At 66.0% G+C, this 54,129-nt stretch carries 61 protein-coding genes and 1 pseudogene (1 of these 62 only partly in view); 12 read left to right on the forward strand and 50 right to left on the reverse strand.

Going from position 1 to position 54,129, the window contains the following annotated elements; genetic code table 11:
* The coding region (locus tag N5K27_RS10550) for a patatin-like phospholipase family protein (protein WP_279816289.1) at positions 1-1,378 on the forward strand (1,378 nt) is incomplete at its 5' end.
* Here N5K27_RS10550 and N5K27_RS10555 read toward each other — a convergent pair.
* The 9 genes from N5K27_RS10555 to N5K27_RS10595 all read right to left on the reverse strand — a co-directional run bounded on the left by N5K27_RS10555 (position 1,371) and on the right by N5K27_RS10595 (position 9,032).
* Entirely contained in the window at positions 1,371-3,353 is a 1,983-nt protein-coding gene (locus N5K27_RS10555; protein WP_279816292.1) for a relaxase/mobilization nuclease and DUF3363 domain-containing protein, read from the reverse strand. The genes N5K27_RS10550 and N5K27_RS10555 overlap by 8 nt on opposite strands.
* A gap of 436 nt (positions 3,354-3,789) precedes the next feature.
* On the reverse strand, positions 3,790-4,389 hold the full coding sequence (locus tag N5K27_RS10560; RefSeq protein ID WP_100185505.1) for a S26 family signal peptidase: 600 nt from the start codon (positions 4,387-4,389) through the stop codon (positions 3,790-3,792).
* Complete coding sequence (locus N5K27_RS10565) at positions 4,386-4,931, reverse strand: DUF2840 domain-containing protein (protein ID WP_100185504.1); 546 nt, start codon at positions 4,929-4,931, stop codon at positions 4,386-4,388. Before N5K27_RS10565 ends, N5K27_RS10560 begins: the two co-directional genes overlap by 4 nt.
* On the reverse strand, positions 4,928-5,203 hold the full coding sequence (locus tag N5K27_RS10570; protein ID WP_004883063.1) for a hypothetical protein: 276 nt from the start codon (positions 5,201-5,203) through the stop codon (positions 4,928-4,930). The genes N5K27_RS10565 and N5K27_RS10570 overlap by 4 nt, the downstream gene beginning before the upstream one ends.
* Entirely contained in the window at positions 5,200-5,838 is a 639-nt protein-coding gene (gene parA, locus N5K27_RS10575; protein WP_279816299.1) for a ParA family partition ATPase, read from the reverse strand. The genes N5K27_RS10570 and parA overlap by 4 nt, the downstream gene beginning before the upstream one ends.
* Positions 5,839-6,103: 265 nt before the next feature.
* Positions 6,104-6,958 carry a replication initiator protein A gene (locus N5K27_RS10580; RefSeq protein ID WP_347944627.1) on the reverse strand — a complete coding sequence of 285 codons (855 nt, stop codon included), beginning with the start codon at positions 6,956-6,958 and terminating at the stop codon, positions 6,104-6,106.
* Between the two features lie 14 nt (positions 6,959-6,972).
* Positions 6,973-7,257, reverse strand: a complete 285-nt coding sequence (locus N5K27_RS10585; RefSeq protein WP_004883058.1) for a helix-turn-helix domain-containing protein — start codon at positions 7,255-7,257, stop codon at positions 6,973-6,975.
* A gap of 112 nt (positions 7,258-7,369) precedes the next feature.
* The gene (locus N5K27_RS10590; protein ID WP_004883055.1) at positions 7,370-8,137 is read right to left on the reverse strand and encodes a DUF2285 domain-containing protein; all 768 of its coding nucleotides are present in this window, start codon (positions 8,135-8,137) and stop codon (positions 7,370-7,372) included.
* Between the two features lie 343 nt (positions 8,138-8,480).
* Positions 8,481-9,032, reverse strand: coding sequence for a DUF2958 domain-containing protein (locus N5K27_RS10595; protein WP_004883053.1), 552 nt, complete (start codon positions 9,030-9,032; stop codon positions 8,481-8,483).
* 118 nt (positions 9,033-9,150) lie between these two features.
* On the opposite strand from N5K27_RS10595, the gene N5K27_RS10600 reads away from it, so the two are divergent.
* A complete protein-coding gene (locus N5K27_RS10600; RefSeq protein ID WP_064717570.1) occupies positions 9,151-9,444 on the forward strand; it encodes a helix-turn-helix transcriptional regulator in 294 nt (97 codons plus the stop codon).
* Here N5K27_RS10600 and N5K27_RS10605 read toward each other — a convergent pair.
* The 6 genes from N5K27_RS10605 to N5K27_RS10630 form a co-directional block, all read right to left on the reverse strand.
* Positions 9,441-9,659 (reverse strand): hypothetical protein, encoded by a 219-nt coding sequence (locus N5K27_RS10605; protein WP_103790875.1) that lies wholly within the window; start codon positions 9,657-9,659, stop codon positions 9,441-9,443. The two genes, N5K27_RS10600 and N5K27_RS10605, sit on opposite strands and share 4 nt — an antisense overlap.
* A gap of 87 nt (positions 9,660-9,746) precedes the next feature.
* Positions 9,747-10,061, reverse strand: coding sequence for a DUF736 domain-containing protein (locus N5K27_RS10610; RefSeq protein WP_004883051.1), 315 nt, complete (start codon positions 10,059-10,061; stop codon positions 9,747-9,749).
* A gap of 765 nt (positions 10,062-10,826) precedes the next feature.
* Positions 10,827-11,036, reverse strand: a complete 210-nt coding sequence (locus tag N5K27_RS10615; RefSeq protein ID WP_023110658.1) for a hypothetical protein — start codon at positions 11,034-11,036, stop codon at positions 10,827-10,829.
* A gap of 62 nt (positions 11,037-11,098) precedes the next feature.
* Positions 11,099-13,153: a ParB/RepB/Spo0J family partition protein gene (locus N5K27_RS10620; protein WP_279816310.1), complete on the reverse strand. Its 2,055-nt coding sequence runs from the start codon at positions 13,151-13,153 to the stop codon at positions 11,099-11,101.
* A 65-nt stretch (positions 13,154-13,218) separates the two neighbouring features.
* A complete protein-coding gene (locus N5K27_RS10625) occupies positions 13,219-14,049 on the reverse strand; it encodes a DUF932 domain-containing protein (protein WP_009523263.1) in 831 nt (276 codons plus the stop codon).
* A 776-nt stretch (positions 14,050-14,825) separates the two neighbouring features.
* Positions 14,826-15,218 (reverse strand): ATPase, encoded by a 393-nt coding sequence (locus N5K27_RS10630; RefSeq protein WP_270174175.1) that lies wholly within the window; start codon positions 15,216-15,218, stop codon positions 14,826-14,828.
* Positions 15,219-15,599: 381 nt separating this feature from the next.
* Between N5K27_RS10630 and N5K27_RS10635 the strand changes: the two genes are divergently transcribed.
* From N5K27_RS10635 to arsH, 6 genes are read left to right on the forward strand one after another with little or no spacing between them, the layout of a single operon-like run.
* Positions 15,600-15,929 (forward strand): helix-turn-helix domain-containing protein, encoded by a 330-nt coding sequence (locus tag N5K27_RS10635; RefSeq protein ID WP_009523260.1) that lies wholly within the window; start codon positions 15,600-15,602, stop codon positions 15,927-15,929.
* 12 nt (positions 15,930-15,941) lie between these two features.
* Positions 15,942-16,412: an ArsI/CadI family heavy metal resistance metalloenzyme gene (locus N5K27_RS10640; RefSeq protein ID WP_009523259.1), complete on the forward strand. Its 471-nt coding sequence runs from the start codon at positions 15,942-15,944 to the stop codon at positions 16,410-16,412.
* 12 nt (positions 16,413-16,424) lie between these two features.
* A complete protein-coding gene (locus N5K27_RS10645; protein ID WP_009523258.1) occupies positions 16,425-16,922 on the forward strand; it encodes an arsenate reductase ArsC in 498 nt (165 codons plus the stop codon).
* 10 nt (positions 16,923-16,932) lie between these two features.
* The gene (gene arsB, locus N5K27_RS10650; RefSeq protein ID WP_009523257.1) at positions 16,933-18,018 is read left to right on the forward strand and encodes an ACR3 family arsenite efflux transporter; all 1,086 of its coding nucleotides are present in this window, start codon (positions 16,933-16,935) and stop codon (positions 18,016-18,018) included.
* Positions 18,019-18,031: 13 nt separating this feature from the next.
* Positions 18,032-18,454, forward strand: coding sequence for an arsenate reductase (glutaredoxin) (gene arsC / locus N5K27_RS10655; RefSeq protein WP_009523256.1), 423 nt, complete (start codon positions 18,032-18,034; stop codon positions 18,452-18,454).
* A complete protein-coding gene (gene arsH, locus N5K27_RS10660; protein ID WP_009523255.1) occupies positions 18,447-19,169 on the forward strand; it encodes an arsenical resistance protein ArsH in 723 nt (240 codons plus the stop codon). The genes arsC and arsH overlap by 8 nt, the downstream gene beginning before the upstream one ends.
* A 39-nt stretch (positions 19,170-19,208) precedes the next feature.
* Here arsH and radC read toward each other — a convergent pair whose 3' ends face one another.
* The 10 genes and pseudogenes from radC to N5K27_RS10710 form a co-directional block, all read right to left on the reverse strand.
* Complete coding sequence (gene radC / locus N5K27_RS10665) at positions 19,209-19,718, reverse strand: DNA repair protein RadC (protein ID WP_009523254.1); 510 nt, start codon at positions 19,716-19,718, stop codon at positions 19,209-19,211.
* A 325-nt stretch (positions 19,719-20,043) separates the two neighbouring features.
* On the reverse strand, positions 20,044-21,207 hold the full coding sequence (locus tag N5K27_RS10670; RefSeq protein WP_009523253.1) for a PDDEXK nuclease domain-containing protein: 1,164 nt from the start codon (positions 21,205-21,207) through the stop codon (positions 20,044-20,046).
* On the reverse strand, positions 21,204-22,409 hold the full coding sequence (locus N5K27_RS10675) for a site-specific integrase (RefSeq protein WP_279816319.1): 1,206 nt from the start codon (positions 22,407-22,409) through the stop codon (positions 21,204-21,206). The genes N5K27_RS10670 and N5K27_RS10675 overlap by 4 nt, the downstream gene beginning before the upstream one ends.
* Before the next feature lie 170 nt (positions 22,410-22,579).
* Positions 22,580-22,966 (reverse strand): annotated as a pseudogene (locus N5K27_RS10680) (MFS transporter); the annotation flags it as partial.
* Between the two features lie 31 nt (positions 22,967-22,997).
* Complete coding sequence (locus N5K27_RS10685) at positions 22,998-25,463, reverse strand: heavy metal translocating P-type ATPase (protein ID WP_213155053.1); 2,466 nt, start codon at positions 25,461-25,463, stop codon at positions 22,998-23,000.
* A 32-nt stretch (positions 25,464-25,495) separates the two neighbouring features.
* Positions 25,496-26,359 carry a polyphosphate kinase 2 gene (gene ppk2 / locus N5K27_RS10690; protein ID WP_023087280.1) on the reverse strand — a complete coding sequence of 288 codons (864 nt, stop codon included), beginning with the start codon at positions 26,357-26,359 and terminating at the stop codon, positions 25,496-25,498.
* Positions 26,360-26,529: 170 nt separating this feature from the next.
* Positions 26,530-27,180, reverse strand: coding sequence for an isoprenylcysteine carboxylmethyltransferase family protein (locus tag N5K27_RS10695; RefSeq protein ID WP_023087281.1), 651 nt, complete (start codon positions 27,178-27,180; stop codon positions 26,530-26,532).
* Positions 27,177-27,416 (reverse strand): DUF2933 domain-containing protein, encoded by a 240-nt coding sequence (locus N5K27_RS10700; protein WP_213155052.1) that lies wholly within the window; start codon positions 27,414-27,416, stop codon positions 27,177-27,179. The genes N5K27_RS10695 and N5K27_RS10700 overlap by 4 nt, the downstream gene beginning before the upstream one ends.
* An 11-nt stretch (positions 27,417-27,427) precedes the next feature.
* A complete protein-coding gene (locus tag N5K27_RS10705) occupies positions 27,428-27,829 on the reverse strand; it encodes a hypothetical protein (protein ID WP_213155051.1) in 402 nt (133 codons plus the stop codon).
* A 154-nt stretch (positions 27,830-27,983) separates the two neighbouring features.
* Complete coding sequence (locus tag N5K27_RS10710) at positions 27,984-28,418, reverse strand: hypothetical protein (RefSeq protein ID WP_078452152.1); 435 nt, start codon at positions 28,416-28,418, stop codon at positions 27,984-27,986.
* 72 nt (positions 28,419-28,490) lie between these two features.
* On the opposite strand from N5K27_RS10710, the gene N5K27_RS10715 reads away from it, so the two are divergent.
* Complete coding sequence (locus tag N5K27_RS10715; protein ID WP_249349437.1) at positions 28,491-28,985, forward strand: MerR family transcriptional regulator; 495 nt, start codon at positions 28,491-28,493, stop codon at positions 28,983-28,985.
* Positions 28,986-29,040: 55 nt separating this feature from the next.
* Here N5K27_RS10715 and mobH read toward each other — a convergent pair whose 3' ends face one another.
* Positions 29,041-30,906: a MobH family relaxase gene (gene mobH, locus N5K27_RS10720; protein ID WP_023087285.1), complete on the reverse strand. Its 1,866-nt coding sequence runs from the start codon at positions 30,904-30,906 to the stop codon at positions 29,041-29,043.
* A gap of 298 nt (positions 30,907-31,204) precedes the next feature.
* Here mobH and N5K27_RS10725 point away from each other — a divergent pair, with 298 nt between their 5' ends.
* From N5K27_RS10725 to N5K27_RS10735, 3 genes are read left to right on the forward strand one after another with little or no spacing between them, the layout of a single operon-like run.
* Positions 31,205-31,522 (forward strand): type II toxin-antitoxin system PrlF family antitoxin, encoded by a 318-nt coding sequence (locus N5K27_RS10725; protein WP_213155049.1) that lies wholly within the window; start codon positions 31,205-31,207, stop codon positions 31,520-31,522.
* Positions 31,522-31,980, forward strand: coding sequence for a type II toxin-antitoxin system YhaV family toxin (locus N5K27_RS10730; protein WP_009518525.1), 459 nt, complete (start codon positions 31,522-31,524; stop codon positions 31,978-31,980). The genes N5K27_RS10725 and N5K27_RS10730 overlap by 1 nt, the downstream gene beginning before the upstream one ends.
* Positions 31,981-32,006: 26 nt before the next feature.
* A complete protein-coding gene (locus N5K27_RS10735; protein WP_213155048.1) occupies positions 32,007-32,384 on the forward strand; it encodes a DUF3742 family protein in 378 nt (125 codons plus the stop codon).
* Between the two features lie 15 nt (positions 32,385-32,399).
* Here the strand turns inward: N5K27_RS10735 and N5K27_RS10740 are convergent, their stop codons facing one another.
* From N5K27_RS10740 to N5K27_RS10855, 24 genes are all read right to left on the reverse strand, one after another.
* On the reverse strand, positions 32,400-33,917 hold the full coding sequence (locus N5K27_RS10740) for a conjugal transfer protein TraG N-terminal domain-containing protein (protein ID WP_213155047.1): 1,518 nt from the start codon (positions 33,915-33,917) through the stop codon (positions 32,400-32,402).
* A 15-nt stretch (positions 33,918-33,932) separates the two neighbouring features.
* Complete coding sequence (locus N5K27_RS10745) at positions 33,933-34,289, reverse strand: hypothetical protein (RefSeq protein WP_213155046.1); 357 nt, start codon at positions 34,287-34,289, stop codon at positions 33,933-33,935.
* Complete coding sequence (locus N5K27_RS10750; RefSeq protein ID WP_213155045.1) at positions 34,286-35,680, reverse strand: integrating conjugative element protein; 1,395 nt, start codon at positions 35,678-35,680, stop codon at positions 34,286-34,288. The genes N5K27_RS10745 and N5K27_RS10750 overlap by 4 nt, the downstream gene beginning before the upstream one ends.
* Before the next feature lie 9 nt (positions 35,681-35,689).
* Positions 35,690-36,640, reverse strand: coding sequence for a TIGR03756 family integrating conjugative element protein (locus N5K27_RS10755; protein WP_213155044.1), 951 nt, complete (start codon positions 36,638-36,640; stop codon positions 35,690-35,692).
* Positions 36,637-37,083: a TIGR03757 family integrating conjugative element protein gene (locus N5K27_RS10760; RefSeq protein WP_279816334.1), complete on the reverse strand. Its 447-nt coding sequence runs from the start codon at positions 37,081-37,083 to the stop codon at positions 36,637-36,639. Before N5K27_RS10760 ends, N5K27_RS10755 begins: the two co-directional genes overlap by 4 nt.
* 163 nt (positions 37,084-37,246) lie before the next feature.
* Positions 37,247-37,741, reverse strand: a complete 495-nt coding sequence (locus tag N5K27_RS10765) for a JAB domain-containing protein (protein WP_003050103.1) — start codon at positions 37,739-37,741, stop codon at positions 37,247-37,249.
* A gap of 176 nt (positions 37,742-37,917) precedes the next feature.
* Positions 37,918-38,682 carry a thioredoxin domain-containing protein gene (locus N5K27_RS10770; RefSeq protein WP_003050104.1) on the reverse strand — a complete coding sequence of 255 codons (765 nt, stop codon included), beginning with the start codon at positions 38,680-38,682 and terminating at the stop codon, positions 37,918-37,920.
* Positions 38,683-38,706: 24 nt separating this feature from the next.
* On the reverse strand, positions 38,707-41,589 hold the full coding sequence (locus N5K27_RS10775; protein WP_003050106.1) for a conjugative transfer ATPase: 2,883 nt from the start codon (positions 41,587-41,589) through the stop codon (positions 38,707-38,709).
* Positions 41,589-42,038 (reverse strand): TIGR03751 family conjugal transfer lipoprotein, encoded by a 450-nt coding sequence (locus N5K27_RS10780; RefSeq protein WP_003050109.1) that lies wholly within the window; start codon positions 42,036-42,038, stop codon positions 41,589-41,591. Before N5K27_RS10780 ends, N5K27_RS10775 begins: the two co-directional genes overlap by 1 nt.
* Positions 42,019-43,437 (reverse strand): TIGR03752 family integrating conjugative element protein, encoded by a 1,419-nt coding sequence (locus N5K27_RS10785; protein ID WP_013520786.1) that lies wholly within the window; start codon positions 43,435-43,437, stop codon positions 42,019-42,021. The genes N5K27_RS10780 and N5K27_RS10785 overlap by 20 nt, the downstream gene beginning before the upstream one ends.
* Positions 43,427-44,341: a TIGR03749 family integrating conjugative element protein gene (locus N5K27_RS10790; protein WP_013520785.1), complete on the reverse strand. Its 915-nt coding sequence runs from the start codon at positions 44,339-44,341 to the stop codon at positions 43,427-43,429. The genes N5K27_RS10785 and N5K27_RS10790 overlap by 11 nt, the downstream gene beginning before the upstream one ends.
* Positions 44,338-45,030, reverse strand: a complete 693-nt coding sequence (locus tag N5K27_RS10795) for a PFL_4703 family integrating conjugative element protein (RefSeq protein ID WP_013520784.1) — start codon at positions 45,028-45,030, stop codon at positions 44,338-44,340. Before N5K27_RS10795 ends, N5K27_RS10790 begins: the two co-directional genes overlap by 4 nt.
* Positions 45,027-45,437: a TIGR03750 family conjugal transfer protein gene (locus N5K27_RS10800; RefSeq protein ID WP_013520783.1), complete on the reverse strand. Its 411-nt coding sequence runs from the start codon at positions 45,435-45,437 to the stop codon at positions 45,027-45,029. The genes N5K27_RS10795 and N5K27_RS10800 overlap by 4 nt, the downstream gene beginning before the upstream one ends.
* Positions 45,438-45,448: 11 nt before the next feature.
* Positions 45,449-45,808, reverse strand: coding sequence for a TIGR03745 family integrating conjugative element membrane protein (locus tag N5K27_RS10805; protein WP_013520782.1), 360 nt, complete (start codon positions 45,806-45,808; stop codon positions 45,449-45,451).
* 16 nt (positions 45,809-45,824) lie between these two features.
* Positions 45,825-46,058: a TIGR03758 family integrating conjugative element protein gene (locus N5K27_RS10810; protein WP_013520781.1), complete on the reverse strand. Its 234-nt coding sequence runs from the start codon at positions 46,056-46,058 to the stop codon at positions 45,825-45,827.
* Entirely contained in the window at positions 46,055-46,438 is a 384-nt protein-coding gene (locus N5K27_RS10815; RefSeq protein ID WP_013520780.1) for an RAQPRD family integrative conjugative element protein, read from the reverse strand. Before N5K27_RS10815 ends, N5K27_RS10810 begins: the two co-directional genes overlap by 4 nt.
* Positions 46,439-46,536: 98 nt before the next feature.
* Positions 46,537-47,298, reverse strand: coding sequence for a TIGR03747 family integrating conjugative element membrane protein (locus tag N5K27_RS10820; protein ID WP_013520779.1), 762 nt, complete (start codon positions 47,296-47,298; stop codon positions 46,537-46,539).
* Entirely contained in the window at positions 47,295-49,487 is a 2,193-nt protein-coding gene (traD, locus tag N5K27_RS10825; protein ID WP_279816352.1) for a type IV conjugative transfer system coupling protein TraD, read from the reverse strand. The genes N5K27_RS10820 and traD overlap by 4 nt, the downstream gene beginning before the upstream one ends.
* A gap of 4 nt (positions 49,488-49,491) precedes the next feature.
* Entirely contained in the window at positions 49,492-50,040 is a 549-nt protein-coding gene (locus N5K27_RS10830) for an integrating conjugative element protein (RefSeq protein ID WP_023657329.1), read from the reverse strand.
* Positions 50,037-50,627, reverse strand: a complete 591-nt coding sequence (locus N5K27_RS10835; protein WP_003109780.1) for a transglycosylase SLT domain-containing protein — start codon at positions 50,625-50,627, stop codon at positions 50,037-50,039. Before N5K27_RS10835 ends, N5K27_RS10830 begins: the two co-directional genes overlap by 4 nt.
* Positions 50,609-51,346, reverse strand: coding sequence for a TIGR03759 family integrating conjugative element protein (locus tag N5K27_RS10840; protein ID WP_003050292.1), 738 nt, complete (start codon positions 51,344-51,346; stop codon positions 50,609-50,611). The genes N5K27_RS10835 and N5K27_RS10840 overlap by 19 nt, the downstream gene beginning before the upstream one ends.
* Before the next feature lie 12 nt (positions 51,347-51,358).
* On the reverse strand, positions 51,359-52,003 hold the full coding sequence (locus N5K27_RS10845) for a hypothetical protein (RefSeq protein WP_213155038.1): 645 nt from the start codon (positions 52,001-52,003) through the stop codon (positions 51,359-51,361).
* Positions 52,000-52,599, reverse strand: a complete 600-nt coding sequence (locus N5K27_RS10850) for a PilL N-terminal domain-containing protein (RefSeq protein ID WP_213155037.1) — start codon at positions 52,597-52,599, stop codon at positions 52,000-52,002. Before N5K27_RS10850 ends, N5K27_RS10845 begins: the two co-directional genes overlap by 4 nt.
* A gap of 138 nt (positions 52,600-52,737) precedes the next feature.
* Positions 52,738-54,129, reverse strand: partial view of a helicase-related protein gene (locus N5K27_RS10855; protein ID WP_213155036.1) — the 3' portion only. Its footprint extends 888 nt past the window's final position; only the last 1,392 of its 2,280 coding nucleotides appear in the window; its start codon lies off the right edge, out of view; it ends in the stop codon at positions 52,738-52,740.

A 54,129-nucleotide genomic window follows, 5' to 3' on the forward strand; every position in this document is an offset into this window, starting at 1 on the left:
GGTAGTTCTGACAGGGTGTTCCACTTACCGTCCTTGGATCAACCCGACACTTTCCGACGCCGCCTTAATGTCTCTCGCCGAGAACGACCAACGCATCAGGCCGTCGGAGGTCAACCAACCGGTGGTTGTAGCGGTGACACTGTCAGGCGGGGGCGCTCGGGCGGCGGCCTTCGGCCTGGGCGTGCTGCGCGAACTCAAGGCCACACGCTTCGCGCTAGAGGGCCAGGAGACCACTCTGTTGGATCAGGTGTTCCTGGTCAGCGGAGTGTCGGGGGGCAGCATCCTTGCCGCGCACTTCGCGGCCTTCGGCGATGCCACGCTGACTCGTTTCGAGCCGGATTTTCTGCTTGTGCCTTTTGAGGGGCGACTCATACGTGAAGCTCTGTGGCCTGAGCGTCTTTATAGACTAACTTCACCTTGGTTTGGGCGCAGCCAGATCCTGGCTCAACGCTTGGACGAACTTTTTGAAGGCCGCACCTTTGGTGACGTGCGCCGACGACCGGGCGCGCCCGAACTGATGATCACGGCAACCGACCTCACGACCGGTGCCCCTTTCGATTTCACCACCGAGCAATTCCGGCTAATCTGTTCCGACCTCGATGCAACGCCGCTGTCTTTCGCGGTGGCGGCCTCGTCGGCAGTGCCGCTGCTGCTGTCGCCCGTAACGGTACGAAACAACGCGAATACTTGTCCGCCGCCTCTTCGATCTTTGCCTATCCGTGGGCAAGATTTCAGATCACGCATCCTGCAAAGCAGCATAGACAGCTACCGCAATGCGCAGGATCGGCCCTTTATCCACCTCGTAGACGGTGGTGTCTCCGACAACCTCGGCGTACGTCTGATGCTAGACCGGCTAGTAGCCTCGGGCTCAATGAGCGCCAACTTCTCGGACGTCAAGCCCGGAAGCCTGCGCCGACTCGTGTTGGTGACTGTGAACTCCGAACGCGGCCTGAGCGAGCGCGTGGACAGTAGCGACCGAGTCCCCAGTACGACGCAAGTACTTGAGTCGCTGATCTTCGGTGCAGGCGCTCGCGAGACCCAGGTGACGCTGGCCATGCTTAACGACGACCTGCAGCACTGGCGTTCCGAGATTGCTCGCACCCGTGGCCAAGCGGACAGCCCCTTTGCAGCTGACGCAGAAATCCATGTAGTAAGCGTAAGTCTGAACGACGTGCCGGACGACAAGATCCGGCACTCGCTGCTACGCGTGCCCACAGCCTTCACAATCGAGGCCAAGGATGTCTTGGACCTGCAAACTGCGGGAAGCGAAGCACTGAGGCAATCCGAGGAGTTTCTGGCGCTGATTGAATCTTTAAAAAGAATCTCGACGGGCAAGCAGACAGTGCCTAGGACTCAGCTCCCCTTGATATTTAAGTGATACCGATACCGGGCTTTCGTCCGAGTTCCCAAGAGGCACTTCCGCCGATAACCTTGGCGGCAAGCTGTTGCCCCAGCCGCGGCTCAATCACCGGCCGCCACGGCACTAGGCTGAACCCCATGCCGTCATCGAGCATCGCGTAGCGCCCGCTGGAGAGCATGACGGAGCGCCGGTAAATGCCGGCGACGCGCTGGCCGTCTGTGACAGAGCGATGTTCCAGGCCGGTTTCCGCCGCAATGTCCTTGGCGGCTTGTGCCAGTTCCCGACTGCGCAGCGTGCCCAGCAGATTCCGGGCAAGGATCACGCGCTGCCCGCGCCGCTCGGCTAGCCCTTGTTCGGCCAGGAAGTTGGCGCGCTGCTGCATAGCCTGCTTGGCGTCGCCGCCAAAGCCCAGTTCGCCCAGCCCACGACCGCCGCCGATCAATTGTTGGTCGAGCCAAGTCGCGCCGATCACGCGCACCTGCCGCTCGATGGGCAGATGCGTTTTCAGCTCCACGGACACACCGCCCAGCCGTTGCGCGTCGTACTGACGGCCACGCTCGGCCATGTCGTCCGGCACCTTCCATAGCCCTTCGGCCACGCGCTCCACGACGCCGGCCCGGCGCAGGGCTTCCAGCCGCCGGACGTGGGCGGCGACAACTTCCTGCGGGTCGCGTCCGGGCGTAGCCCGGCCCTGCTCGATTACCAGGTGATGATCGGTGCGGTACAGGCCATCGCTCGCCAGCGAGGCGATGTTCTTGTCGGCCGTGCGCACCTCAGTCGAACCCTTCACCTCTACCACAGCGCCCGTGGGATAGTTCGCCAGTTCGTCGCGGGCGTTCAGTGCAACGTAGTGGGCCTTACCGTCCGTGCCGTCGATGATCAGATAGCCTCGGTCGTGCAACTCATCGGCAAGCCCCTTCGCGGCCACGCGGCCGATGAGGCTGCGACCATCGTCGCCCGGCTCGAACACCGCCAGCTCACGCGGCTGGCCGCTCATGGCCCGCTGCATCGTTCGGATGATGTCGCCACGCTCACCCAGGGCACGCAAGGTCTTCTCGGCATCGGCATGAATGGCCCAGGTGCCGGGCTGCACCTCGTCGGCTAGGCCCAGGCGCTGCAAGCGTTGCAGGCGGCCGATCAGCAGCAGGCGCTGGCGTTGCAACCTCGGCTCGTTGAGCCGTTCGACATGCACCCGGCCATCCTCGCCGGTCTCGCGCTGCAAGGTGCGATCCAGGCTCGTCCATCGCTCCTGTTCGACCTCGCGCCCCAAGGTCTGGTGGATCTCCAGTTCGGTGCGCGGCCCCAGCCATTCGGTCGCCAGTTCGGCGGCCCGATGGCGAAAGCCGTGTGCGATGTAGTCGCCCGCGATGATGAGGTCTTTGCCGGTGTCGTCGCGCCCGCGCACGATCAAGTGGGTATGCGGGTTGTCGGTGTTCCAGTGATCGACCGCGACCCAATCCAGCCGTGTGCCCAGGTCGGCTTCCATGCGGTTCACCAGATGGCGGGTGTAGGTGCGCAGGTCGTCCAGCTCCACGCCGTCTTCGGGGGACACGATGAAGCGGAAATGGTGGCGGTCATCGGCGCAGCGTTCCTTGAAGGCGTCCAGGTCGGCTTCGTCGGACTGCGGTCCGTAGGCCTGGCCAGGTTCGCCATCGCGGCCCGCGCCGTCGCGCTCGACGTACCGCAGGTGTTTGGCGAGCGACTGCGGGCTGGCCCGCTGGTGATTGACCAGCAAGGTCTTGATGGTCACGCGCCGCGACATGGGCGTTAGCTTCGCCCCGGCGAAGCGCGCTGCCGTGTGGCCGCGCCCGAGCCGAGAGCCGGGGCGCTGGCCGGTGCCTGCGGCCCCAGGACGGCGCACCGCCGACTTGCCGCTGCTGGCTTTGCCAGCCTGCTTGAGCACCTTGGAAACGAAGCTCTGCCCCTGGCCCTTGCCCCGGTTCTTCGGGGCGCTGGGGCGCACCCGGAAATCGTCGTCGCGGCGGTCGGTCATCGCCATTCTCCCGGCAAGCTCAGGCGTGTCCTGTCGTGCGAAGCACGCGGGCATGCCTGCATTGGCGCGACCCTCGCGCCGAACGCGGCACGGCGGCAAAGCCGCTCCGTGCTGTGTTCCCCCCATGTGCAGACAGGCTTTCGACGCGGCCCAGTGCCGCGTCCTTTTGTCTTGCCTTCCGCCTTTGCCCTTCGCTGTCGCTCCAGGCACCGGCGGCCCGGCGGCGCTGCTGCGTGAGCAGCCAGCGCGCCGGCGAACGCGCCAATGGCCGCAGGCCGGGCGCGTTCGAGGCAAGACGCCTGCACGTTGGACGGCTGCGCCGGATGCTGCGCGACGTGCGGTGCGAATGCACCAGCACGGCAACCGCGACGACACGGCAGCAGCAGCGAGAACGACATGCCCGATGGCACGCCGGAGCGTAGCGAATCGGCGGCCATCATGGGCGTATCTCCAGCCACACCGGATGCGCAATGCCGATCACGGCGGATGCGCTGACCGGGCCGAAGTAACGGCTGTCGAACGATGCTGGATTGGTCACGCTCAACAGGAACAGCTCGCCCGGTTCGAGGCGGCGGCAAAGTTGCAGGGACGGCAGCGCCCGGCCCAGCCGGTCGGCAGGCAGCACGGCGGCGGAAGGCACGCCGTCGATGCGTACCTGACCGGCGACGATGCAGACGTGTTGCGGCGCGACCGCGCCCACACGTTTGAGCAGCGGAACGCGCGTCGGCAGATAGCCGCGCTGCGCAGCGAGCGCGGCGGCCGTGGCCGAAAGCGGCACCAGCACGATGTTGTCCACGGACAACGGGCGTGGCAATGAGGCGGTGCGCGGGTCGAACGGGTCAATGCGATACCAACCGACCGCCACGCTGTCGGACGGGTTGTAGGTCAGACGCGGCAGCGGCGACACGAAAGCCGCCCAGGTCAGCGCAGCGAAGCCGATGGCGGCCAGTGTCGCCAGCACGATGCGAGCGCGCAGGCGTGAGCGAGGACGCGGTGGTACGGCGGGCGCGTTGGCCGTGGTGGTCGGGGCCGTCATGGCAGCACCTTCCCGGCCAGCCAGGCGGTATGCCGCTCGGCGTTGTATTCGGGCAGCGCAAGGCGAGCCGCAAGACGGTTGCCCAGCGTGCACCAGTACGCGGGCGACACGTCGATGGCGGCGATGCCCAGCGCCTCGATGCCGTCGATACGTTCCAGCACGGCGCGCACGTTGGCATCGCCTTCGGCGTGCAGCAGCAAGCGTGCACCCGGCTGCACGCCGGGGATGCGCTGCGCCGCGTCCAGCGGTGTGCAAGCCTGCATCACCATGAGTTGCCAGCGGATCGTGCCGTAGTCGTTGGCCTGCCAGCGGATGCGGCAGAACATCGCGCTCGGCAGGAACACCGCGCAGCGCCGCCAGTCGTCCAGGCGCAGCGTGCGTGCGGGTTCGCCGAAGCGCAGGTAGAGCTTGAAGCGGTGTTCGAGATAGGCCAACGAAACGCGCGTCAGCGGCACGTTGCCGGCCTGTCCGGCGAGTGCTACGGGATGCAGCGGCAGCGCAGCCGGTGCCGCGTTCGCGGCAGGCAAAGCGGATGCGGTCATGGTGTGTTCTCCGGTGGAAACTCCCGCTCCAGCAGACCGCGCAGCAGGTCGGCCACGGTCACGCCTTGCGTGAAGGCCGACACCTTGATGCGCGCCCGCATGGCGGGCGTGATGTCGAGCGTGAGGCGGGCCGTGTAGAGGTCGCCTTTGCCCAGCGCGTCGGCATCGCCCTGACGAATCCACGCCTCGGCGTGCGGATTCGCGGGCGGACGTGCGCCGATGCCGACGCGCTTGCCCGTGCGTTTGCTGTTGGGTGGCTGCTGCGCTGTCATGTCGGCCACCGCAGCAGTTCGTCCACCAGGGCGGTGATTTCGCGGGCGGCGGCACTGTCGGGCGCTGTCTCGCGTGCGAGCCGGCCAGCGGCCACGCTGTCGGCGAAGACGATGCGCTGATGCACCTCCGAGCGCAGCGCGGGCAGCGGCTGTTCGGCGAGCGATTGCCGCGCCTCGCGCCCGATGATGGTGGTGCTGACGCGCCGGTTGATGACGAAGGCCGCGCGGAGCAGCGGCCGGAACACCTGCGCCTCGCGGATCAGCGCCACCATCTCGGCACTGGCCCACAGATCGTAGGGGCTGGGCTGCACCGGGATCAGCACGCGCTCGGCCGCCAGCAGCGCGGAGCGCGCCAGGGCGGCGATGCGCGGCGGGCCGTCGATGATGACGTGATCGGCCCGCCTGGCGAGTTCTGGCGCTTCCTGATGCAGCGTTTCGCGGGCTAGGCCCACGGCGCTGAACAGCCGTGGCAAGCCTTGCTGACTTCTGCGCTGTGTCCAGTCCAGAGATGAACCCTGCGGGTCGGCATCGAGCAGGACGACATGCTGGCCGTGTAGCGCCAGCTCGCCGGCGATGTGTGTGGCAAGCGTGGTCTTGCCGACGCCGCCTTTCTGGTTGAGCAGCGCGACGATCATGGCGTGGCCCTCCAGACTGGAAAGCCAAGCTTTGCCTGCCGTGCAAAACGCTGTTCGCCGTGCCGTTTCGCGGTTGTCCACCGAAACGGCGCGCTTCTACTACAAGTTATGTATTTCTTGTTAGGGAAGTTAGAGGGGCCGCAAACCCGCGCCGTTATTGGCTTCCCGGCGTTTTCGTACTCCTGATAGCACGATAGGCGTACTCCCGATAGCACGATACCCGGTACTCCTGATAGCACGAGGCCGTCCACACCTTTTCCCCGACTTATCCCCGTGCCGTGTGCAGCACGGGCCGGAACGTCAGTAGCTCCATTCCGTCGTCCGGCATCCGCTCGATGCCCAGGACGTAACCGGGCAGCGACTGCCGCGCCACCAGGACGCGCAGGTCGTAAGCAAAGTCGGAGAAGCGCGCAGCGCTGCCCGACTTGCGGTGCAGGTACCGGAAGTCGAATTGCCAGCCGCCCGGCTGCTTGCCGCCGTGCTTGCGCACCAGGCGGTACAGCCAGCGCTCGATCCCGCCCTTCAAGCGGAAATAGGCTGGGTCGATGGTCAGCACCAAGGCGGCATCGAGCACGCCCGCATAGAACCAGTCCGGCAGGATCAGTTCGATGCCCAGCGGCACGCCGCTGGCATCGGCCAGTTCCTTCCACTCGTTGATCCACGAGAAGCGATGCAATCGCCTTCCCGTGGTTTCGCGGATGGACGTGGCCACCGTGGTCGATTGCAGCCGGTCGAGCGCGGCTTTCAGGCGCAGGTAGTCGTTGAGAGACGTGCCGCGCCCGATGAAGCGCAGGATCTCGTAGGGAGTGGCGCGTATCCAGCGCGACGGGCGCAAGCCCGCGTCGCGCGCCTCCACGATCTGCGAGGCGGCCCAAATCAGCAGGTCGGCATCCCATATCGTTGCGATGCCGTGCTCCTGCGTACCCTCCACGCGGATGGTGATGCCGCCGGCGCGGAAGTCGATCGGCGCGGTACGCCGCGACTTCGCCAGCGAGAAGAACGGAAAGGCCATCAAGTCCTGGCTGTCGCGGGGTGCCATGTCGCCCGGCAGCGCGCGGAACAGGTCGAGCTGTTCGCGCTGCAAGGCTTGCCCTGGCGGGCTGGACATGGCGACGGCCACCCACGCGCCAGCGATCAGCGGCCATCACGGTAATCGCCCGCGTGGCGTTCGGCATATTCCGGGTCGGAAGTCGCCTCGTAGCTGCGCTGGTCGGCCCAGGCATCGAGGTCGGACACCGCGTACATGACGCGGCGGCCGAACTTGCGGAACTTCGGGCCGCCGCCGATCACGCGCTGTTTCTCCAGCGTGCGTGGCGACAGGCGCAGGTACTCGGCGGCTTCGTCGTTGGTCAGGTAGCGTTGGGGCTGCGCAGGCGCAGCGACAGCAGCGGCGGCAGGCCGCAAGGGAGCGGGTCGCATGGGATGTACCTCCATCAAGCCCGGCCACACCACGCGGCCGGTTAGAGGCACTTTCAAGAAAGCGAGGCTGCTTGCTAAGGGACGATCTACGGGGGACGCGAAACGTCCCCCCCTACTGCAACGGCGGCGGAAGCTGTGCCAGGCGGCGATAGCCGCCACGCATCAGCGCATCGCCACGACGTACCAGCCGCCGCACGCGGGCACGTAAGGCGCTGTCCTTGTGCCAGTCGGCGGCGACGGCATCGGCGCCGAACAGCCCTTCGGCCACTTCGCGCAATGACGCGCCCGCCAGGGTCGCGTCGAGCGTCTGCAAGGTGTGCAGTTCCAGCACCGCGGCCGTCGTGGGCCTGGAACGGGCCGCCGCCGCAGGCGTGGCAACCGTGGCCACGGCCAATGCGTCCAGCTCGGACGCGAGCGTGCGATAGCGCGCGCAGGGCGTGGCGCAGGCGCGGGTGGCGTAGAGGTAGGCCATGCCGTCTTCCAGGCCCGGCGCGAGCGCGAGCCGCAGGCAGCAGCCGGGCCAATGCGACACCAGCACCAGGCGCTTGCCGTCGTGGATCAGTTGCTTGCGGCCAGGGACGCGCCAGAACTCGAAGGCATGGGCTTCGGGTGGCGGGTCATCGTCCGGGTAAACCTGCACGACGGCATCGTGATCGGGAAACCAGGCCGGATGCGCGTCGCGCGCATCCAGGGCTGGGTCTTCCAGCAGGCGCAGGCCCCACGCCTGCGCCGTGTCCGGCCGGCGGCGGCGGCGCAGCCAGTCGCGGCGGTAGTCGGGATTTCGGCGCAGGTATTCCCACGCCAGCGCAGGGCCGTCAAGGTGCAGAACGTAGAGATAGGCCGCTGTCGGATACCAGTGTTCGGCGCTGCGATCAGTCATGGCGAAACCTCCCTCTGTTTGGGATGCGTCGCCACGATTTCCGCGATGCGGGAACTATCGAAATGCCATCAGGTCGTCATCAAAATTGGTTAGGCTGTAACTGTCGGTGTCAAGACCATTTGGCTCTGCGTGTTGCGGAAATCGTCTGAATGCGACGGCTACGCCTTCAGGAAAATGACGCGCAGCACCGAACACCGTGCCGCAGCCCGCGCCCAAGATCAGGACTGTTTTCAACAGGATCGCACCACTTCGGTGCAAGAATGCGGATTCAGACCTGCACGGTCTTGATCAAGATTGAAATAGTCACGATGCGCCCCGGCTGGCTAGGCCGCGCTGGTTTTCATCAGTCCGTGATCGCGCCGTTCTCCTGCGCCAGCCGGACGTACTCCGATAACGGGCGCACCGCCTGGAAATACCGATCCCGCCGCACCGGCAGCTTGCGCGGCCCGACGATGCCCGCCAGGTCGGACAGCTTGACCATCCCGAGCTCAGGCATACCGATACCGAGGTCGATCAGGCCGTAGGCCGTGTCGCCATCCGCCGGGTCGAGCGACACCAGCAGCCAGGTCACATGCGCGTCCGGGGTGAACAAGCGCACCACGGGCAGCGGGTCGAGCCGCTGACCAGCGGCGAGCGCCGCGCCGTGGGCCAGCAGCCGGGCGCGTTCATCAGCGGTGACAAGCGGCAGGGTCATGGGCAGCTTCTCCACGAAACCGACGATGCGCGAATGCGCTTTGGTGCCGAAGCGCAGAACTGCCGAAACGCATCCGTGCATTCGTGTGGAAGCACCGATGTGCAAGCCATCGCATCCGTAGAAGAACAGAAGCGCCGAAGCGGAATTGTCGGAAGCCGGAAAGACACGGATGCGATTCCCCGGTTCTGTCGGAATCCGCATCTGCGGATTTCCGTAAAAGCACGAAAGCGGGCCTTTCAGCCATGAATGAACACTATAGATTGTAGCCCTATAGGGCGCAATGGGCTGTCATCTTGGTTTTTATGGGGAAACCAAGTTAGTGACAGCGAAACACTCATTGGCAACGGCAATACGGACAGTCAGGAAGGCGCGAGGCTTGAGCCAGGAAGCGTTCTCCGACGTGTCCAGCCGCACCTATATGAGTACGCTGGAGCGCGACTTGAAAAGTCCGACCCTGCACAAGCTGACCGAGCTGTGCGAGGTCATGGAAGTGCATCCGCTGACGCTGTTGACGCTGGCCTACGCCGGCGACGACACGCACAAGGCCGACGAACTGCTGGCGCGGGTGCGCCAGGAGTTCGAGGCCGTGCTGAAAGAGCGCGACGCGCCCTAGCGCGTCTGAATGCCCGCAAGCGGAGCGCGCAGCGCCGCCAGGCGCGAAGGCGTGAGGGATTGAAGCCGAATGGACATGACGCCATTGGCGGCATGGGGCGCAGCCCGAAAGCCCGGCGGCGCAATGCGCCGACACGCCATGCTGTTCCTACTGCCACGGGCTTCGAGCCATTCGACCATCACCAATGCAATGCTGGCCTTGGACATGCGGGACATGGGGCAACTGCCGAAACCCTGTGCGTGCGATGCTGCGATCAGCAGCACCGCGCCCCGCCGCAATGGGCGGGGCGCGGTGGGCGGCCGTCAGGCCGCCTTGGGCTTGCTGCGCGACCAGATGAGGTCGTGCGTGTCATTCTCGCCTTCGATCAGGCGGGCATAGACCGTCGCCGGGAATGAAGGATCGTCGATGGCCACCGACAGGTAATCCCGCCCGGCCTCGCTGGTTTTCTTCCACGCCGCGCCGAAGTCGTGGCCGGCCGCTTGCAGGCGGAAGTCCGGGGCGCTTTCGTTCTCGCCCTTGTCGTTGGGAACCAGCTTGACCTTGAAGTTGAGGGTCAGGGTGCGGAGCTGGCCGGTGAAGCCGTCTTTCTCTGCGGTGAAGGTGCCGATGTTAGCCATGATGATTTCTCCTTTCGGGTTGAACAAGGTCGCGCCAGTGCGTCCTTGTTGTGATCCGTCCGGCGGGGGATGGGCTGGCCGCACCGCGCAGCGGTCGCAACACCGTGGAGAACCTGGAAGCGAAAAGAATTTGTCCCGCGAGGAATGCGCGCAGCGCAGGGGGAATTGTTTTCGCTGGAAGGTTGCGGCCATGAAGCCCAGCCACCGCCAGGATTCACAACAACACAAGGACGTACTGGCCGCCCGCTCCCGAATGGAGGCATGGCCGACTCGGCATCCCCGCGCGACGGCTTCACCGGCCTGCGCCCTGACACGGGCAAGGACAATGCCCAGCGACAAGGTGAAAGCGTCCCTACTGCTGCTTGCGGCCCTTTGCGTGAGGCGTGGCGTGGAAGCTCCATTGCAAGGCCGGGCGGCGTGTCGGTGAACCGTCCTTCGTGACGTACAGGCGACGAACCGCCAGCGTCGAGGACGGCACGCTTTCGCACAACCTGCCGCAGCAAGCCGGGGCGTAGCCCCACAAGCCCCGCCCATTGCGGCGGGGCGCAGTCCAAACACCGGCGGCGGGGTGCGCCGCCGCACTTGTGGGCTTCGTGGTTTCTCGCGCACAAGGCCGCTTGTGCGCGGCCCCTTCGCCGCCCGCCCGAAGGCGGCGAAGGGGCGTTTTGGTTTTGGGCCTTGAAACCGGGCGCGGCCACCGCCGCGCCCGGATTTTTGACCACCAGCCCCAGGGCGGAACGGACTGGGGCTGGCGTGAATGATGGGTTAGTCCTTGGTTTCGATAATCCACCACACGGCACGCGGCAAGGCGCGGCCCGTGATGGGGTGAAAGTCGGTCAGGTCGGCTCGGGCTGTCCAGCCGCGAGGCGGACGGTAGCCGCGCACGTCGCCTTCGCCGTGCCAGCGGCGGGCGCGTACCGTACCGGGGGCATAGGTCGCCGCCATGCGTGGGCGGCTGGTCGTGGTGCGGGTCATTGGGGTTTCTCCTTGCAGCGAAGCGCCCCGGTCGAGGCCGGGGCGCTTGCCTTCCGTGCGGGTCAAGCGGCCAGTGCTTCGGCGGGTTCATCCGCCATTGCCTCGGCATCCTCCGGGGCGTTTTGCTCCGGGCCTTCTTCCTGCACGGCATCCTGCGGGCCTGCGGCCTTGAAGATGGCGGGCATCCAGCCCGTGCCATCGGCCAGCCGCTCGGCCTCGCTGGCAATGTCGGCCTTCTTCAACTTCGCCAGCCGGGTTACAGAATCCGGTGCAAACACGGCCACGGCATCCAGAATCACGGCCTTGGAAACATGCTTGAAGTAGCCTTCTGCGGTCGGCTTCCACCATGCGGCCATGTCGAGGCCCACGGCCTGCGCCAGTTCTGCGCCGCGCTGGTGCGGCGTGGCGCGGGGTGTCACCACGTCCACCGTGGAAGCCACGCACACGGCCAGCAGCCGCACCAGTTCATCTTGCGGCTTCGCCAGCAGCACGGCGAACAGTTCGGCGCTGTCCTCCGGCAAGGCTTCGCCCGCCACCTGTTGCAGTTCGCGCAGCGCCACGGCGGCGGGCGATTCGGGCAAGTCCGGGGCCATGCCTTCCAGCCGGTCTTGCACTTTGAGGCTTACGCCCAGCGGCAAGTCGTGGCCGTAGTGGCTGCCCTGCAAAACGGTCTGCACCATGCCATGCACCACGGCGGCCAGCGCGGCTTGCGGATGCCGGGCGACTTCGATTTGCAGCGCGGCGGTGCGGTGGGCGCTCAAGCGTTGCGCCAGCCGGTCGGACATGGCGGCGGTCTTGGGCTGCCTGTCGTCGTCTCCGTCCTCGCCCTCGTCATCGTTCGCGGCGTCCGGGTCGCTGAAACCCTGGCGCAGCTTTTCCAGCGTGCGCAGCGCCTTGGCTTCGGCCTCGCCCATCAGGCCGCGATGAATCACGGCCTCGCCGTTGCGGTCGATGGTGACGATGGCACCGGCTGCGGCCTTCACGTTCGCGCCGTAGTCCTGCAAGCCATCTTCCAGCGCCTGCAACTGATCGCCCAAGGCTTCGCCTTCCTCCTGCAAGGCGTCAGCCTTGTCCTCGTCGTCGGCGTCCATCGCGGCATCCACCGCTTCGGCGACATCCTGCATCTTGGCTTGCAGCTTCTCGATGCGCTGCGCTTCGCGCTTGTTCGGCTCGCGCCGCTCCCTCGGCGCACGCTGGAAGGCGTGCAGATCGGCGTGGGTCACGCCCGGCGTGGCATCCACCCACGCCCAGCCCTCGGTGCGGACAGTGGCGGCGATGCCTGCCAGCCTGTCTTGCGCCAGCCGTTCCAACAGCGCGGCGTCGGTCAGATACACGCCCGCATCGCCTTCCGCGAACAGGTCGCGGCGGATGCCACCGCCTGCAGCCTCGTAGGTGTCCAGCCCGACGAAGCGCACCAGCGGATGCCGGTAGGCGTCAATCTCGCGCTCGGTAAGGCGTTCGCGCAGCGCGGACGGTTGGCGCTGCCACTGCGGCGCATCGTAGAACGCGGCTTCCTGCGCGGCGTGGTCGTCGGTGATGGACAAGGCCATCAACTGATCGAGCGTAACGGCATCGGCGCGATAGTCGCCCATCAGGCGCGGCGAGACATTCGCCAGCTTCAAACGGCGCTGTACCACCAGCGGCGTGACGGAAAAATCCGCTGCAATGTCTTCGATGGGACGGCCTTCGGCCACCAGCGCCGCGAAGGCTTCAAACTGGTCTGCCGGGTGCATGGCTTCGCGCTGCACGTTCTCGGTGAGGCTGGCCGTGCGGGCCGTGCCATCGGCCACCAGCAGGCAAGGCACCTCCCATTCCTTGCTGATACGGTGCTTCTTCACCAGCAGCTTCAACGCGGCGAGGCGACGGCCACCGGCGACCACCTCGTAATGCTCGCCATCGGCGGATGCAATCACGATCAGGTTTTGCAGCAGGCCCACGCGCTGGATGCTCGCGGCCAGTTCGGGGATGGACATGCGCGGGGTCTTGCGCACATTGCGGCCCGTGGGGCGCAGCACCAGTTGCGACAGCGGAACCAGAATCAGGTTCTTGGTCGGGTCGGCCGCTTCCAGCGCAGGGGCTTGGATGGCGCGGGCTCCGGTTTGGGTGATGGCGTTCATGGTGAATCTCCAATCGAGTGAAACAAGGGAATGGAGGGGAACCGCCCCTCCGGCGGGGGAACGGTTCAGGCTTTCAACTGGCGCAGGCCATCGGCCAGCATCCAGAGGGCGCGATTCAGGCGCACATCGGAATCAATGCCCTGCACGGGTCGGGTTTGCTGGCGGCGTCCGTTGGCGCTGCGGCCATGCAATCCGCCCTTGGTCAAGTTCTCCTGCGTGCGGTTGAACACGCTCCACAGGTCGGGGCGGCGGTCGTCGAAGCGGCGCGGCATCAGGACTTGCGATTCGGTGATGGGCGCGGGCTTGTTGTCCGTGGGGTCGTACTTGAGGGCCAGCGCGGAACGGGCGAACACTTCGGCCTCGCCTTCGTCTAGCGTGATCGCGCGCATGGCATCGCGGGATTCCTTCACTCGGTCGAAGCCGTGCAAGACTTCGTAAGCGCCTTCGATGACATGCCCGGAAACATCGCCTTTGTGGGGCACGCGCACATCGGCCACGGTGTCGCCGCAGACAAGGCCATTGCTGCAAACGAAACGGAACAGTCCGGCCAGCATCTGATAGCTGCTCGTACCGTCGTGCGAATTCAGCAGCACGATTTCGTTGGCTTCCGCGCCGTTGATCTGGCTGGCGTGGCGCAGGCGCAGCATGTGTTTGGTGTACTCGCGCTTGCCTTCATCGCGCACGCGGGTCTGCGTCACCATGAAGGGTTGAAACCCCTCCTTGCGAAGCTCGGTCAGTACGGCAGCCGTGGGGATATAGGCGTACCGCTCCGAACGGCTCTCATGCGGAGCGTCCGCAAAGATGGACGGGGCTACGCGGTGAATCTGGTCATCGGACAGCGGGTAATCGCTGCGCAGCGAGGGGGAACGGGAAGCGAAACGGGATGCGAGTTGCATGGTCTTTCTCCTGACAAAAAGAGGTTTGCTGTTCACACCGCACACCGGATTCCTAGATTCGGAGCCCAGCCTTTCGGCTGTTCGGTGCGGTCGGCACGAGGAACCCGGTTGGCCCTGTTGCCACCGTCTTTCCTGAGTTCATCGCCCGCGACGAAAGGGAGCCCGTGGACGGGGGCCGTCAAGGAAACAAGCGCCAGGTTGGTGCGGCCCGCAGCGCAGCGAGGACACGGCCTGGCGCGCCTTGACGGCACATGGCCGCGGGCTACAGTCGCGGACAAGGTGATGAAGTCAGGGAAGACGGCTGGACATGGCAACGGCCATCCCTGTGTGCCGAACCGCACGGCAAGCGAAGCGCGCAGGCCCGAAGCTGGAAGCCGGGCCGGAGGCGTCAGCCGAGCGGAGCGAGGGAACGATGGAAGCCCGACAGGGGCGAGACGCCGCAGGCGGCTCGATGCGAAGCACGACAGCGCGACCGGCCATCTCCCAGGTGGCCGGGGACGCCCAGACTTCAAAGCCGAATTAGCAACAGGGTCAGGACGAGCGCACGTAAGGCACCGCGAATCTGTTACGAATGCGGTCTGGCCGATCCGGCGCAGCCGGGTCGGCGGTCTTCGAGGGGCGCCAAGCCTGCGCGGCGGGGATAGCCCGCAGGGCTTTCCCCTGGAGGCAAGCGCAGCGCGCAGCGCCGCAGGCGTGACGGCATCGGCACCGGGCGCAGCAAGAAGAAAGGTGCGCCGCTCCCGAAGGAACGACGCACCGAAGGCAGCGCGGCGCGATCAGCTCGCCGCCGGCGCCGTCATCGACTGCAACTGCTCAATCACGTCAGGCTCAACGAACACGCAAGCCTGCTCGTCCGCGATCGGTACGTTGAACATCCGCGCGAACACCGTGCGCCGCAGATGGGCCAGTCGGCCCGTCCGATACGCCTGCTCGGGCTTCATGCGCCCGCCGGCCTGCGAACCGCTGCGCTGCGGATCGCATTCGACCAGCGCCACAAAGCCATCGTCGGCCAGCTTCTGATGCTTGGGGCACAGGCCCCAGCCGGTCGCCGTATGGCGCTCCATGCTCGCGCGCAGGCGCTTGTCCAGCAGGATGGCGCCGGTATCGAACGCCGTGCCGCAAACGAGGCAAACATGCTGTTCGAGTGAAACGTGTGATTTGTCGCTCATGACGATCTCCGGTTGCACGGGCGGAATTGCCCGGAACCGTCGCCCTCACGGCGCAGCGCAAGCAGTCAAAGATCGAAGACGGCCGCCAGGCCGCAAGCGTGCTTGCACGCGCAGTCATTGACGGCGAGAACGCCGTGATACGGTGAAGGGGACAGCAAGACCGCCTCCCTCCCACCTCCACGTACCCCGGTTTTCGGCAAGCGCAGCGCGCAGGCCCAGATCGACGGGCCGGGCCGCAGGCATCAGGGGTCAAAGCCGGATGGCCGCGATTCGGCACGAAGCGCGGGGTGCAGCCCGCGAACCCGACGGCGGCACGCCGAGATGCACGCATGGATGACTTGGCTGCGCTCAATGATTCAATAAATGTTGTATTATCGAAACATGAACGAGACCCAAGCCGTTTCCGCCCTCGGTGCCCTGGCCCACACCCAGCGTCTGCGCGTGTTCCGCGCCCTGGTCGTCGCCGGCCCCGAAGGATTGACGCCCAGCGTGCTGGCCGATCAGCTCGACGTGGCCCGCAACTCCCTGTCCTTCCACCTGAAGGAGCTGGCCCATGCGGGCCTGGTCACCATCGAGCAGCAGGGCCGCAACCTGATCTACCGCGCCGAGTACGGCCACATGAATGGCCTCATCGGCTACCTGACCGAGCACTGCTGCCAGGGCGGCGTGTGCGAGGCCAATGATTCCTCCTCCGCCTGTACCTCCTGCTGAAAGGATCACTCCATGAAGCGCTTCCACGTCCACCTGCACGTCGATGACCTGAACCGCAGCATCGGCTTCTATTCCCAACTATTCGCCGCGCAGCCCGCGCGCATCGAAGGCGACTACGCCAAATGGATGCTCGAAGACCCGCCGGTCAACTTCGCCATTTCCACGCGCGGCAACAAGCCGGGCATCGACCACCTGGGCATCCAGACCGACGATGCCGAGGAATTGGCCGTGCTGAAGGCCCGCGCCGAGGCGGCCGACATGGCGCTGCTGGACGAAGGCACCACCACCTGCTGCTACGCGCGCAGCGAGAAGCACTGGATCACCGACCCGCAGGGTGTGGCCTGGGAGCATTTCCACACGCTGGGCAACATCCCGGTCTTCAACGAAGCAGCGCCTGCAGCGAATTCCACCGCTGCCTGCTGCGCCCCGACGCGCGGCAAGCCGGTAGGCGTTGCGGTGAAGTCGGCTTCCTCCTGCTGCTGATACGAGGCCCCCATGACCACAGACAAAACCTACAACGCCCTGTTCATCTGCACGGGCAATTCGGCCCGCTCCATCCTGGCCGAAGGCATTCTCAACCAACTGGGCCAAGGGCGTTTCCGCGCCTACTCGGCGGGCAGCCACCCCAAGGGCGAAATCCACCCGCTGGCACTCGCCACGCTGGAGCGGCTGCACATGCCGGCCACCGGCTACCGCAGCAAGAACTGGGACGAGTTCGCGGCGCCCGGTGCGCCGGAGCTGGATTTCATCTTCACGGTCTGCGACAACGCCGCCGGCGAGGTCTGCCCGGTCTGGCCGGGACGGCCCATGTCGGCGCATTGGGGCGTGCCCGATCCCGCAGCCGTCGAAGGCACCGACGAGCAAAAGCGCAGGGCATTCACGGATGCGGCGCTGACCTTGCGCCGGCGCATCGAACTGTTCCTGTCGCTGCCGATTCAGCGCCTGGATGCCATGTCGCTGCAGCACGAGCTGCGCGGCATCGGTACGAAGTGAGGCCGACGCGATGAGCGCAACCCCTGAAGCGCTGCGGCCCGCGCAGGCACCGCAGCCCATGAGCCTGTTCGAGCGCTACCTGAGCGTCTGGGTGCTGCTGTGCATCGCCGCCGGTATCGCATTCGGCCAGTTCGCGCCGGGCGTGTTCCAGTCCATCGGCCGCATGGAGATCGCCCAGGTCAACCTGCCCGTGGGCCTCTTGATCTGGGTGATGGTGGTTCCAATGCTGCTCAAGGTGGACTTCGGCGCGCTGGGCCAAGTCAAGCAGCACTGGCGCGGCATCGGCGTCACGCTGTTCGTGAACTGGGCGGTCAAGCCCTTCTCGATGGCGCTGCTGGCCTGGATCTTCATCCGCCAGGTCTTCGCGCAATGGCTGCCCGCCGACCAGCTCGACAGCTACGTTGCGGGCTTGATCCTGCTCGCCGCCGCGCCCTGCACGGCGATGGTGTTCGTCTGGAGCCGGCTGACCGGCGGCGACCCCGTGTTCACGCTGTCGCAGGTGGCCTTGAACGACACGATCATGGTGTTCGCCTTCGCCCCCATCGTCGGCCTGCTGCTCGGGCTGTCGTCCATCACCGTGCCGTGGGCGACATTGCTGGTGTCGGTGGCTCTGTACATCGTCATCCCGGTGATCCTCGCGCAGCTCTGGCGACGCGCGCTGCTGCGCCGGGGTCAAGCGGCCTTCGATGCCGCACTGGAGCGCATCGGGCCGCTGTCGATCGCCGCACTGCTGCTCACGCTGGTGCTGCTGTTCGCCTTCCAGGGCGAGGCCATCCTGCGCCAGCCGCTGGTGATCGCCATGCTGGCGGTGCCGATCCTGATCCAGGTGTTCTTCAATTCCGGCCTGGCCTACTGGCTCAACCGCAAGGCGGGCGAGCAGCACAGCATCGCCTGCCCGTCGGCACTGATCGGCGCCAGCAACTTCTTCGAGCTGGCCGTGGCCGCCGCCATCAGCCTGTTCGGCTTCCAGTCCGGCGCGGCGCTGGCCACCGTGGTCGGCGTGCTGATCGAGGTGCCGGTGATGCTGCTGGTGGTTCGGATCGTCAACCAAAGCAAGGGCTGGTACGAGTGCGGCCCGAACCCTGTCCAGAGATAACCAAGAATTTTCCATGAGCAACATCACGATCTATCACAACCCCGACTGCGGCACGTCGCGCAACGTGCTGGCCCTGATCCGCAACAGCGGCGAAGAGCCCACGGTCATCGAGTACCTGAAGACACCGCCTGACCGCGAAACGCTAACGGCGTTGATCGCCGCGATGAACGTGCCGGTGCGCACGGTGCTGCGCGAGAAGGGCACGCCCTATGCGGAACTGGGCCTCGATGCCCCGAAGTGGAGCGACGAGCAACTGATCGACTTCATGCTCCAGCACCCCATCCTCATCAATCGCCCCATCGTGGTCACGCCGCTGGGCACGCGCCTGTGCCGCCCCTCGGAGGCCGTGCTGGACATCCTGCCGCAGCCGCAGCGCGGCGCGTTCAACAAGGAGGACGGCGAAGCGGTCGTGGACGCGGAAGGTCGCCGTGTCTGAAATCAGAATCGACCTGCCCAATATCGACACCGCGCTGTTCCAACAGCCCGATACCCAGCGACTGCTGACACCCGAGCGCGCAACGCACGCGCCGCGCTTCCTGCTGCTCTACGGCTCGCTGCGCGAGCGTTCGTTCAGCCGCCTGGCCGCCGAGGAAGCGGCGCGCATCCTGCGCGCGCTCGGCGGCGAGACGCGCATGTTCAATCCCTCGGGCTTGCCGCTGGTGGACGACGCACCGGCCGATCACCCCAAGGTCAAGGAACTGCACGAATTGGCGCAGTGGGCCGAAGGCATGGTGTGGAGTTCGCCCGAGCGCCACGGCGCGATGACCGGATTGATGAAGACGCAGATCGACTGGATTCCGCTGTCCGTCGGCGCGGTGCGCCCGACGCAGGGCAAGACGCTGGCGGTGATGCAGGTTTCGGGCGGCTCACAGTCCTTCAATGCCGTGAACCAGATGCGCGTGCTGGGCCGCTGGATGCGCATGCTGACCATCCCCAACCAGTCCTCGGTCGCCAAGGCGTACCAGGAGTTCGACGAGGCCGGGCGCATGAAGCCCTCGGCCTACTACGACCGCATCGTGGACGTGATGGAGGAGTTGATGAAGTTCACGCTGCTCACGCGCGACGTGGCGCCGTACCTCGTGGACAGGTACAGCGAGCGCAAGGAAAGCGCCGAGGCACTGAGCCGGCGCGTCAATCAAGCGGCGATCTGACCACCGTCGCAGCAAAAAGGGGGCCGAAGCCCCCAAGGATCAAAGTAGGCCGCGTTCGGCGAATGACGCGGTGCGGCTCCCGGCCACGATGATGTGATCGAGCACGCGCACGTCCACCAGCGTCAGCGCCTCCTTGAGCCGTTGGGTCAGCGCCTCATCGGCCCTGCTCGGCTGGGGGTTGCCGCTCGGATGGTTGTGCGAAACGATGACCGCCGCCGCATTGAGCCGCAGCGCCTCCTTGACCACTTCGCGCGGATGCACCGATGCGCTGTCGATGGTGCCGCGGAACATCTCGACGTATTCGATCAGGCGATGCTGCGTATCGAGGAACAGCACGGCGAACACCTCATGCTCGAAGCCCGCCAGCTTGGCGCACAGGTACTCCTTGACCGCCGCCGGCGAACTGAACGCTTCACCGCGCTGCATCTTGTGCTCAATGGCCTGGCGCGCAGCCTCCAGAATCTGGTCAGTCGTCGCCAGCAGGTAGCGGCCCTGCGCATCGCGCACCATCAGCGAGACATCGAACGAGGAAAAGGACAGTTGCGACATAATCGTGCTCCGGTTGCTCGGGCGGAATTGCCCGGAACCGTCGGGAGCACGGCGCAGCGCAAGCAGTCAGGGGTCGCAGACGGCCGCCAGGACGCAAGCGCGCCAAAGCGCGCGCTGCCCTTGACGGCGAGAACGCCGTGATACGGTGAAGGGAACAGCAAGACCGCCCACACCCCGCCCACTGCACACACCTGCCTTTGAGCAAGCGCAGCGCGCAGGCCCGCAAGGGCCGAAGGCGTCAGGGATCAAAGCCGGATGGCCGCGATTCGGCACGAAGCGCGGGGCGCAGCCCGCGAGCCCGACGGCGGCACGCCGAGACGCCCGGTTATTGCTTGCGCTTCTTGGGAAGCATGGTCACGCGAGATTCGATCAGCCGCCGCGTGTTCTCCAGTTCCTTTTGCAGCACTTCGGCATCCGGCAGCACCATCTTGTAGTTCGCCGCCATCACCTTATTGGGCAAGCCTTCCAGCGCGTACCGCGCCAAGGCGTGTCCCTTGTCGGCGCAGAGGATCAGGCCCACGGGCGGATTTTCCTCGGGGAACGTCCAGTGTTCCTTCGCATAGTTGCAATACAAGTGCATCTGGCCCACATCGGCATGCGTCAGCGCACCGAGCTTCAAGTCGATGATGACCAGGCAGCGCAAGCGCCGATGGAAAAACAGCAGATCGACGCGATACCACGTCTGGTCAATGCGCAAGCGACGCTGCCGCCCGACGAAGGTGAAGCCGTCGCCAAGCTCCAGCAGGAAATCCTCCAGCCGTCGAATCAAGGCTTGTTCGAGGTCGGATTCCGAATACTCGTCCTTGAGGTCGAGGAACTCCAGCACATACGGATCTTTGATCGCATCACCGACCGTCACGGCATCGTCCGGCTTCGGCACGGCGCCCTTGACCAGCATCGCCGCCTTGTTCTTCGACAGCGCCGTGCGCTCGTAGAACTGGCTGCCGATCTGCCGGTCGAGCTGGCGCACGCTCCAGCCGCCGCGCAGGGCTTCGGCTTCGTAGAATTGGCGCGCGTGGTCGTCCTTGACCATCAGCAGCCGCACATAGGCCGACCACGGCAAGGGGAAGACATGGGCCAGTTCGTCCAGCCGCCCAGGGCGGCCCTGCGCCAGCAGGAAATGCCCTTGCGACGGCGCTAGAGAAGATTCGCTAGACACTGTCTGGCGAATTGGCCAGGTCAGGAAGAACGACCGCATCTGCTGCAAGTTCGGGCGGCTGAACCCACGCCCGAACTGCGCAGTCAAGTCGGCAGACAGCCGTTCGATCAACTGCTCGCCGTACCCTGCGCGGCGTTTGCCCTGCTGCTCGGCCTCCACGATGCGGCGGCCGATTTCCCAATAGCTGGCGGTCATCAGCGCATTGACGCTGCGCGCCGTTGCACGGCGTGCAGCGTCGAGCAGTTCCACGATGCCGCCGTGGATGCCGGCGTAGCCGGCAGGCAAGGCGGCAGGCTTGACCGCCACTGCGGCCGATTTCTTGCTGTTCATGCTGTTGCCTCCTGCGGCTGACTCTGCCGCGCACCCGTGATGGCCTGCCGCCGGCTGGCTACCAGCTCGGCCGCATCGCGGACGGGCTTGTCCTCGGTGTGGACGTAGTGCATGAACTGCGCGACGGTCTTGTGCTGGGTCAGCTCCATGCCGACCTTGATGGGGACGCCGGAATTGGCAATGTCCGTCGCCGAGCGGTGGCGGATGCCGTGCGTGCCAACGTGCGGCACGCCAGCGGCCTTGAGCACTCGGCACCAGCCGCCGTAGTGCTCGCCGAAGGTCAGGTGCTTGTCCGGGTCGTTGGGCGAAGGCAGGACATAGGGGCAGCCCTCCCGACGCGGAGCCGTCGAAAGCAGCCGATAGGCTTCCGCGCTCATGGGCTTGGACATGCCGCCGGTCTTGCTGTCAGGCCACTTCACTCGCCGCCCCTCGAAATCCAGCCAATCCCATTCGAGCGGGCAGATTTCGGAGCGACGCGCAGCGAACTCGAATTGCAGCCGGATCGCCAGCGGGATGACGTAGTTCTCCAGTCCCTCCACTTCCAGCTTCTCCAACTGGCGGAAGACGCGCACCAGTTCATCGTCCACGATGAGCCGGGTTTCCTTGCCAGGCGGGTACATCGGAACGTGGCGGCACGGATTCGTGCCGTCCGGGCGGAAGCCCCACACTTCGGCCAGGTTGAACATCTTGCGCAGCACGCCGAAAGCCTTGTTCGCTTCGGTCGGCTTGTAGGCCAGCTTCTCCATCAGGCCGGCAATGTCGGGCCGCTTCACGTCTTGCACCTTCTTGCGGCCCAGCAGCGGGACGATGCAGCGGTCGATGACGCCCTGGTAGCCGTCCTGCGTGCTGGGCTTGTTGCGCTTCTTGGAGTAGTCCTCCATGAACTTCTTGCACAACTCGGCCATCGTAGGCGCATTGCGCGCCTCGGCCTTGGCGCCGCCGGGGTCGCCGCCCCGGCGAACCTCGGCCAGCCAGTCTTGGGCCATGACGCGGGCCTGTTCAACAGTCAGTTCCCCGAACAAACCCAAGGCGGGCTTGCGGCGTTCCCCGGCGTTCGTGCGGTACTGGAGCATGAACACCCGACGGCCCGCCGGGGTGATCTTGCAGAGGAATCCAGGCACCACGGTATCCCGCAGTTCGATGGCCGTGGCCTGGGGTTGTGCCGCCTCTACGGCGGTCTTCGTGAGCTTGATCTTTGCCATGATGACTCCTTGGAACGACCCGATTCCAGGAGCCAGATAGGAGCGGCGCGAGGGGAAAGCGGGTCAGGTTTCAGAAAGCACCGGCATATGATGGACGCGCGTAAGTTATTGATAAACCTGCTGTATCGGGCTACAGCGCAGTCCAGCGAAATGTCGGGCTGGAGTCATCGTGAAACAAAAAAGCCCGTCGCGCCGCGCAGCGCATAGATGCCGACCACGCCCAGGGACTCGGGGCGCAGCAGCGGGAGCAGGCTGGCCACGTAGCCGATCAGGCCCACCAGCAACACGCGGGCACGCCCCAGCCTGTCCGCCAGCATGCCCCACAGGGGCGCACCCAGCAGGATGCCCGCCGTGTAGATGCCGCTGAGGTAGCCGACATGGCGCGCAAGCGCCGCAGGATCCGCGTCGCCCATCAAGGGCCGCAGCCAGTCGGGGATCAAGGGCATCAGTGCCCCATATCCGGCCGAGACGACGAATACGGCCGCAGCGAGCCAACCCAGCTGCGCGACGCCGAGGTCTTGCTGGCGGGTGGGCCCGGATTCGCGCGGTGATCGCATGGCGCGGCTCTCTACCATGGTGGCCCGCCGCTCAGGCTGACGCGGCCGCTGGGACACTGGCACGCGACGTCACGCGCTTGATCCCCGGCAGGCGCGTGCGCTTGAGCATCAGCGCATTGATCGCGACGATCGCGGAACTGCCCGACATGGACAATGCGGCGACCTCGGGCGACAAGGTGAACGGATACAGCACCCCGGCCGCCAGCGGGAAGGCGATCACGTTGTAGGCCACGGCCCACCAGAGGTTCTGGTGCATCTTGCGCAGCGTCGCCCGGGACAGTTCGATGGCCCCGACCACGTCGTAGGGGTCACTCTTCATCAACACCACCTGGGCGCTTTCCATCGCAACGTCCGTCCCCGCGCCAATCGCAAAGCCCACGTCGGCCTGCGTCAGCGCCGGAGCGTCGTTGATGCCGTCGCCGACCATGCCGACCTTGTGACCCTGCTGCTGCAGTTCCTTGATCTTGGAGGCCTTCTGCCCGGGCAACACATCCGCAAGCACGATGTCGATACCCAGTTCCTTGCCGATGCGCTCGGCGGTCGCCTGGTTGTCCCCGGTCAGCATCGCGACCTTCACGCCGCGTGCCTGCAGCTTGGCGATCGTCTCGCGCGAGGTCGGCCGCACGGCATCGGCGATCGCGATGAGGCCGATCAGCCGGCCACCGCGCGCGACGTGGACCACAGTGCGCCCCCCGCCTTGCAGCCGCGCCGCCTCGCTGGCAAGGGGGGCCAGATCCACCTGTTCCGACTGCATCAGCAGCCGGTTGCCCAGGAGCACCGTCTCGCCCCCGATAGTGGCCCGTGCGCCTTGCCCATCGATGTTGGTGAAGTTCTCGGTGACCTCCGTCGGCATGTCTCCCGCACGCTTGAGCACTGCGAGCGCGAGGGGGTGCTCGGAGAACTTCTCCACCGCGGCGGCCGTCGCCAGAAGCCGCGTCTCCTCGACACCGGGCGCGGCCACCATCTCGACGACATCGGGCTGCCCCAGTGTCAAGGTGCCGGTCTTGTCGAACACCACGACCGTCAACTTGGTGGCGTTCTCCAATGCGGCCGCATTCTTGAAGAGAATGCCGTTCATTGCGCCCAGCCCGGTCCCGACCATGATGGCCATCGGGGTGGCCAGCCCCAGCGCGTCAGGGCAGGCGATCACGAACACGGTGATGGTCAAGGTGAGTGCGAACAGCAATGTCTGTCCCATCACCCAGTACCAGACGCTGAAGGTCAGCAGGCCAATCACGATCGCCGCCAGCACCAGCCACTGGGATGCCTGGTCGGCCAGCAGCTGGCCGGGGGCCTTCGAGTTCTGGGCCTCCTGGACCAGCTTGACGATCTGCGCCAAGGCCGTGTCCGCGCCGACCTTCGTGGCCTTGTAGCGAAAGCTTCCGCTCTTGTTGATGCTGGCGCCTACGACGGTGCTGCCCACGCCCTTCTTGACCGGCATGGACTCGCCCGTCAGCATCGACTCGTCCACTTGCGACGCGCCCTCGACGATCTCGCCGTCCACCGGGATCTTGTCGCCGGGCTTGATCACGACCAGTTCGCCGGCTGCAACCTCGGCGGTCGGTACCTTGGTCTCCACCCCGTTGCGCACGACCGTGGCCATGGGCGGGGCGAGATCCATCAACGCGCGAATCGCGTCGGATGCGCCCGCGCGGGCGCGCATCTCCAGCCAGTGCCCCAGCAGGATGAAGGCCAGCAGCACCGATGCCGCTTCATAGAACACCTCACCCTCGTAGAAGAAGGTCGCGCCGATGCTGAACAGGTAGCCGGTGCCCACCGACAGCACGACCAACGTGGCCATGTTGGCGACGCCGTTGCGTAGCGCGCGCCACGCCGCCACGTAGAAAGGCCAACCTGGATAGATGATCGCGGCACTTGCGAGGAAGAAAAGAAAGAGCTTGTCGTCCAGCCCGAACGGCGTCTGGAAGTCGCCGAACATCTTCCCCATCGGGGAATAGAAGAACACGGGAATGGCGAAGACCAGGGCCACGAAGAAGCGATTGCGCATGTCCCGGGCCATGTCCTGCATCGAGCCCGACCCGTGGCCCATGTCGTGCATCATGTCGGCCATCGCAGGGTCGCCTGCGTGGGCCTGGTGCGCAGCATGGGCGGCGGGCGTCGTGGCCGCAGCCTTCGCGCGTGCGGCCGTGGCGGGGGCATGCGCGTGGTGCCCCTCATGCCCCATCTCTTGCGCCTGACGTGCGGGTGCGCCGTGATGGCCGTGCACCGCATGGCTGGGGTCGGCAGAGACGCCAGCGGCGGGCGCGCACACGTGCTTGGGCGTCTGCTCGCCACGGCAGTGATAGCCGCATTCGGCGATGCGCTGGCGCAGATCCTCGACACTGAGTTGTCCCTCATCGAGATGGACCGTTGCGCTTCCCGCAACATAGTTGACATCTGCATGATGGACGCCGGGAAGCTGCAGCAGCTTGCGGCGTACTCCCTCCGCGCTCAGGCTCGATACGAGCCCTCCGACTTCAACGTTGATCGACTTCATGGATGTTCTTCCTGTTCGCTGTGTACGTGGTCTCAACGAGCGAGTCGGCCCGAGTCCAGGCAGTCCTGCGAAAACTCGAAGACGATCTCCCGGTCGGGAGCGATGACCTTGTGCTTCTTGCCGGCGTAGTGCAGCCGGGAGAGGATGTCTCTGATCAGGTTGAGCCTCGCCAACCGTTTGTTGTCGCCGTGCACGACAGACCAGGGCGCTGCGGCCGTATGGGTGCGCATGAACATCTCGTCGCGCGCCCGTGTATAGCCGTCCCAGTGCTTCAGCGCGACGGCATCCACCGGGCTCGACTTCCACTGTTTGAGGGGATCACGGCGGCGTTCCCCGAGCCGGCGGCTCTGCTCCTTCTTGCCGATGTCGAGGTAATACTTCAGCAGCTTGATGCCGGAGTTGACCAACATCTCCTCGAACTTGGGCACTGAGTTCATGAATTCCTCGTGCTCCTCGGCGGTACAGAAGCCCATCACCGGTTCCACGCCCGCACGGTTGTACCAACTGCGGTTGAACACCACGAGCTCTTCGCCAACCGGCAGGTGCGGGACGTAGCGCTGGAAGTACCAGCCCGTGCGATCCCGGTCGGAGGGCTTTCCTAGCGCGACGACCCGTGTTTCCCGAGGACTCAGGTGTTCGACCAGCCGCTTGATGCTGCCGTCCTTGCCTGCGCCGTCCCTTCCCTCCAAGAGGATCAGGATACGGTCGTTGCATTTGATGAAATGCCGCTGCAGTTTCACCAGTTCGATCTGCAGCATGTGCAACTGTGCTTCGTAGTCCTCGCGGCCGATCGAGCGTGTCGCTGTCTCGTCGCGCGCTGAGCCGTGGGCAGTGCCGGTGCCGTCCACATCGGCCTTGTGCTTGGCGCCTTTGGCACCCTTCTTGTTCTTTGCCATGGGTTCTCCGTTAGGTCTGGTCGCAGGCGATCAGCATTGCGTGTGTCGACGCCCGGCGGGGCGCGGCGCTCATGTCCGCATCCGAGCGGGAGCCGCAGCCATCGCCTTGTCCGTAGTCTGCAGCCAGGTACGGTCAATTGATGAGCTGACGCCAGCGGGTCTTCTTCATGTCAGCCTCGCTGGCGCGTGTCCGAGAGGGAGGGAAGGAAGCGCGGCGTGCGCGCGGCATAGGCGTCGAACTCGGCGCCGAACTGCTTGCGCATGTCCTTCTCCTCGTTGACTGCCAGCCGCGAATACATAACGACGAGGAAGGGGAACATAAGCAGCGTCAAGAGCGTCGGCCACTGCAGCAGGAAGCCAAGAAGGATGGCCACGAAGGCCACGTACTGCGGGTGCCGAATCCTGGCGTACGGGCCGCTTACGGCGAGTTGTCCGCGCCGTTGCGCGTGGTACAGCACCGTCCAGGCGCTCGACAGAAGCCAGAAGCCGCCGCCGATGAGGACGTAGCTTGCGATGTGCAGCGGGCTGAAGTGCGGATCGCCCTTGTCGCCCAGAAGAGTGGACCAGAGATGGCCGTTGTTGTGGGCCAGCAAGTCCAGACTCGGGTACCGCGTCTGCAGCCAGCCGGACAGCAGATAGAGCGTCAGCGGAAATCCGTACATCTCGACGAACAAGGCAACGATGAACGCTGCGAAAGTCCCGAAGGTTCGCCAGTCCCGCGAGGTCTGCGGCTTGAAGAAGCTGAAGGCGAACATGATGAAGACTGCCGAGTTCACGATGACGAGCAGCCAAAGCCCATAGGCGGGCGTATCGTGGTTCATTTGCGATCTCCCTGGGGCGAAGAATTCGGCTTGCGACCATCACCCGGTGCGGCATGGCGATGCATCAGGCCATGGGTGATGACGCACGCAGCAAAAAGGACCAGCGGCAGCGCGGCCAAGTAGTGCGCCCGGTGTTCCGTCAGCAGCAGGTACACGCTCACGCTCAGAAAGACCAGAAAGCCCAGGAACCATCGCGAGCGCCAAAACCTCGGCCCGGTGCGGTGAGAAGTTGTCATGGTCGTCCTCCTCACTTCGCCGGCTCAGGCGTCCGATCCATCATCATCTGCATCATGGATTGGCACATGTCCATGCGCATCTCCAGCATTCGCTGTCGCTCAGCCGGCGGCGCCGACCCGGCTCCATCCTTCATTGCGCCCAGCATGGACATGCCAGCCCGCATGACCTGCATGTGTTCGGCCATGAGCGCCTTGCGCTCAGCAGGCGTCTTCGCCGACGCCATCCGCTCGTGCATGGCCTGCATCGACTTCAGTTGCGCATCCATGCCCTCGGTGCTCGGCGCCCGTGGCGTCTCGGCCGCGGATGGACTCGAACCTGCAGGGTGATGGGCCTGATGGTTGTCTTGCGCAAAAGCAGACAAGGTGACCAGTGCGGTGCCAACGATGGCCGCGATCGAATGCGTGAATTTCATTTCTCTTTCCTTTAGCCACGGGTGCCTGCAAGTGGGGCGAACCAGATGTCGCCGCAAGCGGACAAATCCCTATGAAAACTCCGTAGTCGGATACAGAGTCAAGGCATATGAGGCGCGCGCCGGGTGTGACCGACACGGCAACTCAAAGGAGGCGCTACAGCGCGAGACGCTCAAACAGCAGCCAGGAAGGCTGTTTTGGAGGAGGCCGCTCGTGGCCTCTCGATGGAATGGCTTGAAGAGCCAACGTCGGAGCCAGCAGTTGGTCTGCATAAGAGGGAGGCGCCAAACCGACGAGGTCGAACGCTAAGGCTGGCGCTTTCTGAATGGCGGACTGGTTGACCTCGCCGCACAGCTTCAGGCAGGGAGCCTTCGACGGGTCGTGGGTCCCTTCTTCGTGCTGACCATGGCCGCCCTCATGCTTTCCATGCACGGACGATGGGACATGCTCATATCCGGCAGCATGATAGTGTTGCTGCGGGGACTCCAGAAGGCAGGCATTGGCCACCCCGGCCCCGAACGCAAACAGCCATACCCCCAGCAGCATCCACGCGATGGCGCGAATCCTGCGGTGGTTGAGAAGTGTGCGCATGTGCGGCCTATTTGCCCATTGACACTGGTCATCCTAGGCCCAAATGAGCTGCGGGATATTGATTTGGATCAAATGGACGCAGGGGTCAACTACGCAGTGCTGCGTTATTCTTTGTTGGTCATGAATAAGACAGTGGATCCCTCAATGAAAGAAGGTTCTGGTGATTGGATGACGGTCGGCAGGCTGGCGAAGGTCGCTGGTGTCGGCGTAGAGACAATCCGCTACTACCAAGGACGCGGGCTCTTGCCGATCCCGAAGACCGCGGGCAGCTTCCGGCGCTACCCCGCTTCGATGATCCAGCGGATTGGTTTCATCAAGCGCGCTCAGAGTCTTGGGTTTTCGCTGGACGAGGTGAAATCCCTCTTGGACCTGGAGGATGGACGGAATCGCCGAGCCATTCAAACTGTGACGCGGCGGCGCCTTGACCAGATCGACGAGAAGGTCGGCGATCTTGAGCGCATGCGAGGCGCTCTGCGGGACATGCTGGTGAGGTGCGAAGAGACGGGAGAGGCGCTGCCTTGTCCCATCATCGCTGCGCTGATGACGCCTTTGACTCCGTCCGAATGAAGGTATGGCGTGGGAGTCAGTCCCGGCGAAGTTGAGAAGTTCATGTTGACCCTCGTCACCTTCCTGAAGTCTCGTCGCCGTGTTTGGTCTCACCCAACAGGGATAGATAGGGATTGCCCGGAGGCGTTTCCGGGAAAAGCAGGCTCGAATTTTCCAGAAGGTATCCGTGCAGGCGGCGGGACTTTCTTGGCCCGGTGACTTCGCACGTCCAAATGTTCAGGCCATTGGGATGCTTGACGTGTAGTTGGAGCTTTTCAAAGCGCTTCTGCACCCACTGCCAATCCTGTTGCTGCTCTTGCCTGGCCAGTGCGTCCACTTGCGGATGCTCCTGCGCATAGCGTTGGAACACGCCTGGGCTGACGAGATAGGCGGTGCCGCTCACGGTATGCACGAGCGCCTTCGCGTCGTTGATGATGAGCCGGCGGGAAGCGATGGCCTGTTTCAGCCACGCCATGAAGTGCTCTCCGGATGACTGCCTTGTCCTGGGCGTCGGCGCTGGGGACGAACGCTGAGGGGCGGTCAAGGGTGGCGCGTCGGTACGCGCGGCAGACACCAGCTCAGAAAGTGCTTCAGCATCCTGCCGGGTCGCGGGTGAATCCCCCATGCCCACCATCGAAAGCATGTCTTCCATCGCGTCGGGCAGTGGCTCACCTTCCGCTGGAGGAGAGGAGTTACCTTTCTCCCATGGCGGAACCCCTTGCCCCTCCGAAGCGAACTGCGCGTCTGCCGGCGGAATGGCGGCGGGCACATTGGCCTCTTTGGCTGTGGCCGCCGCGTCGACCGACACCGTGCCGGTAAACGGCGCCGGCCTCTCGGTTGGCTCCCAGATCAGCGCGGTCGCGAGGCGCAACAGGGTGAACGAGTGGGACCAGCCGGTGGAACTGGTCACGGTCGCGCGCCAGATCGCCTTGCCGTCGGGGGTGGGCTGCAGCATGCCGTGATCCTGCAGGACGTTGAACACCGCAGTGTTGTTCGCGGGGATGCCATCGACGCCTTGGGACAACAGGTGCGCACGCAATTTGTCCGATACCGTCTTGCTCACCAGCCACAGCGTGTCCTCGGTGAGCCACCCATCGGAGGCTTCGGGCTGGTTCAGCTTCAGCTCTTCCTTGAGCAGGTAGCGCAGTCCGTTGACCAGCTTGCGTTGCAGCGAGTGCTTAGGCGCGGCCATAGCGCGCGCGGGATCGCCGCCCAACTCCTGAGCCACGGAAGCGCGGTCGGCCTGTACGACCAGCTCGCCCAGCACCCCGGCGTGCTCGTACTGACCGGCCAGGACGAAGAGCAGCGGCGACCACAGGGACGGATAGTCGCTGAGCCAGTCCAGGAGATCGCGGTCGAGCAGTTGCTGATAGAGCAAGCCGGTCGCAGCGCTGTGAAGCCGATATTCGCGATCCTCGCGGTAGCGGAATCGGTATGGCTGGCGCAGCGGGCCGTGCCACGGGTGCCAGGTGCTGCCGTCGGCAAGCTCGACGTGCATATCGACCGCCACCTTTCCGATGTCATGGAGCAGCGCGGCATAGGCGATGGCGGCGGTCCAGGCTTCGGACTGCGCCGCCTGATCTTCGGGGCTGGCGCCGATGGGCAGCAGATGGGACTGCCGCAGTTTCAGGCTGTAGGCGACGATTTCCAGGCCGTGGTCCAGCATGCCGCCAGGGTAAGCGTGATGATGCGCCTCGGAAGCCGGGAAAGCCTGGACCAGCTCGGCGTAGCGTTCCAGTGGCGCCCGATACAAGGTGGCGAATTGCCTGCGTGAGAGCGACGTGCGCTGCCAGATGTGCTCCAGCAGCTTCTGCCGGCGCGGGGTGGCCAGCAGCGAAGCGGCCGACTCGGGCCGCATCAACCCTTTCGGGAGGTCGGATGCGGGAGGTGGCGTCGCAGCGGTAGCGACCGCGGGCCGTTTTCGCTGGAACAGAGAGAGCATGCGGGTGTCCTGTCGCGGGCCGAGCGGGAGGCCTTTTTGCCTTTTCGGGATAGAGCCTTTCCCTTTGCAACCCATTCCCTTGCCATTTCGGCCCTTTACAGCCTTTGGGTATAGAGCGACGGGTCCTGATCGTCCACCGCCAATGCGGGTCGCGGCAGGGCCGGATTGATGCAGGAAGGCTGGCTGTTCACGCCCTACGATGAGCCAATTCTTGGACCGGGAGAGCGCCATGAGCCTTCACATTGACAGAGTAAGGAAATTTCCTTACCATGCAGGTATCGCAATCAGGAGAGCCGCCATGCCTGCCATTCACGAAGTCGCCACGTTGACCTCCAAGGGCCAGATCACGCTGCCCAAGCCCATCCGGCAGGCGCTGGGCGTTGATGCCGGCGGCAAGCTCGCGTTCGATCTGCGAGGCAGCGAAGTCGTCGTCACCCGTGTCGATGCCGAGCACGAGGACCCCGCCATCGGCGCGTTCCTGAGCCTGCTGGCCCGCGACATCGAAGCCGGCCGGAACGTCCAGGGCCTGCCCGAGGATCTGGCTCGCGTCATGCTGGAGCATGCTGGCCATGGTGTGGACCTGGACGAGGAGATCGACGGGAAAGTGGAACTCTGATGCAACGGCATGGCTGGACGCTGCTCTTCCACGACTGCGTGATCGAGCAGTTGCAGAAACTGCATGCGGCCGCGAGGCGCGCGCAGGAGAACGATCCGGCGGGCTTCGAGTCCAACGCCAACGTCAAGCTCTTCCGGGCCTTGAGCCAGTTGATGTTGGATGTGGTGCCAGGCGATCCGGCACGCGACGAGTACCGTCAGGGCAATACCTTGGGACCTGCCCACCGCCACTGGCGAAGGGCCAAGATCGGACGGCGGTTCCGGCTGTTCTTCCGGTACGACTCGAAGGCTAAGGTCATTGTGTACGCCTGGGTCAACGATGAACAGACCCTGCGGTCTTCGGGTAGCAAATCGGACCCGTATGTCGTGTTCGAGAAGATGCTCGGACGCGGGAACCCACCAGACGACTGGCACGCGCTGATACAGGCAAGCAAGCAGGATTGGAGCAAACTGGAATAGGCATTCCTCAGTAGCAGGAGACGACCATGAACACCACGACACGCATCAGCACCGCAGAACGCCTTGGCCGCACCTTGGGTCGCGGATGGCGTGCCTACGTGCGCGGCGAACGCCGGGCATCGAGCTGGTTGGTGTCCAAGGGGGTGCCGGCTGCCGGCGCCACCGCGCTCGTGTGGGTGGTCAAGCTGGTTGCGCTCGGGGTGCTGCTGTACACCACCTTCTGGCTGGCGGTGTTGCTACTGCTGGGCGTTGCGGCGGCATGGATGGCTGGCAATTCGGCTGGGGATGACGACCGCTGGGCGCAACAGGATGAACTGCGCAATGGCGAGGCGGGCTTTGGCCTGTATTCTTCCAATGGCCAGCGGCTCGACCCTCACGACCCGAACGATCCGTTCGATGACTGAGGTTTGGCCTGTCCGTCACAGAACCTTGCCGGCTACCTTGTTTACACCTGACCCGGCGCTATCACGCGCTTCCTTGGAGCCGACAGCAAGGTTCTGAGCAATCACCCCGGCCTTAACTCCGACCCACCCCAAGGCAGCGACCCAAAACGTCGGCAGGACCAAGAACATCGTGCCCGTGACGAACATCAGGAGCATGTCGCCGAAGGCGTTGTTCAGCCCCACCAGCGGGTCGAAGTTGGTGTGCGGCCGGTTCCAGCCAAAGCCCCACCCATAGAGCGCGTCAAGGATCGTCGAATCGATCCAGCGCGCAAGCTGAAACCAGAAGTCCGTGAAGAACAGCGCGAACTGCACGACGCTGACCGTGACCACCGTCTTCAGGTCATAGGTGCCGACGACCAGCACGAGCGGGATACAGATGACCAGTGCCATCTTGAGCAATGCAAGCACCATGGGCAGGGCCTGCCTCGCGACGTCCATGGCGGGAAACGCGGCAATCGCGCCGACTGCCATCCCAACATCGCCCGTAGCCCGCGTCACGATGTTCGGCAAGGTCTTGTCGATCTGGCCGCCGTAGTCCGTATAGACGCTGCCCTGATTCAACTTCTGCTGCCTCGGCGACGCGATGGTGCGGATCACCGAGTCGTCCACCTCGGCCCGGCTCAGGAACCCGGCCCAGCCCGCCAGGCGATTCAGCAGGCTCGGGTCCACCTGGCCCAGAAGCCGCGCCCGCAGGCCATTGCTGCCGTCAGCCCACCATTGCCTGCAGGTCGGGTAGCCACCGCCACTGGATACCTGGGCCAGCCCAGCGTCGCGATTGCTGTCATAGGGCCAGTCATCGCGCGGCGTGCTGGAACGGTACGTGTCGTAGTAGCCGTTCGTGTCGGTAAAGAACCGCGATCCGATCCAGGTCACGTCGTGCATCTGCTGCTCATCGAGCTGAGGACGCTGCATGAACAATTTGGCCCGTGCAGGCCCATAGCAATCCCGCGAGAAATCCGCTACTTCCTGAGCCAACACTGGGTCGTCAATGCGAGTCGCGTCGATCTCCATGCGCATCTGCCGCAGGTCCGTGCCGCACGGGATTGCCGCCACCGAAGCGCCGGTGACGGCGCGCGAGAGCGCGTGCATGAACGCCCACCACACCGGCACCTTCGCCGACTGGTTGTTGAGCGTGCTGAAAGATTGCGACCAGCCGGTATTCGAGGGCTGCGGCACACTGACCTGGCATTGCGCCGAGCGCGAGCTGTCGTACTGGATGGTGTTGAGGTCCACGTCGATGAACGGGATGCCCGCGAACATCACCACCACGATGGCGACAAAGACCCGGTTCTCGATGCGGGCGGCGCTCAACACGCCTTTATTGCCCTCGTCGGCGCCTTCTGCACGGGCCTTCAACCACTCCTGCACGATGATCGCCACGAAAGGCAGCGCGAAGACGCCGCTGGATACCAGCACGGCCCAGATGCCGTTGTTGACGATCCAGGACACCAGCGTCAGGTAGTACTCCAGGTAGTCGGTCGTGAACAGCGTCATGGCCCGAATTTCCTCTCAGCCCTGCATCAGCAGGCTGGCTTCCAGCGCCACGATGGCGACGACGCCCGCGATCTCGGTGCGCACCAGGCGGCGCCGCGCCTGGGCGTCGTCCTCACGTACCAGCAGCCGGCGGCGCATCCAGATCCACCCGTACACCGTCGCCCCGTATAGACACAGCCGCCACACGAAGAAGTAACCCGCGGCGGCGGCGAGCCACCGCTCCCAGCCGGCAACGCTGCTGACCAGATAGATGCCGGCGATGTTGGCCGCGACCGCGGCGGCAACGATCAGCACCGTCCACAGCAGCGCCTTCGCCGCGCGCCGGCTGAACAGCCAGCGCAAGGGGCGCCAGGTCATGCGCGCAGCGCTCATGGCCTGGCTCCTGGATTGCCCTTCTGCAACTGGTCGAGGCGGTCAGGCACCGGATCGCCCTCGTAGATGCCCCGCGAGCCAGCCGCGCGCGTGCCGTGGCGCTGGATGATGGCCATGGGCGAGTTGTTCGCCAGCTCGCGGCGCAGCTCAAGCTCGGTCTTGAGGTTGCGGATCTCCCGGTCGAGCGTGTCGCTCTCGTGGTTCACGGCCTCGACCGCGAGTTCGTTGGCTGCGACGTTGGGCTCCTTCTTGCCCGTGAGCAGCGTGCGCTGGAGCAGCAGTGCCTTCTCCAGCACCGACGACAGTGCCACCTCGGATGCGAGGCGCCGCGCCAGCAAGTCCTGGTCCGGCTCGTCGCGCAGCGCCTCGATCACGCCGCGCGTGATCGGCAGCGACGTGCTGCCAGCCTCACGCAGGTTCTCGAAGGTGGTATTGCGCGTGCCGGAAACCAGCTCCTGAAGGACCTCCAGCTTCGCCTCGTACTCTTCCTGGATCAGCGGCGTCAGCCCGACGCCGGGCACCGTCTCGGTCTTGGTGCAGGAGTCGCAGGTGCGCTGCACCTGCTCTCCGAGGACCCGCGTGGCCCATTCGGTCGCCTGCTGCGGCGACGTCCAGGTCTGGCAGGACAGGCTCGCACAACTGGCGGACGCGATGGAGGAGGTGTCTGTCACGCCGCGACCGTTGACCAAGTTGTAGCCCGCCCGCGTCACGTCGCCGACCACCCGGATGGCGGACTGGCCGGCGCCACCGGCATTGCTGCCGCCCACCCAGGGAACGCCGTCGTTGCCGCGGCGCGTCTCGGCCTGCTCGACGGCCGACACGGCATCGTTGCTGCCAACCGCGTCACGCAAGGCCATGCCCTCGGCCATCTGGCTCCAGCCAAGCTGCCCACCCGCCGTCTCAGCCATCTTCTCGGCCATGGCGCGACACGTCAGCTTCGAGCGGTCGAAATCCAGCCTTGCCTGCAGCACGCCGTTGGTCAACAGGTTATACAAGCCCGGATCGGCCCGCTGGATGATCAGCGCCGGCAGCGATGCGACCGCGCTGGTCGCGCTCTGGATCACGTTGCTCATGATCTGCTGGAATCCATTCGTGATCCCATTGAGCTGATTGCGCAGCGTGGTCTGGATGCTCATGTCGCCGCAGATCAGGTTGCTGTTCCAGCCCACACCGACGCCGATGGAGCGCATGCCGGCCGCGCGGCCCATGGACACGGCGCTGCCGCCACCGATCGAGTACATGACGTCATCGCCGATGACGGGGCCGCTGTTCTGGTATCCAACCTGCGCCCACGCCAGGCTGCAGACCAGGGCGAACGCGCCAGCCAGCGATGTCGGGCGCAACAGGCGGCACGCCCTGGTGGAGAGGTTCATCGGTTCAGGACGCTTCATCGTGGCACCTCAGAGGAAATCGACGCTGCCCAGAAACACCTGGCCACGGCGTTCGCAGCAGGCATAGGGCCGCCACAGCGCCCAGGCGTAATCGCCTTGCTGGGCCTGGGTCAGCGTGCCGCTGTGGGGGAAGACCACGCAGGTGTTCGACAGCCGAGGCGTCAGCTCTTGCCACTTCCCGGTGGAGGCATCGCCTTCGACCAGCGCGCCGGCGGGCCAGTAGCCGTCGCGGGCGTTGGCGAGCAGTGGCTGGTACACGTGCAACTGCCCGCGGCGCGTGACAACGTCGCCCGCACGCTGGGCGACCACGGCCCCGGATTTGTGGTCGTCGGTCTGGTGCAGGAAACCACCGCGGGGGTACACATTGCCCCAGAGGTTCAGGGTGGTGCGGGCGCCCACCTCACGCATTCCCGGAATCAAGGCCTCGGGATAGACCGACTCGGGCACGTTGTAGCGCCAAGCCAGCGTGTCCAGGGTGCTGAGCAGATACGGCATGAAGGCCGTGCCCGCGCCTTGGCAGAAGTAGCCGGAGGACGAGGCGAACTGGTTGAACACCTCGCCGCCAGGGTGTCCGATGACGTCACTGTTTTTGAATTTGGCGAGGTTGTTTTCGTGGTCTTCGTTGGTGGTGCCGTCGCCGCCCGCCTGGGCCGAGGCGTTCGGCATGCTCATCGCCCGCACTTCGACCCAGGGGTTCTCTCCGGTGTTGCTGTAACTGGAGACGACCGCATCGGGCACGTAGTGCCGGACCTTGGTGGATGTGCGCACCGTGCAGCCCGTCCAGGTGCAATACAGCCAGTAGCAGATGCCCACCACCCGGTACTCCAGGCAGTCCGGCGACATGACGGAGGACACGATGGTGGCGGTGTTCAGGGCGTAGCTGCCCGTGGCGCTGACCAGCAGCAGCGAGGCCACGGCGACGCGCAGGCGCCGCAGCAGGTCGAATGGGCGATGGGTCACGGCTGCGTCCTCCGGTGCTGCTCGATGCGGGACACGGCCCGGGCCACGTCAGGCTCGCCATAGACCACATAGCGTTGATCCACCACGACGGCCGGGATGGTTGTGACACCCAAACTCCATGCGTCGGTGAGGCCTTGATAGGCGGTGCCGATGCGGCGCTGAAGGTCGGTGCCCCCATGGTTCAGCCGTTGCCGGACGACGGATGCCGCTCGCTCGGGATCGGCTGGCAGATCCGCGGAAAGCTCAGCTTCGAGTCGGGATGCCTGGTCCAACTCGATCAGCTGCTCGCCACCCATGGTCCTGACCGGGTGACGGCTGTCGGTGATGATCACCACATCGGCGGCGAAGCTGGCCGGGCTGAACACGGCCAGGGAAGCCGGCAGCGCAACGGCCAGGCCAAGGGTTCGCCAGCCCGATGCGAACCTGGATGAAGATGCTGGCATGTCGAGCGCCCCCAAGAGTTGTCAAGGGCCATAGTCAAACGCCGAACGCCATGCGGCCCCAACAAACAATGCGCATCGCGGACTGCCCGCATACCTGCTTGTCTTGCGCCAATGAAAAGCGGAGGCCGAAGCCTCCGCGTGGATCAAGGAGCCGGTGCCATTGCTACAGCAGGCCGGATTCCGCAAAGGAGAACGGGGCACCCTGGCCGACGATGATGTGGTCCAGTACCCGCACATCGATGAGCGCCAGCGCGGCTTGCAGTTGCTGGGTCAGCATGCGATCCGCGCTGGACGGCTCGGAGACGCCCGAAGGATGCTGGTGGGCGAAGACCACCGCGGCGGCATTCAACTCCAGCACACGCTGCACGACGACACGCGGATAGACCGAAGTCGCGTTGATCGTGCCCCTGAACAGCGGCTCGTAGGCCAGCACCTGGTGCAGGCTGTCCAGGAACACAGCGGCGAATATCTCATTGGGCTCAGCGACCAGTTTCAGACGCAGGTAGTCCCGTACAGCGGCCGGTTGGCTGAGGCACGGTCCAGCTTTGAAGACCCGTCTCTCCAGCAGCACGATGGCTTGCTGGATGATCCAGTCCTCGTGTTGGGCAGCGATGGCGGAAAGCGACTCCAGGCAGGAGTCATTGACGGCGAAAGACATGGCGAACCTCCAGACGGTGAGATCGGAGGGCACTCGCCCTGGGAGGGCAAGCCCTCCTGGGGAACGAACAAGGTGCATCCATCACCGCGGCAGCGGTGATCGTTCGCGGCCAGGATGCGAGGCGAACGGGGTTGTGGTCAGCGCAGCGGACTGCGCCGTAGCCTTGAAGACCGGGGCTACCTGGGCATGTCGCCGACGACGTCGGCAGGCATTTCCGATGTGGGTGTGGCGGCGGGATCGCCGGCCGCGAGCATGTCCATGGCCGACAGCAAGGCATCGCCCTCGATCGGGCCCTGCAGCAGGATCGCCTTGCCGGTTTCGCGATCGTGCAGCCGCAGCGACGGCGTGGCGGTCACGCCGCTGTTCGTGGCTTCCGCAGTTTGGGTACGAATCGCCGCGTCGGGCCGCTCGCTCGCAATGCACTGTTCGATGGCTGGCGTCAGGGCGGGGTGGCGCAGGTCTTCGGGCAAGCCCTGGCCGTCGCTGTGTGTGTGGACATAGACCCACTCGACAGCCTGCCAGAAGGCGGGATGGCCGCCGGCTTCGCCCGCGCATTCCACCAAGCGCGCTTCGGCGGACGCGGCCGGCTCATGCGCGGCCAACGGCAGGTGGTGCCATTGCAAGGCCACGTCCGCATTGCCGGCCACCCAACGCTTGAGGACAGGGAAATAGGACCGGCAGAACGGGCATTCGAGGTCCGCGTAGAGCGTCAGCGTGAAACGACCTGCCGGGTTGCCCATCTGCCAAGGAGGCCCGGCCACCTGCGTCTCGCTGACAGGCGCCGAGGTTTGGGGCGTGGACTCGCCTGGCGAACGGGACACGAGCCAGATCAGCAGCAGCGCAACCAGCACTGCGCCTAACGCCCATGGCCAGCGGGCCCGCCAGCGCCGACGGCGGAACGCCTGGACCTGCATCGGAATGGATGAGCGTTTCTGTTCCATGGCGTTCTCCGGTGCACGGCAGATTCAGGGCAGGGCCAGGGCCGGCGACTCGATGCCGCGTGCCCGGTCGATCTTCTCGGCCACCTTGAAGGCGGCATCCAACTCGCTGACGCCGTGCTGCTGCATGAGCTGGTAGCGCTCGGCCTTCTCTTCGGGTTCGGTCTGCGCGAGCGCGAGATACAGGCTCGGCGGCACGGCGCGGAAGAGCACCTCCATGCTTTTGGAGAGGATGACGCCCTCGGTGAACTTGCCCGCTTCCTTGCGTGCCGAAAGCATCAGCGCCTTCTGCGCCGGCGAGAGTTCGCGGAATCGTGCGATCTTCTCCACCTCGTCCGGCGGCATCGACAGGCAGATCCACCACTCGATCATGTTGAGCATGGGCTCTGCGGCGCGCGGCAGATCGTCGATGTTTTGCGTCGCCAGCCAGAACCAGGCGCCCAACTTGCGCCACATTTTTGTAATTTTCACGACATACGGCGCGAGCAGCGGGTTCTTCGTGATGATGTGGCCTTCGTCGGTCACGTTGATGATCGGGCGGCCGAGATACTGGTCACGCTCCGCGATGTTGTTCACCGTGCTGATGAGGCTGATGTACGCGATCGAGAGCTGCGCGTTGTAGCCCTCACGGGCATAGGTCGCGAGATCCACCAGCGTGATGTCGGCCTCGGGCCACGGCGTGCCGTCGCGGTCGAACATCTCGCCGTCCGTGCCTTGGCAGAACATGTCCATCGCGTCCGCCATCTCCAGCAGCCGCACGCGCCGCATCTCGGGCAACGTCGGGTCCTGGCCGCGGGTGCGCAGCGCATTGCGCACGTCGCGCGTGAGCACCGTGCGCTTCTCGGCCACGCAGTGCTCGGCGGCGTCGAGGATGCACTGGCGGATCAGCGAGCGGTCGGCGCGCGTCATCCTGGCTTCCTCCTTGTCCTCGCCGCCAGTGATCATCAGCCGCGCCGTGATCTCCAGTTCGCCCAGCACGTCGCGCTGTTCGTCCGCCTCCATGGCTGAGGCATCGGGTGGCAGGTCTTCGTCCAGCGCATCGGCATCGAGCGTTTGCACATCGCTGGGCGTTTCGATCAGCCGGCGCGCGTCGGCGAACGGCGCTAGGCTGATGCCCGATCCGGGGGCCAGCTTGACCCGATTCACGGTCAGGCCCAGGCGCCTGGCGAAGTCGCTGAACAAGCCGAAGCTATTGCCGGCTTCCACGATGAAGAGGCGCGGCCGATAAATGGCCGTGACCTGGTTCAGCAGATTGTTGAGCGTGGCCGATTTGCCGGAACCCGTCGGGCCGAACAGGAACAGGTGGGCGTTCATCTGCCGGTCCAGGCGATTGAGCGGATCGAAGGTGATCGGCCCGCCGCCGCGGTTGAACATCGTGATGCCTGGATGCCCCGTACCCTGGGCACGGCCCCACACCGGCGACAGGTTTGCCGCGTGCTGGGCGAACATCAGTTGCGTGTACCACCGGCGCCGATCCTTGCCGGGGTTGTAGCAGCACGGCAGCCAGCGCAGGTAGCTGTTGAGCGGCGCCACCTCATCATCCTCTCGCACCGGCTGCAAACCAGCGTTGAGCATCACGTTCGCCAGGTCCAGGCCGCGCCGATCCAGTTCCGCCTCGTCGCGCCCGCGCAGGTAGAACGCCAGCGTGCCCCGGTAGAGCTTGTGCGCGCTGCCGATCAGCGAGCGGGCTTCATGCACGTCCTTGAGCGTCTGCTCCGACGCCAGCGTCTCGCCCACGGCCTTCTTCGCCAGGTGGTTCAGATCCGATTCCAGGACATCCTGGGGCGTGGCAACCATCGTGAGACAAAGCAAGGTGTCTTCCGGCATCTGGTCGAACAGCGTGTTGATCGCATCGCCCTTGCGGGTCTCGCCGGTTAGATGTCCCGTGCCGGGCGGCATGCGCAGCCGGTCGGTGATCAGCACACGGTGCGGCATGCCGTCGAAGTACCAGGTGCCGTGCTCCACGTCGGAGCGTGGCTGGCCGAAGAACAGCCGCTGGCTGAAATCCCGCCCGCTCGCCAGTTCGATCTCGCCGGCCTCAGTCTCGTCCGGGTAGCGCGCCAGTGCGTAGAAGCGCTCCCGGTCCTCTGTACTGGGCCCGAGCATCGCGGGGCGCGGATTGAGCCACCGCAGCAGCCAGTCGTGGACGTCGGCTGCGACCATGCGCCGTGCCTGGATGCCGGCGTTCGCCAGCCCGCCACACAGGCGGTCGCAGACGATGTTCAGCATCTGCTCGGGCGTCTGGCCGCGGCGGCTTGCCTGCCCGGTGGCACGTCGATAGACCACCATGCGCACGCGCCGCGTCTGCCCGCGCCAGCGCAGCCGCGTGACCACCGTGTCCTCGAACAGGCCGCCGGGCTTGGCCACCGCACGCAGATGGTGGCCGAAGAAGCGCAGGTAGAACTCGGTGAACGCTGTCCCGCGGGCACGTGGCTGCACGTAGTCACGCAGGGTCTGCATGTACTGGTCGAAACTCGGCTCGTCCTGGGCATAGAGCTGGAGCACCCAGGGGTTCTCGTCCAGCTCATCGAAGCTGTCCTGCAGCGCGTTTTCCAGGGCGTCGCGGGCGTGGGCAAGCCAGCCCGGTTCCCGGCCCTCGGTCCCCAGCGGCACCAGCTCGAAGAAGGCCGCCACCGATTGGCCGTCCTCCAGCAACATGGACCTTGACTCGGGCAAGAACTCGACCCAGGGCAGCAGTTCCACGAAGGACGGTGCGACCTCGTACAGCGCCTGCTCGTCGGCCTCCGTCGCCGGTTTGCGGCCCCGGACTGCCGAGCCGGGTTCGGGGATGCCGGCTTGGCGCAAGGCCTCAATGTGGCGCTGCCAGCCGTCCGGCTGCTCGTCATCACCAGCGCCGGATGCGGCCAGCTTCAGCGCGGCCGGCTTAGGCCAGGGAAGTTTCCAGCGCATCAGTAGTCCTCCACGCGCTCACCCGGCATCGCGTACTGAATGCGCTGGTACAGCGGGAAGACGGTCGTGTAGCCGGGCACCGGCACGGGATCGGTGCCGGCCAGGTGCGGGTACACGTACATCACGAGATCGGGATTGGGCAGGCGCTGGAACTGGCGATGGACCTCGTTGCGCGCGGTGCGCGTGTAGCGCATCTGCTCGGCAGGTGCGGCCTGCATATCGGCGTCGGTCAGCGGCCGACGCAGGCTCTGGCGCGCATCGAGCAGTTGGCCGCCGGCGTTCCGTCCGGCTGCGCCACCGCCGTCCCCGGCCTCCTGCTGCCAGATGTCCATCATCGTGCGGTCACCGTGGGTCAGCAGCTTTTCCTTGCTGGTGGCGCAGCCGGCGAGCGCCGCGACGGCGAGGACCAGCGCCAGGCCACGGGCCAAGCTATTCAAGTTCGAGAGCATGGCTTTCTCCTGTGCGGTGATCGACCTTGCGGCCTTCGGGATCGAAGTCGATGGCGAGCGGCTTTTCGAGGTGGACGGCGACCTTCGCGCCGGGCTGGACATAGACGGCGGCGAACGCTTGGCCGTAGAGCTTGTTGACCCAGGCCGACATGTCCCGCACGCCGCCCGCCAGAATCTGGCCGACCGCCTCCTGGCCGCTGATGCCCACGGTGCCGATGGAGCCGTCCGAGCCGACATACGACATGCGGCCGCTGTCGCTCTCGATGAGCGAGGCCACGCCGGCACCGGCCGCCGTGATCAGGGCCTGCGAGCCGAGGTACTGCTGGGCGTTGCTGCGCCGCTCGCCGCTGACGCAAGGAATGCCGTGGGGATCGCTGATCCAGCCCAAGCCATCGCGCTGCTGGTTGTTCTGCTGGTTTCCTTCGCGGTCTTCGGGGATCGTGCGAATCGTGCCGTCGTTGAAGACGAACGTGATGCTGCGCACCTGGCCGCGCACGCAAGAAAGCGTCCAGTCGCCCGAGGCGGTGCCGCTGAACACGGCGCCGGCCACATCGGGAATGTCGATGCCGTTCGCCGTGAGGTTGTCCGGCCCCACCAGCACCTTGAAGGGGTACGGGTCGTTGACGGTGCCGTCGATCGGCACACGCCCGATCAGCGCTGTCATCGCCACCGAGCCCATGAGCGTGGAGTTCGTGGGGACGGTATAGACGGGCTTTGCGGTCTTGACGCCCGCGGCGCGTGCCCCGGCGTTCGCCACGGTTTCCGCCGTGGTTTGCAACGTGCTCTGCTCGGGGCCGAAGCTCGTCGGGAAGCTCATGCCGCCAGCCGTGCCGCGCCCCCTGTTGCGTCCCTCGGCAGGCTTCGCGTCATCCGGTTCAACCCAGCGCATGCCGCCTTCCATCCCGGCCTCGTCGCCCCCCTGCAGCCCCAGGCCCACGGGCAGATCGGCATGGCTGCCACCGCGCCCACCAATGCTGTCCAGGCGCCGCTGTAGGTCGGCGAGTAGCCCTTCGGTCTGCTGGCGCGTGCTGGCCGCCTGCTCCTGGTCGCGCCGCAGGTTGGAGCGCTCGGACTCCAGCGCAGAGTTGATGCGCTGGTCGATCGAGTTCTCGCGCTGACGCAGGCGCTGGTTCTCTTCGCGCTGGGACTTGTTGTCCGAGAGCGCCGTCTGAAGCTCGGTGCGCAACTGCTTCACTTGGGCGACGAGCGTGGCCACGGTGTCGCGCGGGGTATCGCCTTCGATGCCCAACGCCTTCATTTCTTCTGGCGTGAGCTGGGCGCCGGCATCGCTAGCGGGCGGCGCCGACGTGCTTCCACCCGAGAACAGGCGGATGCCGACGAACAGCACCAGGATGGCGACGGGGATCATCAGCCACTTCAGGAGTCCGTTACTGCGCATGATCGGCCTCCTTGCGTTCGGTGGCTTCGGCTTCTGGCTGCGGCAGATGCACGGCTGGGTCGAAGCGGTGAATGGCCGGCAGCAGCGACTGCGCCAAGCCGTGCCCGCGCGTCACCAGGTACAGGACGGTCGTGTCCTCGGGCACGCCGTGCGGCCCGAGCGCCTCATGCTGGAAGGTCGCCGTCAGGAAATCGCCCTGCAGCACACGCGGATCAAGCGTGACCCAGCCGGCGCTGGTATTGGTCAGGCGCACGGCCGTCACCCATTGGTCTTCCAGACGCCACGACGCGAGCGCGAGTGCGCGCACGGGCAATGTCGGCATCAGCGTGCCGAGGTCCATGTCGCGGCGCAGGTTGATGCGCATGACGCCCGGCAGTGGCTCCACGGTGCGCAGCGGCGCGTAAAGGCTCTGCGCGGCGAAGCGGGTCAGCACCACGGGGATGGGGGTTTCGCGCCGCGCCGGCCGCGCACCCGACTGGTCCTGGGCGCGCGCCGGGGCCTCGGCACCGTTGGACTGATCGCCATAGCGAGCCGGAGTGCTGCTGTCCTCGACGATGCGCACCGGCTCCAGTTCGGCTTCGCCGTCCTTGGGCGCCTCGGCCGCAATGTCCAGCAGGATCAGCGCGCCGGTGTCGGCGTCCTGCAATTGCAGCCGCGTGGGCTCGATTGGCTCGCTGGCGCGCAGGTACACCGCGCCGCCTGCGCTCTGTACGCGCAGGCGTTCGCCCACGCCCGCAGGCACTCCGACGCGGACGTTGCGGTCGATGAACACGATCCGCTCCTGGCCGACCTTCAGCGGCACCGCCAACGGCATGCGTTCCCAGCGCAGGATCTCCACCGCCTGAGCGGCGGGGAACGCAGCCACGGCCAGCAGCCCCAGCAGCATGAGTACAGGGTGCTTCATGGGGTATTTCCTCCTTGAGGCGCGTGCGGAGACAGACCGCCGGATGCCGGGCGCGTCGGTTCCGGGGTGCTGATGCGCTGGGGCGTGCCGTCGTAGCAGTCGAGCGCCAGGCCGAAGGGGTTGCGTGCGGGGTCGATGTCCACCTTGGTGACTTTCACCGGGTAGCGCACCAGGGCGCGCTTTACCTGCTCCGCGCCGTAGTACTCGTCCGCCGTGATGTCCAGCGTCACCACCCAGTCGCGATCGGAGACCGTGCGCACGCGCGCCGTAGGGTCGTCGCCGTAGCCGCGGCCGGGGATTTCGTAGATGCCGCGCACGCGCTGGCGCAGCTCGCCCGTGCTGCGGCGGTAGTCGTAGTCCGCGCGCAGGAAGGCCTGGCAGGACGGCGTGAGGTACGGCGAGAGCGTGTGGAGGTTGCGGGCATAGTCCTCCTCGCCATTCGTGGGCCAACGGTTGAGGGTCTGGAACACGTAGAACGTGAACGCATAGACCGATTCGGGCGGCACCTCCCACCATTTCCGGGTGCTGCCGGAGCGCAGGTCGGGCGGGACATGGATGGTCAGATCGCGTGGCGCGCTCCACCAGCCGCCGCCCATCACGAGGGCGACGATGACCAGCGCGCCGGCACCCAGGCGAAGCGTCTTGATGTGCGCCTGCAGGTGAGCGATCTCGTTCTTGAAGCGGCTCATCGCGCACCCCTTGAAGCAGACCTGCGGGTGGTCCAGAAGCCGGAGCGCGAGATCAGCACATGGCCGCCCACCCAGCCCGCCATCAGCGGATGGCGCGTGGCGATGCGCCATTGCAGTTGCCGGTACAGCCAGGTGTCGGGGCGCCCGCGCTTCAGGCGCCGCAGGATGCCGCCGCCGATGAACACGCCCAGCGCCACGCCCAGCACAACGAACGTCGGCGCCAGCGCGATCGTGCGGAACATCCAGGACAACGGCGCGCCGACCAGCAGGCCGGCGGCGCCGGACAAGCCGCAGCAGATCCACAGCTCGTCGGCGGTGAGGCCGCGCACGACAACGGGGTGGCGGTTGAGCCGATGCGGAAGGAACGTCACGGTCCCGTCCGCACGGACGTGCTGCTGCTCGGACATACCGACCTCACTTACAGGATGCCGGTGGCTTCGGTGAGCAGCCAGATGCCGATCACGAGCAGCACGGCGCCGATGGCGACCGTGAGGCCGAACTGGCCCCACGTCTTGCGGCCGGTGTGGATCTCCGCGTAGGTGCCGTAGGCGTGGTAGCAGACGCCGATAAACATCGACGCCACCACCAGCAGGGCCACAAGCATGATGATGTCGTAGCCGTAGTTGCGGATCGTCTCCATGATGCCGTTGCCGGTGCCGCGCGTCGGGTTCTCCAACTGCGGCAGACCTTGCGCGAACGACAGCGCCGGCAGCGCGGTGGCGCCCAGGGCCACGGCGGCCCGCTGGGCGAGACGGGAAGTGAGGATGCGGTTTGGCATGGTCAGGCCTTTCAGGTCAGGAGAGGAGGAAGAAGGTCAGGACGAGGTACATCGCGACGAAGCGGATGCAGACACCGAGGAACTGGCGCTGGTTGAGGCGGCTCTCGGACCACCCCACGTAGGCCGTTCGGATGGCCCAGACGCCCCACACGAGCAGGACCGCGAACACGACGCCGACCAGGACGGTCGCCATCGCGGAAGGCGCGATGCCGCTGTTGGCTTGAAATGCCGAGACCTGTGCGCCGTTCATGGCTTGCCCTCCGCAGTCGTCGCCGGCAGCGGCTCGGACGCCCGCTCGGTGCGGTAGTCGCCGGCCAGTTCGGAGGGGTCGCGCGGCTGGGCGCGCGACGGTGTGAGATGGGCTCGGATGCCAGCGCGCACGCGCGCCAGGTCAGCCAACAGCCTCGGGTAGTCGAAGTGGTAGCGCTCGCCCGGCGTGATGGGGGTATGCGCGGCGCTGTCCGCGACGGTGCGCTCCAGCGCGTCGAGCTGGCGCAGCGCGGCGATCAGTTCCTGGCGCTGCGCCGGGGACTCGGCCAACGCCATCGGGGACTGCCCCAGCACGAGGGCCGTCACGAGAAAATTGGGCACGCCGCGATGCGCGGCGCGCAGCCAGATCGAAGCCACCATCGCGCCATTCCTGTGTGATCAGCAATGGGTTGATCGTGGAGATCAGGGCTGTTTTAGGCCGCAAACAATAGGAACCTGCGGATGACCGGATTGATGGCTTAGAGGTACTTTTTGAAGCTGCCCGCGGTCAGGCTCACCGCGAGTCCCAGCAAGGCCGCGCTGGGCAGCAGAATCACCAGCGGATGCACCGAAATCGGCAGCGCGAGGTAGGTGACCCACGGCAGCACGGCTAGCGGCATCAACGAGGCTTTCGCACGGTGGTAGATGAAGCCCGATTCGCGGCCCGCGCCGAACCGGCGCACGTCGCGCCGCACCAGCCCGTCGATCAAGCCGACGAAGGCCGCGGTAAGGATCAGCGGTAGCGTGAGCACCAGGACCAGCAGGCGCACCAGGAACGTGAGCGTCGTGAAGGCTGCGGCGATCAGGTAGCTCTCGGCCCAGACATAGACCTGGCTGATGTAGTAGCGGAAGTTGCGCACGCCGTCCTGGCTCTTGCCCTGGCTGGGCGCACGGGCGCGCTCTGCGGTCTGGCTCGTGCGCTCCAGCAAGCCTGAGCGCACGAACACCCATTCGTAGCCGGTATCCACCAGTTGGTGTGCTGTACGCCCTGGCTCCTGCACGACCACGCTGCGCGTGAAGTGGTTCGACAGGTGCCCCAGCTCGTACTGCAGCATCTGCTGGGAATGCCGCCAGCCTTGATCCTTCCAGAACAAGTGCATGCCGACGCACTCCACCACGATCGAGAACAGCAGCGAGCCGATCAGCACCCCGAGCAGCCGGAACGGCAAGGTGATGGTGCCGACGATCAGGCCCTGGCGCTGGTTCTGCTCCCGTTGCGCGGTTGAGGCGGCATCCTTCATGGCGATGCCTCGTTGCCTGCGCTGTCCTCGGCGCCGGTGACCACCGCGCCAGGCTCGGCCGGAGCGGCGTCATCCAGCAGATCGTCGGGCAAGGACGCATCCTGCAAGGCCGGGGAACTGGTGAACTCCCACCACTGCGTGGCCTCGCTGTAGCTCCGGCGCATGTACCCCGCGAGTTGCTGCAAGTCCGCCGGCATCACTTCGTCCGGGTCCGGCGCCGGCAGCGGCATGCGCACCTTCCAAAGCTGGCCGCCCTGCAGCAGCGCGAAGCATTGGCCTTTGGGCAGGCCGACGACATGCGACGGCTCGATCATCGGTACGCTGGTGCTGCTGATCCGGTCCTGCGTGTTCGACGTGAAATCCGTCGCCCCACGGATGTCCGAGCTGTCGGTGGCGCCCGAGACGATGGTGGTCGTATAGACCTCGACCTTCGGCAACTGCCGGGTCAGCAGTTCGGCCGTGGCGGTCTCCCTGACCCTGAGCATGAACAGGTTGTTGAAATTTCCGATCACCTGGCCGGCCTTGGCCCGGTTGCCGATGCGGGCCTCGATGTCCGAGAGGGTCTGCGTGTACGCGGTAACCTGTAGCCCGGCACCACCGCCCTTGTTGATCAGCGGCACGAATTCGTCACCCATGAGTTCATTGAATTCGTCCGCATGGACATTGATCGGCACGCGCGCGCCGGCCGATGCACCCGGCAGGCCGTCGTCGATCCCGTGCTTGTAGATGTGGCCGGCGACCGACACGAGATCGCTGAACATCGAGTTGCCGACTGCGGCGGCGACCTCGGCGTCGGAGAGCGCATCCAGGCCCACATAGACGATGGCGCGCTTTCGGATGACCTGCATCCAATCGAAGATCGGACGTGGGTCGGCCAGGTCGGAGTAGTTCGGTGCCAGAAGCTGGGCGATCTTGCCGCTCGTGAGCTTCTCCAGCAGCGGCAGCAGCGATGCGACGATCTTGTCGAAATAGGTCTTGTCGTAGCGGACGGCACTGCGCAAGCCGTCGAGCACCGGGTCGTAGTTGCGCGCCTGGGAGAGGTACTGCTCCAGCGCCACGACGCGCTTCTCGCGCCCGATCATGTTCCTGGGGATGTTCTTCTCGTTGAGCTTGGCCTCGATCTGGACGATCACCTCCCAGGCCTTGGGCTCCGTCTTGGCGAAATAGTGCTGGGCGTACTCGATGAACAGCGCGTCGATGTTGATGACGTGCCGCTGGATCAGCATGTAGTCCGGGCGCTGCCCCAGTTCCACCAGGGCGCGAGCGATGATGTTCACGAAGCGCCATGCGAACTCTCGGAACGCCGCGCTGTTACCTTCGCCGGAGAGTTGCCCCGCCACCCGGGTCGCCACTTCGCTGATGCGGCCGAAGCGGCCCACCGCGTTGTAGCGCGCCGAAATGTCCGGCCAGCCCAAGTGGAAGACGTAGAACTCGCCTTCACGGCCCGCGCGCTGGGCCTCGACGTACATTCGCTTGAGCAGGTCCGCGTCCCCCTTGGGGTCGATGACGATCACGACCTCGTGCTCGCCGGCGGCGTTCCTGCGGCGGATGTCTTGGGTCACGAACAACTCGGCCAGCCGCGTCTTGCCCACCCGCGTGGTGCCCAGCACCAGCGAATGCCCGACGCGCTCGCCCAGCGGCAGGCTGACGTCCACCTCGTCGGGTTCGATGCCGTGCAGGCGCGGCAGGCCGCCGACAGGCGGCAACGGGCGCACGGGGTTGAAAGGCACGTCCCAGCCCGTGAGCGAGGGCAGCCGGGACAGCGGGAACGGCGCGAACTCCATCCGTTCCTCCAGGCGCCTGGCCAGCCGGTAGGCCGGCGTCGGCTCGACGTAGCGGCGGAATTCCGGCCGGTACGTCTGCATCAGTCTATGGGTGTGCTTCTGCTCCCACAGAAAGCCGCGGCCCACGAACAAGCGCTGCTGGCTGACCGGCACGTCCTTGCTGGTCATCACGTAGAGCGGCAGACGGCGGATGTTGCACCGGTAGCGCAGGATGACGCGGGCATCGCGGTAGCGGATCGCGCCGTAGGCACCGAATGCCAAGGCGCTGCCGACGCCCATCGAAGGGCTCAGCGCGAGCGACCATGGGGCCACCAGGCACAGAAACGCGGCGCCGGCACACGCCGCGACGGTGTATAGCTCCACCGCTGGGCGTAGCAGAACCTCGACCGGCTGTTTGCCCGACATGGCTTCATTGCTCGATGCCGGTGGCCGTGATCAGCGCCGGATAGTGCCGCAGGCCCAGGCGATCGGCCAGGTCGTCGCCGGCCACGGGCGCGAGCGGCACGCCCGGCACCAGGGCGCGCAGCCGCGCCAGGCCCTGCGCGGTCTCGACGTTGACCACCAGGCCGACCGCGCCACGTTCGCGCAAAGCGGCGGCGCGGCGCTGCAACCAGGCCCGGGAAGCCTCGTCGTCGCCGATGACCACGAACGGCCGCAGGCCGGGCGCTTCAATCACACGCCGCGCGACGGTGCCAGGCGTGAGCTTGGCGCTGCGCACCGGCAGCATCGCGGCTTCGTCCGCCGGTGTGGCAGGAAGCTGGGGCGTCGGGATGGACGGCCGCGCCGGTGCGTTGGCGCGCGGCTGGAGATTCAGGGCTTCGTAGTACGGCAATGCCGACGTGCCGCCACGGTCCTCGACAACGATCAGTGGCTCGCCGGCACGCGAGGCCAGCGGCAGGCCTGACAGCAGCATGAGTAGGCCCGTGAACGCGAGATGGGCGGGATGGGGTTTCGTCATGGGGAGGTCTCCTGGCGCGCCGCGAGGACCGCGGCGGCTGGTCGCGTGCCCTGCACGCGGGCAAGGTGGCGCGACACGCTGCGCCGATAGCGGGCGGCGGGCTCGCCGCCTGCGGGGCGGTGGTAGCGGCCGATCGCCAGCAGCCAGTCCTCGCCGGGGGTGTGCTGCTCCTTCAGGATCTCGGCGGCAACGGCCAGGTTGCGATACGGATCCAGCAGGTCGCACGCGCCGGTAAAGCGGTGCTTGTGGTAGCCGAGGTTGATCTGGCCCAGGCCCGCATCAATGCGCGTGTGCGGCGTGGCGCGCATCGCCTGCTGCAGGCCAGCGCAGGCGTCGGCGCGCGTGGCGAAGCGGCGCGACTGGCCGGCGACGTTGAGGGACCACGGCCACGGCACCAGGCGCCCGTTGCGCCGGATGCCGCTCTCCTGCAAGGCCACGGCGTAGAGCACGGTCGAGGGGATGCCTGCGCGCTGGGCGGCAAGCTGGTAAGCCGGTGGCGGAACCTCCTGGGCCAGGGCGGCAACGGCATACAGGCCGGCAGTGAGCACCAGTGCGCGCAGGGGCATGGCTACGGCTGGCGCTGCCATTGGCCGTTCACTTCGCGCACGGCGGCGGGCAGATCGCCGGGCAGGCCCAGCGACAGCCAGCGGCCGCCGTCGTGGTTGAGCGTGATGCTGCCGGCGCGCACGCGCGCCGGGTCGATCTGCGCGCGCTTGGCCCAGTCGCGGATGCGCGCGTCATCCTGGCGGCTGCCCACCATGTACAGGTCGAACTCCGCGCCCGAGGATTGCAGGCGCTGCACGAGCTGCCCGCAGGCTGCGCAGCCGTCCTTGACGAACACCGCCATGCGGCCGCTGCCGCGCAAGGGACTGCTGGATGTGCCGGCGCCCGGCTTGTCATCGGGCAGGTTCACGCGCTGCATCCCCGGATTCAGGCGCTGCCAGGCCTCGTCGTAGGCGCGCTGGTAGGCGAGCAGCTTCTCGACGCGGCGCGCTTCCACCTGCACCTGCAGTTCCGCATAGCGGCGCCGTTCTTCGTCCGTGCGAGCTTCGATGCCCAGGGCGGACAGCGGGTCCAGGTTGGGCGAGTAGATACCCAGCGGCCCATCCATCAGCTCGCGGTAGCGTGCCCATTCTTGTGGCTGCAAGCCCCATTCGGTTGCCACCCGGTCGTCCAGCACGCGGGCGGCCAGCGGGCGCTCCTGGCTCTGTGCGTTGCGCGCCGGGGTCGTTGCGGGCTGCTGCGCCCAGGCGGGCCATTGCGACGACGCCACCAGGACCGCGAAAAGGAGGATCGACGGCTTCATGGGGTGCTCCGGTCAGGGAATCGCCACGCGGCGGGTCTGGTTGCCGGCCTGGAACACTGCGGTGTTGCCCTCGATCGCCTGCAGGCGCCACGGGCCGACCGCATCCCCGGGCAGCAGCACCTGAAGTTGGGCGGGCGTGAAGTCCCCGGTGCTCGGCGCGACGGACACGCTGCGCTGGCCGGCGCGCAGTTCGGCGCCGACGACGCGGAATGACAGCGGCGGCAGCTCGGTCTTGGAGGCGGCGGACGTGCGCGATGCGCGCCGCTGGGCGGGTGCGGTGGCACGTGCGGCGGCTTGGCGCGCCTTGATCTGCTCGACCTCCGCGCGCAGCGCCTGGAGGTCGTCGGCCGCTGCGTAGCCACTGAGAGATTTCTCGACCTGGGCCGCGCGTGCTTCCAGAATCTGGCGGGTGTCTTTGAGGTCAGCGTCCGTCGCGACGGCCGGGCGCTGCTGGATGGCCTCGATCGTCTCGGCCAAGCCAGTTGCCTGCGCTTCCAGGCGTTGCAGGCGGGAATCCAGCCGCTCCTGGTCGGCCTGGTCGCTGAGGGCCTGGTAGCCCAGGGCCACCAAGACGCTGAGGAAGATCAACCAGAGCCACATCAGGCTCTGCACCACTACGGCGGCGGTCGATCGCTGGGCAGGTTGCGGGGCGTTCATGGCTGGCCTCCCGAAACCATGGGTGCCAGCGGGAACGTCTGCACCGCCTCGGTGGCGGGTGGCTCGGATGGGGACTCGGCGACCGCGCGATCGCCGGGCCGCTCGAAGCAGATTTGCCGTGCGCGGTCATCCGCGTGCAGTTCCCAGGCCGGGCCAGCCAGCGTGAGCAGCGCATCGCGCAAGGTCATGGGGCCGAGGTGCAGGTGTGCCGCCGGCAACGGCAGCGCGTACAGCTCGATCACGGCATGCGCGGTCTGGCACAGGCCATAGCCGCTGCGTTTGAGCACGTGCCGAAGCCCATCCCCGACCGTGGCGCGGGCATCCTCGGGCATGGACACGTCGATGGTCTGCAACAACAGGTCGCGCTGCGCCGCCATGGGTGCCAGTTCGACCAGTGTGTAGCGGGCGTAGCGCACGACCGGGATGTACTCGGAAGCCTCGGGTTCAGGCGCGGCCAAGACTTCCGCGATGGTGTCGGGCGCGACCGGCGCAGTCGTCGTCGCGCAGCCACCGGCCAGCACCGACCACAGCAGGCCGAGAAATCCCGCCAGAAGGCGGCGTTCGGGATAGTGAAACCACGGTGGAGAGGGGCACATAGCTCGGCGTCCTGAAACATCGAGCCCTCACCATCGCCGCTCAGGCCGCGAGCGGCAGCAAACAATGCGAACCAGGCAGCGTCCGATTTACCGGGAGCGGCAGAAAAAACGGCCCCGAAGGGCCGTAAGTGGAACGTGTCATGCGGCGACAAGCTGCCGGGCCAGTGCGACCTCGACGGAATCACCGTCCTGGTTCAGGACATCGAGCCCGGATTCGGGCACGTCGCCCGAGGTGGACTGCGAGACCATGATCTTCTTGGCCATCAGCTCCAGGCAGGTCATCTGCGAGGAACCGGCGTAGCCGAGGTAGATCACACGCACGGGCTGCTTCTGCCCGATGCGCCAGGAGCGGCGTGCCGCCTGCTGGAGCGAGTACACGTTGTAGCCCGACTGCATGAACACGATCGTCGGGAACTCCAACAGGTCCAGCCCCGTCTTGACCAACTCGGGGTTGGTGATGAGCACGTCGATGCCACGGTCCAGTTGCTCGGCGATCCAGTCTTCGCGGCGGCTGGCATCCACGCTCGCGCGCAGCACCGCCACCTTGAAGCCTTCCTGCTCCAGCAACACCTTCAGGCGCGACGTGGTGTCGCGCGTGCCGGTATAGACCGTGTAGGCAAGGACCTTGCGGCCCTGCGCCTTCTCCTCTTTGCAGATGTCGATCAGCTCGCGCTCTTTCGGCGTCACCTCGAACTCGTTGAACTGAGCCGGGACAAACGCCAGGGTGTTGCGCGTGCGCGGATGCACCACGGTCTCCGACCGGAAGCAGCAATCCGGCCAGGCCAGCAGCACGTTGAGGACCACGCCCAGCAAGGTCGTATCGCGTCGCGCCAGAGCCTGTTTCAGCTCCGCGGTCAGCCGACCCGCCAGGTCGCGGTAGGCCGCGGCTTGCGCCGTGTCCATCGCGACTTCGCGGAACTCCTCGTCATACGGCGGCAGGACGTTGCCGCCGATGTCCTTGAGCTTGAGGAAGATCGTGAACGGCAGGATGCAGCGCAAGACGCCCTTGGGGCCGAAGCCCGGGGCCTTGACCGTGCGCACCGATACCTTGGTGCCCTTGGCCGTCTTGTGCGCCGTGCCGGTGCTCTCGGAGTAGATGTCCTTCAACACCCCGTGATCGCGCATGAACGCCATCGCAGCCGAGGTCATGCTGCCGCTCGTGGTCGGGCGGTAGCCGTCTTCGATCATCCGCCCCGGAAGGGCTCGGAACAGCAGGTGAAAAAGATCATCACCGTAGCCGCCCATCAGCGTGCCAGTCAGCAGCAAGGTCTTGCGAGCCTTCGCCGCCAGCACGCCCATGGCCTGCCCCTGGGCACTGCCCCCGTTCTTGTACTCATGCGCTTCATCAGCGATGAGCAGGTCGAACGTACCTTGCGGCAAGTACCTCTTGATGAACTCCGAGGGTTGATAACCGCCCTCGCCAAAGCCGAACTCCATGTTGGCCATCGCACGTTCCATGCGCGTGGCCTGACGGTCAGAAAACACCAGCTCGCCGTTGCCATCCATCAAGTTGATGAACTCGTGGATGTT

Source organism: Pigmentiphaga sp. GD03639, assembly GCF_029845405.1.
In the GTDB taxonomy this organism is placed as follows: Bacteria; Pseudomonadota; Gammaproteobacteria; order Burkholderiales; family Burkholderiaceae_B; genus Pigmentiphaga; species Pigmentiphaga daeguensis.

Excerpts from the sequence above, each read along its gene's own strand:
- N5K27_RS10730 (WP_009518525.1), top strand. The coding sequence starts at position 31,522 with ATGCAACGGCATGGCTGGACGCTGCTCTTCCACGACTGCGTGATCGAG.
- N5K27_RS10800 (WP_013520783.1), bottom strand. The coding sequence starts at position 45,437 with ATGTCCGAGCAGCAGCACGTCCGTGCGGACGGGACCGTGACGTTCCTT.
- N5K27_RS10785 (WP_013520786.1), bottom strand. The coding sequence starts at position 43,437 with ATGCGCAGTAACGGACTCCTGAAGTGGCTGATGATCCCCGTCGCCATC.
- N5K27_RS10670 (WP_009523253.1), bottom strand. The coding sequence starts at position 21,207 with ATGAACAGCAAGAAATCGGCCGCAGTGGCGGTCAAGCCTGCCGCCTTG.
- traD (WP_279816352.1), bottom strand. The coding sequence starts at position 49,487 with ATGTCGGGCAAACAGCCGGTCGAGGTTCTGCTACGCCCAGCGGTGGAG.
- N5K27_RS10570 (WP_004883063.1), bottom strand. The coding sequence starts at position 5,203 with ATGACAGCGCAGCAGCCACCCAACAGCAAACGCACGGGCAAGCGCGTC.
- N5K27_RS10735 (WP_213155048.1), top strand. The coding sequence starts at position 32,007 with ATGAACACCACGACACGCATCAGCACCGCAGAACGCCTTGGCCGCACC.
- N5K27_RS10850 (WP_213155037.1), bottom strand. The coding sequence starts at position 52,599 with ATGTGCCCCTCTCCACCGTGGTTTCACTATCCCGAACGCCGCCTTCTG.
- N5K27_RS10645 (WP_009523258.1), top strand. The coding sequence starts at position 16,425 with ATGACCACAGACAAAACCTACAACGCCCTGTTCATCTGCACGGGCAAT.
- N5K27_RS10565 (WP_100185504.1), bottom strand. The coding sequence starts at position 4,931 with ATGACCGCATCCGCTTTGCCTGCCGCGAACGCGGCACCGGCTGCGCTG.
- N5K27_RS10750 (WP_213155045.1), bottom strand. The coding sequence starts at position 35,680 with ATGAAGCGTCCTGAACCGATGAACCTCTCCACCAGGGCGTGCCGCCTG.
- N5K27_RS10770 (WP_003050104.1), bottom strand. The coding sequence starts at position 38,682 with ATGGAACAGAAACGCTCATCCATTCCGATGCAGGTCCAGGCGTTCCGC.
- N5K27_RS10700 (WP_213155052.1), bottom strand. The coding sequence starts at position 27,416 with ATGACAACTTCTCACCGCACCGGGCCGAGGTTTTGGCGCTCGCGATGG.
- N5K27_RS10620 (WP_279816310.1), bottom strand. The coding sequence starts at position 13,153 with ATGAACGCCATCACCCAAACCGGAGCCCGCGCCATCCAAGCCCCTGCG.
- N5K27_RS10820 (WP_013520779.1), bottom strand. The coding sequence starts at position 47,298 with ATGAAGGATGCCGCCTCAACCGCGCAACGGGAGCAGAACCAGCGCCAG.
- N5K27_RS10705 (WP_213155051.1), bottom strand. The coding sequence starts at position 27,829 with ATGAAATTCACGCATTCGATCGCGGCCATCGTTGGCACCGCACTGGTC.
- N5K27_RS10840 (WP_003050292.1), bottom strand. The coding sequence starts at position 51,346 with ATGAAGCCGTCGATCCTCCTTTTCGCGGTCCTGGTGGCGTCGTCGCAA.
- N5K27_RS10625 (WP_009523263.1), bottom strand. The coding sequence starts at position 14,049 with ATGCAACTCGCATCCCGTTTCGCTTCCCGTTCCCCCTCGCTGCGCAGC.
- N5K27_RS10765 (WP_003050103.1), bottom strand. The coding sequence starts at position 37,741 with ATGTCTTTCGCCGTCAATGACTCCTGCCTGGAGTCGCTTTCCGCCATC.
- N5K27_RS10710 (WP_078452152.1), bottom strand. The coding sequence starts at position 28,418 with ATGCGCACACTTCTCAACCACCGCAGGATTCGCGCCATCGCGTGGATG.
- N5K27_RS10695 (WP_023087281.1), bottom strand. The coding sequence starts at position 27,180 with ATGAACCACGATACGCCCGCCTATGGGCTTTGGCTGCTCGTCATCGTG.
- N5K27_RS10845 (WP_213155038.1), bottom strand. The coding sequence starts at position 52,003 with ATGAACGCCCCGCAACCTGCCCAGCGATCGACCGCCGCCGTAGTGGTG.
- N5K27_RS10835 (WP_003109780.1), bottom strand. The coding sequence starts at position 50,627 with ATGGCAGCGCCAGCCGTAGCCATGCCCCTGCGCGCACTGGTGCTCACT.
- N5K27_RS10610 (WP_004883051.1), bottom strand. The coding sequence starts at position 10,061 with ATGGCTAACATCGGCACCTTCACCGCAGAGAAAGACGGCTTCACCGGC.
- N5K27_RS10815 (WP_013520780.1), bottom strand. The coding sequence starts at position 46,438 with ATGGTGGCTTCGATCTGGCTGCGCGCCGCGCATCGCGGCGTGCCCAAT.
- N5K27_RS10630 (WP_270174175.1), bottom strand. The coding sequence starts at position 15,218 with ATGAGCGACAAATCACACGTTTCACTCGAACAGCATGTTTGCCTCGTT.
- N5K27_RS10685 (WP_213155053.1), bottom strand. The coding sequence starts at position 25,463 with ATGAAGTCGATCAACGTTGAAGTCGGAGGGCTCGTATCGAGCCTGAGC.
- N5K27_RS10795 (WP_013520784.1), bottom strand. The coding sequence starts at position 45,030 with ATGAGCCGCTTCAAGAACGAGATCGCTCACCTGCAGGCGCACATCAAG.
- parA (WP_279816299.1), bottom strand. The coding sequence starts at position 5,838 with ATGATCGTCGCGCTGCTCAACCAGAAAGGCGGCGTCGGCAAGACCACG.
- N5K27_RS10745 (WP_213155046.1), bottom strand. The coding sequence starts at position 34,289 with ATGAGCGCTGCGCGCATGACCTGGCGCCCCTTGCGCTGGCTGTTCAGC.
- arsB (WP_009523257.1), top strand. The coding sequence starts at position 16,933 with ATGAGCGCAACCCCTGAAGCGCTGCGGCCCGCGCAGGCACCGCAGCCC.
- ppk2 (WP_023087280.1), bottom strand. The coding sequence starts at position 26,359 with ATGGCAAAGAACAAGAAGGGTGCCAAAGGCGCCAAGCACAAGGCCGAT.
- N5K27_RS10555 (WP_279816292.1), bottom strand. The coding sequence starts at position 3,353 with ATGACCGACCGCCGCGACGACGATTTCCGGGTGCGCCCCAGCGCCCCG.
- N5K27_RS10810 (WP_013520781.1), bottom strand. The coding sequence starts at position 46,058 with ATGAACGGCGCACAGGTCTCGGCATTTCAAGCCAACAGCGGCATCGCG.
- N5K27_RS10805 (WP_013520782.1), bottom strand. The coding sequence starts at position 45,808 with ATGCCAAACCGCATCCTCACTTCCCGTCTCGCCCAGCGGGCCGCCGTG.
- arsC (WP_009523256.1), top strand. The coding sequence starts at position 18,032 with ATGAGCAACATCACGATCTATCACAACCCCGACTGCGGCACGTCGCGC.
- N5K27_RS10675 (WP_279816319.1), bottom strand. The coding sequence starts at position 22,409 with ATGGCAAAGATCAAGCTCACGAAGACCGCCGTAGAGGCGGCACAACCC.
- N5K27_RS10585 (WP_004883058.1), bottom strand. The coding sequence starts at position 7,257 with ATGCGACCCGCTCCCTTGCGGCCTGCCGCCGCTGCTGTCGCTGCGCCT.
- N5K27_RS10780 (WP_003050109.1), bottom strand. The coding sequence starts at position 42,038 with ATGCTCTCGAACTTGAATAGCTTGGCCCGTGGCCTGGCGCTGGTCCTC.
- N5K27_RS10615 (WP_023110658.1), bottom strand. The coding sequence starts at position 11,036 with ATGACCCGCACCACGACCAGCCGCCCACGCATGGCGGCGACCTATGCC.
- N5K27_RS10775 (WP_003050106.1), bottom strand. The coding sequence starts at position 41,589 with ATGCGCTGGAAACTTCCCTGGCCTAAGCCGGCCGCGCTGAAGCTGGCC.
- N5K27_RS10790 (WP_013520785.1), bottom strand. The coding sequence starts at position 44,341 with ATGAAGCACCCTGTACTCATGCTGCTGGGGCTGCTGGCCGTGGCTGCG.
- N5K27_RS10715 (WP_249349437.1), top strand. The coding sequence starts at position 28,491 with ATGGACGCAGGGGTCAACTACGCAGTGCTGCGTTATTCTTTGTTGGTC.
- N5K27_RS10740 (WP_213155047.1), bottom strand. The coding sequence starts at position 33,917 with ATGACGCTGTTCACGACCGACTACCTGGAGTACTACCTGACGCTGGTG.
- N5K27_RS10725 (WP_213155049.1), top strand. The coding sequence starts at position 31,205 with ATGCCTGCCATTCACGAAGTCGCCACGTTGACCTCCAAGGGCCAGATC.
- N5K27_RS10640 (WP_009523259.1), top strand. The coding sequence starts at position 15,942 with ATGAAGCGCTTCCACGTCCACCTGCACGTCGATGACCTGAACCGCAGC.
- mobH (WP_023087285.1), bottom strand. The coding sequence starts at position 30,906 with ATGCTCTCTCTGTTCCAGCGAAAACGGCCCGCGGTCGCTACCGCTGCG.
- N5K27_RS10760 (WP_279816334.1), bottom strand. The coding sequence starts at position 37,083 with ATGCCAGCATCTTCATCCAGGTTCGCATCGGGCTGGCGAACCCTTGGC.
- N5K27_RS10830 (WP_023657329.1), bottom strand. The coding sequence starts at position 50,040 with ATGACGAAACCCCATCCCGCCCATCTCGCGTTCACGGGCCTACTCATG.
- N5K27_RS10560 (WP_100185505.1), bottom strand. The coding sequence starts at position 4,389 with ATGACGGCCCCGACCACCACGGCCAACGCGCCCGCCGTACCACCGCGT.
- N5K27_RS10635 (WP_009523260.1), top strand. The coding sequence starts at position 15,600 with ATGAACGAGACCCAAGCCGTTTCCGCCCTCGGTGCCCTGGCCCACACC.
- radC (WP_009523254.1), bottom strand. The coding sequence starts at position 19,718 with ATGTCGCAACTGTCCTTTTCCTCGTTCGATGTCTCGCTGATGGTGCGC.
- N5K27_RS10605 (WP_103790875.1), bottom strand. The coding sequence starts at position 9,659 with ATGTCCCGCATGTCCAAGGCCAGCATTGCATTGGTGATGGTCGAATGG.
- N5K27_RS10590 (WP_004883055.1), bottom strand. The coding sequence starts at position 8,137 with ATGACTGATCGCAGCGCCGAACACTGGTATCCGACAGCGGCCTATCTC.
- N5K27_RS10595 (WP_004883053.1), bottom strand. The coding sequence starts at position 9,032 with ATGCGGATTCCGACAGAACCGGGGAATCGCATCCGTGTCTTTCCGGCT.